Source organism: Rhizobium sp. YIM 134829, assembly GCF_046546455.1.
The window spans coordinates 1-56,622 of record NZ_JBKHKI010000002.1; the positions used below are offsets into that span (position 1 = coordinate 1).

At 65.6% G+C, this 56,622-nt stretch carries 48 protein-coding genes, 1 tRNA gene and 1 pseudogene (1 of these 50 only partly in view); 20 read left to right on the forward strand and 30 right to left on the reverse strand.

Translation table 11 applies throughout. The features are described 5' to 3' along the window. Positions 1-424 (forward strand): annotated as a pseudogene (locus tag ACLE20_RS04910) (methyl-accepting chemotaxis protein); the annotation flags it as partial. A gap of 104 nt (positions 425-528) precedes the next feature. On the opposite strand, the gene ACLE20_RS04915 reads toward ACLE20_RS04910, so the two are convergent. From ACLE20_RS04915 to ACLE20_RS04930, 4 genes are all read right to left on the reverse strand, one after another. Further along, entirely contained in the window at positions 529-2,145 is a 1,617-nt protein-coding gene (locus tag ACLE20_RS04915; protein WP_410939152.1) for a copper resistance protein CopC, read from the reverse strand. Positions 2,146-2,239: 94 nt separating this feature from the next. Beyond that, positions 2,240-2,761 (reverse strand): YcnI family protein, encoded by a 522-nt coding sequence (locus ACLE20_RS04920; RefSeq protein WP_410939153.1) that lies wholly within the window; start codon positions 2,759-2,761, stop codon positions 2,240-2,242. A gap of 149 nt (positions 2,762-2,910) precedes the next feature. Beyond that, complete coding sequence (locus ACLE20_RS04925; protein ID WP_410939154.1) at positions 2,911-3,306, reverse strand: DUF2946 family protein; 396 nt, start codon at positions 3,304-3,306, stop codon at positions 2,911-2,913. Positions 3,307-3,502: 196 nt separating this feature from the next. Further along, entirely contained in the window at positions 3,503-4,579 is a 1,077-nt protein-coding gene (locus ACLE20_RS04930; RefSeq protein ID WP_410939155.1) for a catalase family protein, read from the reverse strand. A 218-nt stretch (positions 4,580-4,797) separates the two neighbouring features. Between ACLE20_RS04930 and ACLE20_RS04935 the strand changes: the two genes are divergently transcribed. After that, positions 4,798-6,567 (forward strand): PAS domain-containing protein, encoded by a 1,770-nt coding sequence (locus tag ACLE20_RS04935; RefSeq protein ID WP_410939156.1) that lies wholly within the window; start codon positions 4,798-4,800, stop codon positions 6,565-6,567. Between the two features lie 14 nt (positions 6,568-6,581). Here the strand turns inward: ACLE20_RS04935 and ACLE20_RS04940 are convergent, their stop codons facing one another. Next, positions 6,582-6,794 (reverse strand): tautomerase family protein, encoded by a 213-nt coding sequence (locus ACLE20_RS04940; RefSeq protein ID WP_410939157.1) that lies wholly within the window; start codon positions 6,792-6,794, stop codon positions 6,582-6,584. 92 nt (positions 6,795-6,886) lie between these two features. Beyond that, positions 6,887-7,627: an SDR family oxidoreductase gene (locus tag ACLE20_RS04945; RefSeq protein ID WP_410939158.1), complete on the reverse strand. Its 741-nt coding sequence runs from the start codon at positions 7,625-7,627 to the stop codon at positions 6,887-6,889. A gap of 253 nt (positions 7,628-7,880) precedes the next feature. Here ACLE20_RS04945 and ACLE20_RS04950 point away from each other — a divergent pair, with 253 nt between their 5' ends. After that, on the forward strand, positions 7,881-8,798 hold the full coding sequence (locus ACLE20_RS04950) for a LysR family transcriptional regulator (RefSeq protein ID WP_410939159.1): 918 nt from the start codon (positions 7,881-7,883) through the stop codon (positions 8,796-8,798). 27 nt (positions 8,799-8,825) lie between these two features. Here the strand turns inward: ACLE20_RS04950 and rhaI are convergent, their stop codons facing one another. Both rhaI and ACLE20_RS04960 read right to left on the reverse strand, forming a co-directional pair. After that, complete coding sequence (gene rhaI, locus ACLE20_RS04955) at positions 8,826-10,118, reverse strand: L-rhamnose catabolism isomerase (protein WP_410939160.1); 1,293 nt, start codon at positions 10,116-10,118, stop codon at positions 8,826-8,828. Positions 10,119-10,215: 97 nt separating this feature from the next. Next, positions 10,216-12,312, reverse strand: coding sequence for a bifunctional rhamnulose-1-phosphate aldolase/short-chain dehydrogenase (locus ACLE20_RS04960; RefSeq protein WP_410939161.1), 2,097 nt, complete (start codon positions 12,310-12,312; stop codon positions 10,216-10,218). Positions 12,313-12,504: 192 nt separating this feature from the next. On the opposite strand from ACLE20_RS04960, the gene ACLE20_RS04965 reads away from it, so the two are divergent. From ACLE20_RS04965 to ACLE20_RS04995, 7 genes are all read left to right on the forward strand, one after another. Further along, on the forward strand, positions 12,505-13,329 hold the full coding sequence (locus ACLE20_RS04965) for a DeoR/GlpR family DNA-binding transcription regulator (RefSeq protein WP_410939162.1): 825 nt from the start codon (positions 12,505-12,507) through the stop codon (positions 13,327-13,329). 47 nt (positions 13,330-13,376) lie between these two features. Continuing rightward, positions 13,377-14,372 (forward strand): rhamnose ABC transporter substrate-binding protein, encoded by a 996-nt coding sequence (rhaS, locus tag ACLE20_RS04970; protein WP_410939163.1) that lies wholly within the window; start codon positions 13,377-13,379, stop codon positions 14,370-14,372. 127 nt (positions 14,373-14,499) lie between these two features. After that, positions 14,500-16,035: a sugar ABC transporter ATP-binding protein gene (locus ACLE20_RS04975; protein WP_410939164.1), complete on the forward strand. Its 1,536-nt coding sequence runs from the start codon at positions 14,500-14,502 to the stop codon at positions 16,033-16,035. A 7-nt stretch (positions 16,036-16,042) separates the two neighbouring features. After that, positions 16,043-17,044 carry an ABC transporter permease gene (locus tag ACLE20_RS04980; protein WP_410939165.1) on the forward strand — a complete coding sequence of 334 codons (1,002 nt, stop codon included), beginning with the start codon at positions 16,043-16,045 and terminating at the stop codon, positions 17,042-17,044. Next, positions 17,041-18,090, forward strand: a complete 1,050-nt coding sequence (locus tag ACLE20_RS04985) for an ABC transporter permease (RefSeq protein ID WP_410939166.1) — start codon at positions 17,041-17,043, stop codon at positions 18,088-18,090. The genes ACLE20_RS04980 and ACLE20_RS04985 overlap by 4 nt, the downstream gene beginning before the upstream one ends. Before the next feature lie 17 nt (positions 18,091-18,107). Next, entirely contained in the window at positions 18,108-18,422 is a 315-nt protein-coding gene (rhaM, locus tag ACLE20_RS04990) for an L-rhamnose mutarotase (RefSeq protein WP_410939167.1), read from the forward strand. A 5-nt stretch (positions 18,423-18,427) separates the two neighbouring features. After that, positions 18,428-19,837 carry an FGGY-family carbohydrate kinase gene (locus ACLE20_RS04995; protein WP_410939168.1) on the forward strand — a complete coding sequence of 470 codons (1,410 nt, stop codon included), beginning with the start codon at positions 18,428-18,430 and terminating at the stop codon, positions 19,835-19,837. Positions 19,838-19,892: 55 nt separating this feature from the next. Here the strand turns inward: ACLE20_RS04995 and arsK are convergent, their stop codons facing one another. Next, on the reverse strand, positions 19,893-21,161 hold the full coding sequence (gene arsK / locus ACLE20_RS05000) for an arsenite efflux MFS transporter ArsK (RefSeq protein WP_410939169.1): 1,269 nt from the start codon (positions 21,159-21,161) through the stop codon (positions 19,893-19,895). 136 nt (positions 21,162-21,297) lie between these two features. On the opposite strand from arsK, the gene ACLE20_RS05005 reads away from it, so the two are divergent. Then, positions 21,298-21,819 (forward strand): DUF6428 family protein, encoded by a 522-nt coding sequence (locus ACLE20_RS05005; RefSeq protein WP_410939170.1) that lies wholly within the window; start codon positions 21,298-21,300, stop codon positions 21,817-21,819. A 40-nt stretch (positions 21,820-21,859) separates the two neighbouring features. On the opposite strand, the gene ACLE20_RS05010 is transcribed toward ACLE20_RS05005, so the two are convergent. Next, positions 21,860-22,351 carry a cytochrome b gene (locus ACLE20_RS05010; protein ID WP_410939171.1) on the reverse strand — a complete coding sequence of 164 codons (492 nt, stop codon included), beginning with the start codon at positions 22,349-22,351 and terminating at the stop codon, positions 21,860-21,862. Between the two features lie 98 nt (positions 22,352-22,449). Next, a complete protein-coding gene (locus ACLE20_RS05015) occupies positions 22,450-23,517 on the reverse strand; it encodes a LacI family DNA-binding transcriptional regulator (protein ID WP_410939172.1) in 1,068 nt (355 codons plus the stop codon). 99 nt (positions 23,518-23,616) lie between these two features. Between ACLE20_RS05015 and ACLE20_RS05020 the strand changes: the two genes are divergently transcribed. Then, on the forward strand, positions 23,617-24,453 hold the full coding sequence (locus tag ACLE20_RS05020; protein WP_410939173.1) for a phytanoyl-CoA dioxygenase family protein: 837 nt from the start codon (positions 23,617-23,619) through the stop codon (positions 24,451-24,453). Positions 24,454-24,511: 58 nt separating this feature from the next. On the opposite strand, the gene ACLE20_RS05025 is transcribed toward ACLE20_RS05020, so the two are convergent. Then, complete coding sequence (locus ACLE20_RS05025) at positions 24,512-25,531, reverse strand: LacI family DNA-binding transcriptional regulator (RefSeq protein WP_410939174.1); 1,020 nt, start codon at positions 25,529-25,531, stop codon at positions 24,512-24,514. Between the two features lie 218 nt (positions 25,532-25,749). Between ACLE20_RS05025 and ACLE20_RS05030 the strand changes: the two genes are divergently transcribed. The 4 genes from ACLE20_RS05030 to ACLE20_RS05045 all read left to right on the forward strand — a co-directional run bounded on the left by ACLE20_RS05030 (position 25,750) and on the right by ACLE20_RS05045 (position 30,368). Next, positions 25,750-26,733, forward strand: a complete 984-nt coding sequence (locus tag ACLE20_RS05030) for an ABC transporter substrate-binding protein (protein WP_410939175.1) — start codon at positions 25,750-25,752, stop codon at positions 26,731-26,733. Between the two features lie 129 nt (positions 26,734-26,862). Beyond that, on the forward strand, positions 26,863-28,377 hold the full coding sequence (locus tag ACLE20_RS05035; protein WP_410939176.1) for a sugar ABC transporter ATP-binding protein: 1,515 nt from the start codon (positions 26,863-26,865) through the stop codon (positions 28,375-28,377). Further along, positions 28,374-29,378 (forward strand): ABC transporter permease, encoded by a 1,005-nt coding sequence (locus tag ACLE20_RS05040; RefSeq protein ID WP_410939177.1) that lies wholly within the window; start codon positions 28,374-28,376, stop codon positions 29,376-29,378. The genes ACLE20_RS05035 and ACLE20_RS05040 overlap by 4 nt, the downstream gene beginning before the upstream one ends. 9 nt (positions 29,379-29,387) lie before the next feature. Then, entirely contained in the window at positions 29,388-30,368 is a 981-nt protein-coding gene (locus ACLE20_RS05045; protein WP_410939178.1) for an ABC transporter permease, read from the forward strand. 16 nt (positions 30,369-30,384) lie between these two features. On the opposite strand, the gene ACLE20_RS05050 is transcribed toward ACLE20_RS05045, so the two are convergent. Further along, the gene (locus ACLE20_RS05050) at positions 30,385-31,425 is read right to left on the reverse strand and encodes a phosphatidylglycerol lysyltransferase domain-containing protein (RefSeq protein WP_410939179.1); all 1,041 of its coding nucleotides are present in this window, start codon (positions 31,423-31,425) and stop codon (positions 30,385-30,387) included. A 139-nt stretch (positions 31,426-31,564) separates the two neighbouring features. On the opposite strand from ACLE20_RS05050, the gene ACLE20_RS05055 reads away from it, so the two are divergent. Further along, the gene (locus tag ACLE20_RS05055) at positions 31,565-32,758 is read left to right on the forward strand and encodes a flavin-containing monooxygenase (RefSeq protein ID WP_410939180.1); all 1,194 of its coding nucleotides are present in this window, start codon (positions 31,565-31,567) and stop codon (positions 32,756-32,758) included. Between the two features lie 355 nt (positions 32,759-33,113). Further along, entirely contained in the window at positions 33,114-34,409 is a 1,296-nt protein-coding gene (locus ACLE20_RS05060; protein WP_410939181.1) for a TadE/TadG family type IV pilus assembly protein, read from the forward strand. Positions 34,410-34,583: 174 nt separating this feature from the next. Here the strand turns inward: ACLE20_RS05060 and ACLE20_RS05065 are convergent, their stop codons facing one another. Both ACLE20_RS05065 and ACLE20_RS05070 read right to left on the reverse strand, forming a co-directional pair. Continuing rightward, a complete protein-coding gene (locus tag ACLE20_RS05065; RefSeq protein WP_410939182.1) occupies positions 34,584-36,212 on the reverse strand; it encodes a phospholipase D-like domain-containing protein in 1,629 nt (542 codons plus the stop codon). A 609-nt stretch (positions 36,213-36,821) separates the two neighbouring features. Further along, positions 36,822-36,897, reverse strand: a tRNA-Ile gene (locus ACLE20_RS05070). Positions 36,898-37,209: 312 nt separating this feature from the next. On the opposite strand from ACLE20_RS05070, the gene ACLE20_RS05075 reads away from it, so the two are divergent. Continuing rightward, positions 37,210-37,950 (forward strand): SIMPL domain-containing protein, encoded by a 741-nt coding sequence (locus ACLE20_RS05075; protein WP_410939183.1) that lies wholly within the window; start codon positions 37,210-37,212, stop codon positions 37,948-37,950. Positions 37,951-38,289: 339 nt separating this feature from the next. Here ACLE20_RS05075 and ACLE20_RS05080 read toward each other — a convergent pair whose 3' ends face one another. From ACLE20_RS05080 to ACLE20_RS05135, 12 genes are all read right to left on the reverse strand, one after another. After that, entirely contained in the window at positions 38,290-38,652 is a 363-nt protein-coding gene (locus tag ACLE20_RS05080; protein ID WP_410939184.1) for a hypothetical protein, read from the reverse strand. Between the two features lie 159 nt (positions 38,653-38,811). After that, a complete protein-coding gene (locus ACLE20_RS05085) occupies positions 38,812-39,216 on the reverse strand; it encodes a nuclear transport factor 2 family protein (protein WP_410939185.1) in 405 nt (134 codons plus the stop codon). Positions 39,217-39,345: 129 nt separating this feature from the next. After that, complete coding sequence (locus ACLE20_RS05090) at positions 39,346-39,768, reverse strand: secondary thiamine-phosphate synthase enzyme YjbQ (protein WP_410939186.1); 423 nt, start codon at positions 39,766-39,768, stop codon at positions 39,346-39,348. A 28-nt stretch (positions 39,769-39,796) separates the two neighbouring features. Then, complete coding sequence (locus ACLE20_RS05095; RefSeq protein WP_410939187.1) at positions 39,797-40,150, reverse strand: DUF1428 domain-containing protein; 354 nt, start codon at positions 40,148-40,150, stop codon at positions 39,797-39,799. Between the two features lie 128 nt (positions 40,151-40,278). Continuing rightward, on the reverse strand, positions 40,279-41,601 hold the full coding sequence (locus ACLE20_RS05100) for a DUF930 domain-containing protein (protein ID WP_410939188.1): 1,323 nt from the start codon (positions 41,599-41,601) through the stop codon (positions 40,279-40,281). Continuing rightward, complete coding sequence (locus ACLE20_RS05105; RefSeq protein ID WP_410939189.1) at positions 41,585-42,247, reverse strand: GNAT family N-acetyltransferase; 663 nt, start codon at positions 42,245-42,247, stop codon at positions 41,585-41,587. Before ACLE20_RS05105 ends, ACLE20_RS05100 begins: the two co-directional genes overlap by 17 nt. Positions 42,248-42,494: 247 nt before the next feature. After that, complete coding sequence (locus tag ACLE20_RS05110) at positions 42,495-43,067, reverse strand: Uma2 family endonuclease (protein ID WP_410939190.1); 573 nt, start codon at positions 43,065-43,067, stop codon at positions 42,495-42,497. 133 nt (positions 43,068-43,200) lie between these two features. After that, positions 43,201-45,249, reverse strand: coding sequence for an RNA polymerase sigma factor RpoD (gene rpoD / locus ACLE20_RS05115; RefSeq protein WP_410939191.1), 2,049 nt, complete (start codon positions 45,247-45,249; stop codon positions 43,201-43,203). A 584-nt stretch (positions 45,250-45,833) separates the two neighbouring features. Further along, the gene (locus ACLE20_RS05120) at positions 45,834-46,469 is read right to left on the reverse strand and encodes a GNAT family N-acetyltransferase (RefSeq protein WP_410939192.1); all 636 of its coding nucleotides are present in this window, start codon (positions 46,467-46,469) and stop codon (positions 45,834-45,836) included. A 32-nt stretch (positions 46,470-46,501) separates the two neighbouring features. Further along, a complete protein-coding gene (gene recQ / locus ACLE20_RS05125) occupies positions 46,502-48,361 on the reverse strand; it encodes a DNA helicase RecQ (RefSeq protein WP_410939193.1) in 1,860 nt (619 codons plus the stop codon). Between the two features lie 384 nt (positions 48,362-48,745). Beyond that, positions 48,746-50,785, reverse strand: a complete 2,040-nt coding sequence (gene dnaG, locus ACLE20_RS05130) for a DNA primase (RefSeq protein ID WP_410939500.1) — start codon at positions 50,783-50,785, stop codon at positions 48,746-48,748. A 159-nt stretch (positions 50,786-50,944) separates the two neighbouring features. Next, positions 50,945-51,400, reverse strand: a complete 456-nt coding sequence (locus ACLE20_RS05135; protein ID WP_410939194.1) for a GatB/YqeY domain-containing protein — start codon at positions 51,398-51,400, stop codon at positions 50,945-50,947. Positions 51,401-51,781: 381 nt separating this feature from the next. Here ACLE20_RS05135 and carA point away from each other — a divergent pair, with 381 nt between their 5' ends. Next, a complete protein-coding gene (carA, locus tag ACLE20_RS05140; RefSeq protein ID WP_410939195.1) occupies positions 51,782-53,020 on the forward strand; it encodes a glutamine-hydrolyzing carbamoyl-phosphate synthase small subunit in 1,239 nt (412 codons plus the stop codon). Positions 53,021-53,217: 197 nt separating this feature from the next. Here carA and ACLE20_RS05145 read toward each other — a convergent pair whose 3' ends face one another. From ACLE20_RS05145 to ACLE20_RS05155, 3 genes are all read right to left on the reverse strand, one after another. Then, the gene (locus tag ACLE20_RS05145) at positions 53,218-54,657 is read right to left on the reverse strand and encodes an MATE family efflux transporter (protein ID WP_410939196.1); all 1,440 of its coding nucleotides are present in this window, start codon (positions 54,655-54,657) and stop codon (positions 53,218-53,220) included. A 324-nt stretch (positions 54,658-54,981) separates the two neighbouring features. Beyond that, a complete protein-coding gene (locus ACLE20_RS05150) occupies positions 54,982-56,220 on the reverse strand; it encodes a TCR/Tet family MFS transporter (protein WP_410939197.1) in 1,239 nt (412 codons plus the stop codon). 116 nt (positions 56,221-56,336) lie between these two features. Continuing rightward, a protein-coding gene (locus tag ACLE20_RS05155; RefSeq protein WP_410939198.1) for a PhoX family protein crosses the window boundary here: on the reverse strand, positions 56,337-56,622 show its end. Its footprint extends 1,625 nt past the window's final position; the window shows 286 of its 1,911 coding nt (coding positions 1,626-1,911); the start codon falls outside the window, past its right edge; it ends in the stop codon at positions 56,337-56,339.

Below are 56,622 nucleotides of genomic sequence, written 5' to 3' on the forward strand. Positions count from 1 at the left end.
GAGCTATATCGTCACGATCAACCAACATATGGACGCGATCGCCACCTCCGCGCGCGAACAGTCGGTCGGGCTCTCCGAGGTCAACACCGCCGTCAACCAGATGGACCAGGTGACGCAACAGAATGCGGCGATGGTGGAAGAAACCAACGCCGCCGGCGCGACGCTCGCCAGCGAAGCGACACGGCTTAAGGATCTGGTCGCGCGGTTCCAGTTCGGTGGCGCGGCAGCGCTGCGTTCGATCCCTGTGACCGAGAGCGTTGCGAGCCCCGTCTTGCCATCGCGGCGCGGCCCGGCGGCGGCGGCACCGAGCACGCGCTCCGTGCCTTCGCCAGCCCGCAGCATGGTCAGCCGCATCGCCAGCTCCTTCGGCGCGAAGCAGGCCGCAGCCGCCGCTCCCGCCGCCGACAATTGGGAAGAGTTCTAAGACTTAACCCCGGCCGCTGCCAGCGGCCGGGGTTTCCATTTTGGTATGAATTTAATGCGCTGAAGAACGAGGCTCGATCGAAGCGACAGCGTCGGAAAGCTCGGTCACCGGTCTGCTGACAGCGGCCTATCGAGCATCACCTGACCATCCAGCCGCACGATCTCGAAATCGCTGACCACGATATCGAGCCGCACGGACCAGCGGCCGCCAGTCGGCAGGTCCACCCCTTCCACCTGCCACTTCCCCGCCGCCCGCCGCGTCGCGGGCCTTTTGATCGGCTCGATACCCGCTTCAGGCTGTGAGAAGACCAGCGCGACCTCCAGCGGATCGAGAGGCGCCCCATCCGCGGCAGCAAGATGGAGGGCGATGCCCCCTGCCCCGCCAAAGGTAAGATCGGCGACGATCGTGCCATTCGTCAGCTGCAACCGTGAGGTCAAAGCGGCCGGCTCGACGATCAGCGAGCGCGGCGGCGGCGTAAAGCGCCAGAGGGCGGCGGTGGAAAAGATCAGCGCGATCATGACGCTCTCGATGACGATCACCTGGACCATCGACCGGCGGGCGCTCTGTGCGCCGTCGAGGACGCGGGCCGTCAGCCGCCAGCGGTTCCAGGCAGCAAGCAGGAAGAGCGGCACCAAGAGGGCGAGCTTGACGAGGAAGACGCGACCATAGGCGGTCGTCACCAGCGCCTCGGGCGCGCGCAGCTGGACGATGGCGAGCACCACCCCCGCCGCGGCGAGCAGCAGGATCAACAGCGGGATGAGCCGTGAGAAGCGCGCGAGCGCCGCTGGCGCCGCCGCATCTCCCTGACGGAGAAGAGCGGCAAGGAGAGGCAGCGCACCCGCCCAGATGGCGACAGTCGTCACATGCAGGAAGACCGACGGCCGCATCAGCCACTGCGGATCGGCCGCACTCGCATGGCCGCTGAGGCTCAGCGCAAGACCGGCGGTGAGCACGGCAGCAAGCGAGATCCAGCGCCCGCCGGCGCCCGGCCCCTGCACCATGGCGAGGCCCGCGCAGGCGAAGGCCGCGACGCAGACAATGACGCTCGCTCCGAAGCTCGTGGCGAGCCCCGCCTTCCAGGCATCGCCGGTCAAGAGATCGGACAAGGGCGCACCGAGCGCATCGAGCCCCTGGAACCCGGCGGAGACCGCTGCCCCGGCCAACCCCGCAAGCAAGGTGGACCGCAGGATCGAGGCGGCGATCGGCCGATTGCCGGCAAGCCAACAGCGGGCGAAGACGCCGCCAATGCCGAAGAACAGGCCGAGATAGAGGCCGAGCTTGCCGATCCAGAGGCCGGCCTGAACCCGCCGATCCGTCTCCGCGACGACGCCTTTCGCGGCTGGCCCCGCGCCGATGGTGAAGAGCAGCGATCCGCCGATCGGATGGCCGTCCTGCGAGACGACGCGCCAGGAGAGGACGTAGCCCCCCTCCCCCAGCCCGGCCGGGACCATGATCTCCAGCATCGTGTCATCGAGCCGCGTGTCGCGGAGCACCACGGCCGGTCCGCTTGGGCCCTTCAAGGTCAGACGGGTGGGCGCCACCGGCTCGCTGAAGGTCAGGCGGAAGACGGATGGCGGGCTTGCCAGCCGCGCGCCATCGGCCGGCTCGGTCCGACTGAGTGCGGCATGGGCGAAGGCCGAAACCGCCATCAGCAGCCAGAGCATGGCGATCGAGATCAGGCGGCGCGCGCATCGCATGATCGCGCCCATGGAGGCGGTCATCCTGCTCTCCCTTGTGAGAATCGAGTGGGGAAACGGGGCGGCGAACCGCCCCGTCCTAAAGCATGTCCCGTCATCACAGGACATGCTCGAGACCTCACGAGCCGGATTTGGGCAGCAGGCGCAGGCTCGGGGCCGGCAGTTCCAGCGTTTCGCTCGACTGTCCCTTGGCCGGGCGCTCGACCCAGCGCTCGACCGCGCCGTCCGGGCATTCCTGCAGCACGGGGAAGAACAGCGTTTCGCCCGGCTTCAAGGCGGCGGAAATCGTGCCGCGCAGCACGAACTCGTCATAGTCGTCATCGGCCAGGCTCCCGCCTTCCCAGATGACCTCCTTGACACCTTCGGTCATCGGCGTGCCGTAGTAATCATAGGCCTGGGCATAGGCGCCCTTGACCTTCTGCAGCGTCCAGCCGGGCTTCGGCTGAGGCTTGACGCCGATGAAGCCCTCGGGGATCTGGACGCGGAGCTTGATCGTCGGCTTGCCTTCGCAGCCATGCGGCACGCGCAGCACCGCCTTGAAGGTCGATCCGACCGGCGCCTCGCGCGCTTCGAGCGAGACATGCGCAAAGGCCGTTCCGGCGAGAAGCGCGAAAGCGGCGGAGAGGAGAAGTGGTTTCATGAGATGAGATCCATCGTCGGCCAGCAGGATGTGCTGGTCATAGGCTGAAGGTCCGGCCGCCTCGATCGAGCCAGCCGCGGTAGGCCCTGAACGGGAACCATGGCTCGCAACCGCGAGGTCGCACGCCGGTTCGCTCAGGGTCAGGCTTTTCAGCGGTTGGATGGCGGTGCGCGCGGATTTCCCGGGTCGGTCTCGGGGCGAGGGATCGGCCGCACCGAGGGCGCCAGGCCAGGGGGCGGCGGTGCAAATGCCACGAGCGGCGGATGGACAGTAGGAAGCAAGAGGCCGGGTGCGAGGCCCGAAAACACCATGCTGCAGGCAACGCCGCAGCAGCCGGCAAATTTGCCGGCGCCATGATCCCCAGCGTGCCCCTGGTCGGCCTCGCTTTGATGGGCAAGGCAAAGCGGGTTGCCGAAGGCATCGAGCGTCGGCGACGCAGCGGCGCTCGCGGCCATCGCCGTTCCGAGCAGGATCTGGAGCACGAAAACGGCTGCGCCCAGCATCAGCCAGGCCTGCCGCCATCTCTCCACTGACCGTCGCTTCATTCCGACCCGATCCTGCCCGCACTGTGCGGCGTTTCGAGCCGTGCCACGGACTGGCCCGCCTGTCCATGCGCCAAGGTGCCACAATCAACAGAAGCGGTGCATCGCCGCCTCAGCGTCGCCGTGGACTGACGCTCAGCGTCCGATCCGGGCTCGACCGGGCGGCACCGACAGAAGGCAGCACCAGGGAATGGTCGGGTCAGTCGCGCGGCTCGTGGATGGGACAGCCGTTGAAGCGGGCGCGGAACTGCGCCGAATGCTCATAGGTCTCCCGCCGTGCACGATTGATGTTGCCCAGCGGCTGATGGGCAGCAAGCCCTGTCCAGACGCTAAACCGCATCTGCTCGTTGACGGCCTGCACCTGCGCATCGTCCCAGCTGTCCTGCGGCGCGGCGGTCAGCGTGGCGACCGTGACGAAGGGCGCCTCCTCCTCCTTCCACTCGACCGTCGGATCCTCGATCGGCTGCGCCTCCAGATCGCGGCAGAGCTGCACCTGGAACTCCCAGACCGCGCGGGTATCGCGCATTTCCGCCTGCACCGTCTCGCGGATCGCATCTTCGCGGACGCTTGCATCGATGATGCTGCCGGTGCGACGGGTAAGATCGGACGAGGCCGGCTTCAGGCGGAATTTCGCGACATGGTCGCCATAGCGGAAGGGCGTAACGCTGTAATAGGTCTCTCCCAACGGATCGACATTCGGCGCGCCGCCGAGAGACTGGACGGCGGGGCTCGAAAGACCGACCGTCTCCAGCGCCGTATTGACGCCGCGCAGCACACTCGACATCACCGTCTTCGTCCCTTCCATCCGATCGGTGGTCTTTGCCAGCAGCTTCAGGTTCTTGAGAAACTTGTCGGCTGTCTTGGTCTGGAAGACCGGGCCGTTGACCATCACGAAGTCCTGCGAACGCCCCTGGGCGCCAGCCAGGCGCTCGCCGTCGACGCCGACGATCTTGATCGCAATGCCGCGCGGCAGCGAGATCGCGTCCGGCAGAATGTCGCCGGCGTTCGTCGAAAGGCGAAGGAAGGCAGTGTGGCGACCGGGCGTTGCAAACAGTCCCTGCGCGAGTTCGGCCGGCAGCCCGCTGCGGATCTCGAACTCGCCCTTCAGGATGCCATGCGCCTTGGCATGGACGGACCGCACGGCATGACCATAATCCTTCGCCGTCGTTTCGAGGATCGTGTCGAAGGTCTCGTTCAGACCGGCGACCACCTCCATCTCGTCGGGTTCGACGGCTTCGAGATCAAGCGAATAGCGGATCGGCGCAGAAACACTCATGGCAACTTCCTTTGTGAGACATGCCGAAACGCGCCGCCGCCAGCTCGGTTCCGTAAACGCTTGCGTAAATGCTTACAAGGAAGCCGACCTGACGGCAGGGCCGCGGCAGATGTGAGGGGTTGATTACACGTGCCATGCTCGGCGATGTTACCGGGACGCGAATCTTTTGGGCGAAGCAAGCCAAGCGCGATCAAGGTCGTGAAAGGCATGGGGCACCGATGGGTCATCACCGAAGCTCTGCGCTGCTCGACCGGCTGCTCGTCTGGTCGCTCGCCCATCCGATCAAGCCGCTCCACGGGGTGGCGGCGGTCGTTGCGGCGGTGCTGGTCGTTAGCCTGATCCGCGTTTTCCTGATCACCTCGGTCGCCCCCTGGATGCTGTTCATCCCGGCGATCGTGGCCGCCGGGCTCCTGATCGGGCGGGAAGCGGCGATCATTGCCAGCCTGCTCTCGGTCATCGCCGCCAGCCTCACGCTCGGCCGTCTCGAAAATCCCTCCTGGATGACCGTGCCGCAATGGCTGGGCACGCTGCTCTTCCTCTGCATCACGTTGGTGCTCGGGCTCGTTGCCGCCGAACTGCGCTTCGCCTTCGCGCGGCAGACGCAGCTGGCGGAGGAGAATGCGCGGACCAGCCAGGCGTTGCGCGAGCGCGAGAGCTTTCTGGCCAGCATTCTCGCGAGCTCGACCGACTGCATCGAGGTGGTGGATCTCGACGGCACGATCCGCTTCATGTCGGAAGGCGGGCTGCGCACGATGCAGATCGACGATCCCTCCGCGATCGTCGGCCGGCCCTGGCTCGATTTCTGGAGCCCGTCCGAGCGGGAGAAGGCCGGGGTGGCCCTTGCCCGCGCGCTTGAAGGCCAGAGCACGCAGATCATCGGACAGGCGCCGACCATGACCGGAACGCTGCGCTGGTGGGACGCGGCGATCACCCCGATTCTCGGCGCCGACCAGCGCACGGAGCGCATCCTCTCCGTCTCGCGCGACATCACCCCGTCGCGCGCCGACGAGGCGGAACGCCGACGCTTGAGCCGCATCGTCGAGACGACGACTGACTTCATCGCGCTCGCCGATGCCGCCGGCACGGTCTTCTTCCTGAACGACGCCGCCCTGGAGCTGGTCGGGCTGGAGCGCAGCGTGCTCGGCACGATCAGGCTCGAGGATTTCTTTGCGCCGGAGGAAGGCGGCCTGCTCCAGGCAGAGCTGCTGCGCAGCGTCGAGAGCGAGGGCAGCTGGTCGGGCGAGCGGCTCTTCCGCCATTTCGCGACAGGCGAGACGATCCCCGTCCTCTGCACGCTCTTTCCGGTCACCGCCAGCGATGGCACGCTGATCGGCTACGGCACGGTGACGCGGGACTATCGCGACCAGAAACGGATGGAAGCCCAGCAGAAATTGCTGAATGACGAGCTGAGCCACCGGCTGAAGAATGTGCTGTCGGTCGTCCAGTCGGTCGCCGCGCAGACGCTGCGGCAGGCGGATGACCTCGGCAGCGCCAGCCAGGCGCTCTCCGCCCGCCTCGTGGCGCTGGGCGAAGCGACCGCGGTACTGACCGCCAGTTCCTGGTCCTCGGCGGGGCTCGAGGCCATGATCCACTCGGTGCTCGGCCATCATGGCACGATCGGCGAGCGGTTCCGCCTGTCCGGACCGCCTCTGACGTTACGGGCCAATGGCGCGCTCGCCTTCGCGCTCGCCCTGCATGAACTGGCGACCAACGCCTCGAAATATGGCGCGCTCTCCTGCGAGAGCGGCCATGTCTCACTCAGCTGGTCGATCACGGAGAACGGTCCCGAAGCACGCCGCCTGCATCTGGTCTGGCAGGAGATCGGCGGGCCGAAGGTCAGCCCACCGAGCCGGCGCGGCTTCGGCTCCACCATGATCGAGCGCTCGCTCCAGGCCTATTTTGAGGGCGAGACGCGGCTCGACTATCATGCCGACGGCTTGATCTTCGAGATCGACTGCCCGCTCGATGCCGCCGCCATGCTTGCCTGAGCTCGGGGCGACCCTCAATCCCGGGCGCGATAGGCCTCGGGGATGATGAAGACCTCATCGGCGCGGGCATAGCCGCCGTCGGCGATCTCTTCGATCAGCACCATGGTATGCGGCCGCGCCGCTTCGGAGAAATAGCCGACCAGGAGATCGGTGGTGCGATGGACGAGGTCTTCCTTCTGTGCGCGGCTGAGCGCGCCTTCCGGCAGTTTGAAGTTGGCGAAGGGCATGGGAGATCCTTTCCGGGCTGGTCCGGTTTCGAGTGAGGACGATTTTAAGGGTTGTTGACGCGGAGCCGGCTCTGGCCGGCCCCGTAAGCCTGTCAGATGGCGCCGCCATTGACGCGGATGACCTGGCCGTTGATCCAGCCGCCGTCCGGGCCGACCAGCGCCGAGACGGCACCAGCGATGTCGTCGACCTCGCCGAAGCGGCCGAGCGGGATCATGCCGCGCAGGCGGGCGAGCGTCGCTTCGTCCTTGCCGTTCAGGAACAGCTCAGTCGAAACCGGGCCGGGCGCGATGGTGTTGACCGTGATCCGGCGCGGACCGAGCTCCTTGACGAGCACATGGGTCAGGGCCTCGACCGCCGCCTTGGTGGCGGCGTAGACGCTGTAGGTCGGCGGATACATGCCGACGACGCTGCTCGAAAAATTGACGATGCGGCCGCCGTCCCGCAGGCGTTTCGCCGCCTCGCGCAGGCCGTTGAACGTGCCCTTGAGGTTGATCGACACCATCCGGTCGAAGGCCTCGTCATCCGTTTCCGCGAGCGGCGCCAGCGACATGACGCCGGCATTGTTGATCAGCATGTCGACGCCGCCGAAGGCTTGTTCCGCCTCATCGAACAGGGCGCGCACCGCCGCCGCATCGCTGACATCGGCCTTGACGGCAATCGCCGCGCCGCCGGCTTGCGTGATCTCCTCGACCACAGCGGCGGCCGCGTCGGCGCTGCCGGAATAATTGACCACGACCCGCAGCCCATCAGCGGCCAGCCGCTTGGCGATCGCCGCGCCGATGCCGCGCGAGGCTCCGGTGACGATCGCAACCTTCCTGTCCATCTCGCTCATAGTCTTCACTCCTTCTGTTCAGCCCGACCGAGTGCCGTAGCGACGGCGCCGGATAGGCTGTGACGGCGGATCTGGGGCTCTTCCCCGCCCTGTCCAGCCGACCGCGCGCAAAGGGCGGCGATGGGAAGGGCAGCGGCAGAGAGCCTCGACCGCTCTGCAGGAAGAGATCTAATTGTTATCGGAAAAACCGGGTAGCCGTCGGATGGCAACTTCATCATTTCAAAATCTATAACAATCGCCTAAGTGCTTCAGGATGGATCGTCTGGATGTCATGCGGCTGTTCGTGCGGATCGTGGAGCGGGGCAGCTTCGCGGCAGCGGCGCGCGACCTGCAGATCCCACGGCCGACGGCAACCCACGCGATCCAGCGGCTGGAGCGCGATCTCGACGTGCGGCTTCTCGAGCGGACGACGCGCGCGGTGCGGCCGACGCTGGACGGGATGTTCTATCACGAGCGCTGCCTGCGCCTGCTCGCCGATCTTGAGGAGGTGGAGACCGCCTTCCGCAAGGCCGAGCCGCGCGGGCCGCTGCGCGTCGACCTGCAGGGAACGATCGCCCGCTTCTTCATCGTCCCGCAACTGCCCGCGTTTCTGGCTCGCTACCCCGGCATCGCCCTCTCCTTGAGCGAGGGCGACCGGCTGGTCGATCTGGTGGCGGAGGGGGTCGACTGCGTGGTGCGGGCCGGCGATCCCGCCGTGCCATCATTGGTCGGGCGGCGCATCGCCAGCCTGCCGCAGGCGACGCTCGCAAGCCCTGCCTATCTCGCGCGGCACGGCACGCCGCAGGCTCTCGGCGATCTCGAGGGCCACCGCATGGTCGGCTATTCCGCCGCCGCCAACGGGCGGGCCTATCCGCTGGACTTCACCGTGGAGGGACGGGTCAAAGAGGTGGCGCTGCCGCACGACATGCTGGTGCGCGGCGCCGAGCTCTACACCGCCGCTTGTCTCGCCGGCTTCGGCCTCATCCAAGTACCGCGCTACCGCGTACGCGAGGCGATCGCCGCCAGCAGCCTGGTGCCGGTCCTGGAAGACTTTCCGCCGCCGCCCGTGCCGGTCTGGGCGCTCTATCCCCAGAGCCGGCATATGGCACCGCGGCTCCGGGTCTTCATCGACTGGCTGGTGGATCTCTTTCAGCAACCGGCCGCGCAGGCACTGCTGGCCAATCACGCATGACTGGCCGCAGATAGCCCTCGCCTGCCCTCAGATGATCCCGCCGCCGCCGGCCCTGGAGGCAGGGCGCTCGGCCGCCACGCGGGCGCGATAGCCGCTGGCGCGGTAGGCGGCGATCGGATCGATCGCGCCGCCGGCGCGCCGGCGTGCCTCGGCCAGGATCGGCTCGACATCGGTGCGGTAGGCGCGCTTCAGCGTCTCGCTCGCCATCAGCGCGTCGTTTTCGTCCTGGAAGCCGGAGAGCGCCGCCCGGTCGACCAGCAGCGCCTGGGCATAGGCGCGGCGGATCTCGTTGGCGCTCGCCATCAGGCTCTCGATCGGGTCGGTGACATTGTGCGACTGGTCGATCATGTGGGCGGGATGGAAGCCCTCGACGCCGCGCGCCTCGGCATCGACCAGCTCGTTGAAGACCAGGAACAGCCGATAGGGTTCGATCGCCCCGGCATCGAGGTCGTCGTCGCCATATTTGCTGTCGTTGAAGTGGAAGCCGCCGAGCTTGCCGAACTGGATCAGCCGGGCGACGATCATCTCGATATTGGTGTTCGGCGCATGATGGCCGAGATCGACCAGGCATTTGGCCTTTGGCCCAAGTGTCTGGGCGATCAGATAATTGCTGCCCCAGTCCTGCACGACGGTCGAATAGAAGGCCGGCTCGTACATCTTGTGCTCGGAGAAGAGTGTCCAGTCGTCCGGCAAGCCCTTGTAGATCTCGGCCATGGCCGCGAGGTAGCGCTCGAAGGCGCGGGTAAAGTGGCTCTGGCCGGGAAAGTTGGAGCCGTCCCCGATCCAGACAGTCAAGGCCTTGGAGCCGATCTTCTTTCCGAGCTCGATGCAGGCGAGATTGTGCTCGACCGCCTGGGCGCGGGTCGCGGCATCCGTATGGCTGAGCGAGCCGAACTTGTAGGAGTGCGCCTGGTCCGGCGCGTCGGAGAAGGTGTTGGAGTTCATGGCGTCGAAGCCGAGGCCGAGGCTTTCGGCCTTGGCGTTCAAGTCCTCGGCCGGTGCCAGATCCCAGGGGATGTGCAGCGAGACGGTCGGCGTCGCCCGCGTCAGCTCATGGATCACGGCGCAGTCGTCGAGCTTGTCGAAAATGCCGCGCGGCTCGCCGGTGCCGGGGAAACGGGCAAAACGCGTGCCGCCGGTGCCGACGCCCCAGGAGGGGACGGCGACCGAGAAGCCGGCGACCTTTTCGGTGATCGTCTCGATATCGAGGCCGCGCCGGTCGAGGGCTGCCCCAAGGGCTGCATAATCCTGATCAAGAGCCGCAGCGCGCGCCTCGTTGTCGCGCGCCAGCAGATCGGCGCCAATCCGTGCTTGGCTCATCGTCATCCTCCGTTGGCGGCCACCCTCGTCCCGTGCCGCCCTGCAATTGTCCTAAGAGCCGACGCGGCTCACGCGTCGGCACGATTGCGCGCCGCGCTCAGCGCGGGAAGCTCACCGCATTGCCGGCGTCGACATTGAAGACATTGCCGGTCGACTTCGCCGAAAGATCGGAAGCCAGGAAGTAGATCGTCTCGGCCACGTCCTCCGGGAAGACGTTGAGCTTCAGCATCGAGCGCTTGCGGTAGTGCTCCTCCAGCTCGTCGATCTCGATCTTGGACGAGGCGGCCCGCTGTTCGCGCCACTCGCCGTTCCAGATCTTCGAGCCGCGCAGCACGGCATCGGGGTTGACCGTATTGACGCGAATGCCGGCCTCCGCTCCTTCCAGCGCCAGGCAGCGGGCGAGGTGGATCTCGGCGGCCTTGGCCGTGCAATAGGCGGCGGCGTTGGGCGACGAAGCCAGGCCGTTCTTCGAGGCGACGAAGACGACATTGCCGCCGATCGCCTGGCGGCGGAACAGCCGGAACGCCTCGCGCGACACGAGGAAATAGCCGGTCGCCAGAATATCCATGTTGCGGTTCCACATGGAGAGCTCGGTCGCCTCGATCGGTGCCGAGGAGGCGATGCCGGCATTGGAAACCAGAATGTCGATGCCGCCAAATCCCGCACAGGCTTCGGCGAAGGCGGCGATGACGGTCTCCTCCTTCGTGACGTCCAGGAACACGCCGGAGACGGAATCGGCGCCGAAGCGCTTGGAGAAGTCGGCGACCGCCTCGTCGAGTGCGCCGCGATCGATATCGGCGAGGACGACGCAGGCCCCCTCGCCGATCAGCCGCGTCGCCGTCGCCCGGCCGATGCCGCCGGCCCCGCCGGTGACGAAGGCCACACGCCCTGCAAGGCTCTTCGGCTTCGGCATGCGCTGCAGCTTCGCCTCTTCGAGCAGCCAATATTCGATATCGAAAGCCTCCTGTTCCGGCAGGCCCTGATAGTCGGAGACAGTCGAGGCGCCGCGCATCACATTGATGGCGTTGACATAGAATTCGCCGGCGATGCGGGCCGTCGCCCGGTCGCGGGCAAAGGAGACCATGCCGACGCCGGGGATGAGGAAGATCACCGGATTGGGATCGCGCATGGCGGGAGAGTTGTCGTGGCGGCAGGTCTCGTAATAGCGCTTGTAGTCGGCCCGATAGGCGTCCAGCGCTGCATCCAGGCCGGCCAGCACCCCATCCACATCCGGATTTGCAGGGTCGAAGTCGAGGATCAGGGGCCGGATCTTGGTGCGCAAAAAATGGTCCGGGCAGCTGGTGCCGAGCGCGCCAAGCGTCTCGAGGTCATGCGAATTGACGAATTCAAGCACGGCCGGCTGGTCATCGAAGGTGCCGAGCTTGCGCTCCTGCCGGCCGATGCGGCCGCGGATCTCCGGCATCAGTCGCGCGACAATCGCCCGGCGCTCGGCCGCCGGCAGGCTCTCGACCTTGGCGCCGCCGAAGATCGTCTTGCCCGCGGTCTTCTCCGCAAACCAGGCGATCGCCCGGTTGATGATGTCGAGGGTCAGCAGGTAGCAAGCCTTGGCATCATTCGCCCAGGTGAAGAGACCATGGCTTTCGAGCACCACGCCCTTGGCCGCAGGATTGGCCTTGACGAAGGCTTCGAGATCGAGCCCCAGCTGGAAACCGGGGCGGCGCCAAGGCAGCCAGCCGATCTCCTCGCCGAAAATCTCCCGCGTCAGTTCCCGCGAATTCTTGGACGCGGCGATAGCGATGATCGCGTCGGGATGCATGTGGTCGACATGGGCGAAGGGCACGAAGCCGTGCAGCGGCGTGTCGATCGAGGCGGCGCGGCTGTTCAGGTTGAAGGTGCAGTGCGGCAGGAAGCCGACCATGCGATCCTCGTCCTCGACGCCCTTGTAGATGGATTTGAGCGAGTCGAGCTTGTCCTGGTAGAGCGTTGCGAAACCATCGAGCTTGATCGTGCCGACATCCCCGCCCGACCCCTTCACCCAGAGCACCTTGACCGGCTGACCGGTCAGGGGATCGATCTCCTCGACCTTGGCGGAGGTGTTGCCGCCGCCGTAATTGGTGATGCGCTTGTCGGCACCGAGCAGATTGGAGCGGTAGAGGAGCTTGCCCGGTTCGTCGAGCCCCGCGGCGGTAGCGTCGTCCCAGCGATTTTCGAGAAGTCCTGCGGCCGGCGTCATGTCATCCTCCCATGGCGGTTCGCTGCCGGCTCGAAAGGCCGACATTTTGCAGTCGATATCGCGCAGCAAGGAACAGGTGTCAACAAGTTTCGATCAAAACCGATTATGTTGCAGCGCATCATGAAGTTTTATGATCGATTGTGATTGACACTCATTCATAATTCGGAAATAAACGCCGGCAGGAGGACCACCATGCACGAACGCGAGCGCCATCGCATCATCTTGAGCGCAGTCCAGGAGAAGTCCGTCGTGACCATCCAGGACATTGCCGAGCTGACGGACGCGTCGGAAGCGACGATCCGTCGGGATATCGCCGCGCTCCACGTGCAGGGAAAGATCCGTCGGGTGCGAGGTGGCGCTGAAGCGGTGCATCCGCCGCAGCTCGGCAATCTCGCGGGTCGGCCGTTTAAGGTGTCCGAATCGGTCAATATCGATAAGAAGCGCGCAATTGCGCGCAAGGCGGTCGATCTCTGCGAGCCCGGCGATGCGGTGATCATCAATGGCGGCACGACCACCTTCCAGATGGTGCATTTCCTGTCCGCCCACCGCATGCAGGTCATGACCAATTCCTTCGCCATCGCCGAACATCTGATCAAGCATTCCAAGAACTCGGTGACGCTGCCGGGCGGCGCGGTCTATCGCGAGCAGAGCCTGATCCTTTCCCCATTCGAGAACGACGCGATCCGCAATTTCTATGCGCGGCGCTTCTTCATCGGAGCGCAGGGGGTGGGGCCGCTCGGCATCATGGAGGCCGATGCGCTGATCATTCAGAGCGAACAGAAGATGATGCAGCAGGCCGACGAACTGGTGGTGCTGGTCGACAGCAGCAAGTTCCGTCGCCGCTCGAGCCTCATTCTCTGCCCGCTCGAACGTGTGACCACGATCATCACCGATGAGGGCGTGAGCGAGGAGGCCCGCCAGATGGTGGAGGCTGCCGGCATCACGCTGATCATCGCCCCCGCCGTCTCGGCCTCGGCCGCGGCGGGCGACAGAGGAGATTCCGCGTCGGTCGCATGAGGAGCGCCGACGCGGGGAGAACGAGGACTTAACCGGGAGGAACGACCATGAAACTTGCAAGGAAACTCGCCCTCGGCGTGGCGCTCGCCGTCGTCGCCATGGCCAGCGGCGCCAGCGCCGCCGACGTGAAGATCGCGCTCGTCGTCAAATCGCTGGGCAACGGCTTCTTCGAGGCCGCTGACAAGGGCGCCAAGGAAGCCGCCAAGGACCTGGGCGGCGTCGAGATCATCTACACCGGCCCGACGACCACGACCGCCGAAGGCCAGATCGAGGTGATCAACGCGCTGATCGCGCAAGGGGTGGACGCGATCGCCATTTCCGCCAACGACCCGGATGCGGTCGTCCCTGCGCTCAAGAAGGCCGCCCAGCGCGGCATCAAGGTGATCTCCTGGGATTCGGGCGTCGCGCCGGAAGGCCGGATCATGCACCTGAACCCCTCCTCCAACGAGCTGATCGGCAAGATGTGCCTGCAGCTCGCCAAGGATCACCTGGAAGGCGGCAAGGGCGATTTCGCGATCCTGTCGGCCACCACCACCTCGACCAACCAGAACATCTGGATCGAGGAGATGAAGAAGCAGCTGAAGGATTTCCCGGGTCTGAACCTGACGACCACGGTCTATGGCGATGACCTCGCCGACAAGTCCTACCGCGAAGCGCAGGGCCTCCTGAGCTCGAGCCCCAACGTCAAGGTCATCGTCGCGCCGACGACCGTCGGCGTGCTCGCTGCCTCGCAAGCCGTCAAGGATGCCGGCAAGATTGGCCAAGTCTATGTGACCGGTCTCGGCCTCCCCTCCGAAATGGCCGGCGCCATCAAGTCGGGCGCGACGAAGGAATTCGCGATCTGGAACCCGATCGACCTCGGCTATTCCGCCACCCAGATCGCCTATCGCCTCGTCAAGGGCGAGACGGACGGCAAGCCGGGCTCCGAGATCGAGGCCGGCCGCATGGGCAAGATCAAGGTGGGCGACAATGGCGAAGCCGCCATGGCCGATCCCTTCGTCTACGACGCCTCGAATATCGATCAGTTCTCGAAGATCTTCTGATCGCGTTCCATCGGGCCCGGCCAAGCGCCGGGCCCGCTCATGCCGCCCTGCGCCTCTTTCTCGCCGCTCGGCGCGCTCCTGCCCCGGCGGCTTATCGCGGGGATGAACAAACCGGAATGTCAGTCTGATGAACGCAGCCATTGAACGGCCGACGATCGACCGCACGCTCTCGTCCGGCACGCCGCTTCTAGAGATGCGCGACATCTCGCAGATCTTTCCCGGCGTGAAGGCGCTGGATGCGGTCTCGATCACGCTCTATCCCGGCGAGGTCACCGCGCTGATCGGCGAGAATGGCGCCGGCAAGTCGACGCTCGTCAAGGTGCTGACCGGCATCTACCGGCCGAATGAAGGCGAGATCCTGATCGACGGCCGGCCGGTCGTCTTTTCGAGCGCGCAGGACGCGATCGACGCCGGCATCACCGCCATCCATCAGGAGACCGTGCTCTTCGACGAGCTGACGGTCGCCGAAAACATCTTCCTCGGCCACACGCCGCGCACGCGCTGGAAAACGATCGACTGGGCGCGGATGAATGCGGAGGCGCGGCGCCTGCTCGTCTCGCTCGAAAGCGCCATCGACCCGACCATCCGGCTCAAAGACCTGTCGATCGCCCAGCGCCATCTCGTCGCCATTGCCCGGGCCCTGTCGATCGACGCGCGCATCGTTATCATGGACGAACCGACGGCGGCGCTGTCCCGCAAGGAGATCGATGATCTCTTCCGCATCGTCGAGACGCTGAAAGGTCAGGGCAAGGCGATCCTGTTCATCAGCCACAAGTTCGACGAGCTCTACGAGATCGCCGACCGCTTCGCCGTCTTCCGCGACGGCCGCGCCGTCGGCCACGGCCTTCTCAAGGCCACGCCCCAGGACGAGATCGTCCGGCTGATGGTCGGCCGCGACGTCAAGGAGACCTTTCCGAAGCTCACCGTTGCGATCGGCGAACCGATACTGGAGGTCGAGGACTACTGCCATCCGACCGAGTTCAACGGCATCTCGCTGACGCTGCGCCGCGGCGAAATTCTCGGCCTCTACGGCCTGATCGGCGCCGGGCGGTCGGAACTCTGCCAGTCTCTCTTCGGCATCACCCGCCCCTCCTCCGGCCGCCTGCGCCTCTCTGGCCAGCCGCTGACGATCGCCAGCCCGCAGGACGCGATCCGCGCAGGGATCGTCTACGTGCCGGAAGAGCGCGGCCGCCATGGGCTCGCCTTGCCGATGCCGATCTACCAGAACATGACACTCCCCTCGTTGACGCGCACCTCGCGCAGCGGCTTCCTGAAGGCCGCCAATGAGTTCGCGCTCGCCCGGCGCTATGCCGAGCGGCTCGACCTGCGCGCCGCCTCGCTCTCCGTGCCGGTCGGCACGCTGTCGGGCGGCAACCAGCAGAAGGTGGTGATCGGCAAATGGCTCGCCACGGCGCCCAGGGTCATCATCCTCGACGAGCCGACCAAGGGCATCGACATCGGCTCCAAGGCCGCCGTCCACGCCTTCATCTCGGAGCTCGCCTCGGAGGGCTTGAGCATCATCATGGTCTCCTCCGAACTGCCGGAGATCCTCGGCATGTCCGACCGGGTGCTGGTGATGCGCGAGGGGCTTCCGGCCGGCCTCTTCGAGCGCGAGGGCCTGCAGCCGGAAACGCTGGTGCGCGCCGCAACCGGCAATGCGTGAGATGACCATGCTGAAGATCCTCAAGAAACGCGAAACCGCCCTTGCCCTCATCATCCTGGTGATGGTCGGCGCCTTCTCGACGCGCGCCGCCGGCTTCGCTGCGCCCGCCAATCTCGCCAATATCTTCACCGACACCTCGATCCTGATCATCCTGGCGCTCGGCCAGATGACGGTGATCCTGACGAAGTCGATCGATCTCTCGGTCGCTGCCAATCTCGCCTTTACCGGCATGGCGGTGGCGATGCTGGATGCCGCATTTCCCGGTCTGCCGCTGATCCTCATCGTGCTCGTTGCCATCGCCATCGGCACCGCGCTCGGCACGATCAACGGCTTCCTTGTCTGGCGCCTGCAGATCCCGCCGATCGTCGTCACGCTCGGCACGCTCACCATCTATCGCGGCATGGCTTTCGTGCTCTCCGGCGGCGCCTGGGTGAATGCGCATCAGATGACGCCGACCTTCCTCAACGTGCCCCGCACCGTGTTCCTCGGCCTGCCGGTGCTCGGCTGGACGGCGCTCTTGATCGTGATCGCCATGGCGCTCGTGCTCCGCCACACGCCCTTCGGCCGTGCGACCTATGCCTCGGGCGGCAATCCGGTGGCGGCCGTCTATGCGGGCATCGATGTCGGCAAGACGCGGTTCCGCGCCTTCCAGCTTTCCGGCGCGCTGGCGGGCCTCTGCGGCTATCTCTGGGTCTCGCGCTATGCGGTCGCCTATGTCGACATTGCCAATGGCTTCGAGCTCGACAGCATTGCGGCCTGCGTGATCGGCGGCATCGCCATTGCCGGCGGCATCGGCTCGGTGCTCGGCACCGTGCTCGGCGCGCTGTTTCTGGGTGTCATCAAGAACGCCCTGCCGGTGATCGGCATCTCGCCCTTCACCCAGATGGCGATTTCGGGTGCCGTGATCATTCTCGCCGTCGTCGTCAACGCACGGCGCGAGCAGGCGCGCGGCCGGATCATCCTGCGCCCGACCAAAACCGATGTGACCATCAAGGGAGCCGCCGCATGAGCGCACCCAACCCCGTCTCGACCCCGGCCGAAGCGGCCCACCCGAGAGACACCGGCGAGACGCCGCGCCGGACCATTCCCGATCGGCTCGGCACGCCGCTGTCGCGTCTGCTTTCAAGCTGGGAGGTGCTGCTCTTCGGCGTGGCGGTGGCGATCTTCGTCTTCAACAGTCTCGCCTCGCCCTATTTCCTCGACGTCTGGAACCTCTCCGACGCGACCTTCAACTTCACCGAAAAGGCGATGATCGCCTTCGCCATGGCGCTCTTGGTGATCTCCGGCGAGATCGATCTCTCCGTCGCCGCGATCATCGCGCTTGCCTCCACCGCCATGGGCGCGGCCGCGCAGCTGGGCGTCGGGGCGCCGGGCCTGGCGCTGATCGGCATCGGCGTCGGGCTTGCCTGCGGCCTCGTCAACGGCACGCTGGTCTCGGTGCTCAAGCTCCCGTCGATCGTCGTCACCATCGGCACGATGAGCCTGTTCCGCGGCATTTCCTACATCGTGCTCGGCGACCAGGCCTATGGCAAATATCCGGCCGATTTCGCCTTCTTCGGCCAGGGCTATGTCGTCTGGGTCATCTCCTTCGAATTCGTGCTCTTTGCCGCCGTCGCCTGCGCCTTCGCCCTGCTGCTCCACACCAGCAATTTCGGCCGCCAAGTCTATGTGATCGGCAATAACGAGTTTGCCGCGCGCTTTTCCGGTATTCCGGTCGAGCGGGTGAAATTCATCCTCTTCCTGCTGACGGGGTTGATGAGCGGGGTTGCTGCCGTCTGCCTCACCTCGCGCCTCGGCTCCACGCGCCCGTCGATCGCGCAGGGCTGGGAGCTCGAGGTGGTGACCATGGTCGTCCTCGGCGGGGTCTCGATCCTCGGCGGCGCCGGCACGATCGGTGGCGTCGTCATCGCCGCCTTCGTCATGGGCCTTGTCTCCTTCGGCCTCGGCCTTCTCAATGTGCCGGGTATCGTCATGTCGATCTTCATCGGACTGCTGCTGATCATCACCATCGCCATTCCGATCATCGCCCGGCGCGTCCGGGCCATGAAGTCCTGAGCGCGAGGAGAGCCCCCATGCCGCGCCACGCCTTCACCATGACGCTCAATCCCGGAATGGAGGACGAGTATCGCCGCCGGCATGACGAGATCTGGCCGGAGCTGGTCAACCTGCTGCATGCGGCCGGCATCAGCGACTATTCGATCTTCCTCGACCCCGAGACCCGCACCCTGTTCGGCGTGCTCACCGTGCCGGAGGAGAACGGCCTCGACCGCCTGCCCGACCATCCGGTGATGAAGCGCTGGTGGGCGCATATGGCCGACATCATGGAGACACACCCCGATAACCGGCCGGTGCAGACCGCGCTCCGCCCCGTCTTCCACCTGCCATGATACCGATGACCGACAGCCCTTCCGCCCTGCCGCTCAAGCGTGTCGCCGTGCTCGATATCGGCAAGACCAATGCCAAGCTGGTCGTGCTCGATGCCGCGACCGGCGAGGAGTTGGCCGTCCGCCGCACGCGCAACGTCACCCGCCAGGACGGGCCCTATCCGCATTACGACACCGACGCGCTCTGGGCCTTTGCCTGCGGCGCGCTCGCAGAGTTTGCGCGAGACCCTGGCTTCGATGCGATCTCCATCACCGCCCACGGTGCCGCCGCGGCTCTACTTGCCAAAGACGGCACGCTGGCGCTTCCTGTGCTCGACTATGAGTATGAATACCCCGATCCTGTCCGCGCCGCTTACCGGAGCTTGCGGCCGGGCTTTGAGGAGAGTTTCTCGCCCGCGCAGTCCATGGGCCTCAATCTCGGTGCGCAGCTGCATTACCAGAGCCGCGGCTTTCCGGACGATTTTGCCCGTGTCGCCACCATCCTCACCTATCCGCAATATTGGGCCTATCGCCTGACCGGCGTCGCGGCCAATGAGGTGACGTCGCTCGGCTGCCACACCGATCTCTGGTGCCCGCGTGAGGCGCGATATTCGACGCTGGTGGACCGCCTCGGCATCCGCGATCGCCTGGCGCCGCTGCGCTCGGCCTTCGATGTGCTGGGGCCGGTGGAGCCGGTGCTCGCCGCCCGTCTCGGCCTGACCGAGGCGGTCCGCGTCCATTGCGGGATCCACGATTCCAACGCCTCGCTGCTTCCGCATCTCATGACCCGCAGCGGCGCCTTTTCGGTCGTTTCCACCGGCACATGGGTGGTGGGCTTTGCAATCGGCGGTGATCTCGACCATCTCGACCCCGACCGCGACACGCTGGCCAATGTCGATGCCTTTGCCCGCCCGGTGCCTTCCGCGCGTTTCATGGGCGGGCGCGAATATGAAACGCTTGCTGCCGAGATCGGGCCGGCAGAGCCGGAGGCGATTGCGGCGGCGCTGCCGGCGGTTCTGGCACGTTCGATCATGCTTCTGCCCAACTTTGTGGAAGGCTCCGGCCCCTTTCCCGGCCGCAGGGGCCGCTGGATCAACGAAAAGGGGGCCAGCCCGGCGGAGCGCCATGCCGCCGTCGCGCTCTATCTCGCGTTGATGACCGAGGCGAGCCTGTCCCTGCTCGGTCGCAGCGGACCGATCATCGTCGAGGGGCCCTTTGCGGCCAATGTGCTCTATCTCCGCGCTCTGGCCGCCCTGACGGGTGCCGAGATCATTGCCGCTGCCGGCTCGACCGGCACAAGCGCCGGCGCCGCGCTTCTGACCGGCATCGCGCCACCGCCTGCGACGGGCCAGAGGGTGGAGGCCGCCGGCCTTTCGCTCGCGGCCTACCGGCAGAACTGGTATGCGGCAATGGCGCCCGCACCGGCCGATGCATCGTAACTTGAAAGCTGACGCGTTTCGGGGCGTTAAAAGAACCGACTGATAAAGCTTTTCATCAGAGCGGCGTGACCTCGCGCTGGGTCACGCGCTCGTCCGCCCTCGCCACCTCCAAATCAGGGATCTTCAGCGATACGGGCTGCCGGGCGGTCGTAAAGACAGCCAGGAAAGCCAGGAAACCGAGAGCGCCGAGGCCGGCGGAGAGCAGCAGCGCCGGGCCGGAGCCGAGGGCCTGGAGCAGGAAGGCGAAGAGGAAGGGGGCCGCCGCGCCGAAGGCGAGACGCGCGGCCGCGAGCTTGCCCGTCACCAGCCCATAGGCCTGCGATCCGAAGAGATGCAGCGGCAGGCTGCCCTGCGCGATGCTGTTGATGCCGGACCCCAGCCCGAGGCAGAGCGTCGAGGCGACGGCGCCGATCGGATAAGCCCCACCGCCTGCAAGGATCAGCACGCCGAGCACGATCAGCAGGCCGGACAGCGCGGCGAGGCCGGGTGGGGAGAGGCGCGGGCCGATCACGATGGTCAGCACGCGGCTCAGCACCTGCGCCGGTCCGAACAGGGCGGCGATGCCGACCGCCGCCGCGCCGTGATCCATGGATTGAAGCAGCGGCACCAGATGGGCGAGGAAAGCGGTAAGCGTGAAGCCGACCACGGCAAAGCCGAGGCCGACGAGCACCATTCCGCGCCGCCGCGCGGCCGGGGCGAGCACGCCGATGACCGCGGCCCCATTCGGAGCTGAACCGGACGGCCGCTCGAGGGGGCCGCGGCCCCGCAGCCAGAGATGCAGAGGCAGGCAGAGCGCAAGGTGAAGTGCCGCAAAGACCAGATGGATGTCCCGCCAGGAGAGCCAGCCGGAAAGCCCCGCCGAGATCGGCCAGAACAGGCTGGAGGCGAAGCCGGCGATCAGCGTCAGGGCGGTGATGGTGCGCGGCGCGCGTTGAGCGTCGAGCTGCACCAGGGCGGCAAAGGCCGCCTGGTACTGCACCATGCCCGCCGCGATCTGCTGAAGCACGATGGCGAGCACGAAGATCGCCAGGCTCGGCGACCAGGCCGAGAGCACGAAAAGCAGGGCGGAGAGAAGCGAGCCGACCGCCATGACCGACGCCGCCCCATGCCTGTCCAGTCTGCGGCCGATCACCGGTGCGCAGAGGCCGCCGGCCAGGAGCGAGAGCGAATAGATGCCGAACACGAGATCGAGCCGCAGGCCGAGATCCGCGGCGATCGACGGTGCAAGGATCGGGAAGGAATAATAGAGCGTGCCATAGCCGACGATCTGGGTCAGCCCCAGGGCGCTGATCGGCGCGGCAGCGGAAACGGAGGACGCCCTCATGCGTGCGCCGCCGTCAAAAGTGGCATTCGCCCTGCGCAATCGCGGCTCAGGCTCGAGCGGTCGGGCGGATCGGAGCGCTTGACGGTCATTATCATTTCGATCATTCTTGAAATATTGAAACAAAGGACTAGCGCAGATGTTTGATCGAGACAAGACCGCCTCATCCGCCGAGATCCTCACCCTCGCGGAGCTGACATCCGCCCTCGCGGCCGCACCGCAGCGTCCCGTCCTCTTTCAAGCCGAAGGGCGGCGGATCCGACCAGGCTATCATGTGACCGAGGTGAAGGCAGGCGCCTTTTCCGCGCTCGACTGCGGCGGCAATCCGGCGCTCTGGTCGGAGATGATCGTGCAGCTGCTCGATGGCGAGGGCGATGGAGAAGGCGCGATGACGGCCGGCAAGCTCATCGCGATTCTCGACAGGGTCGCCGATCATGTGAGGCTGGACGGGAGCGCCCAGCTGACCTTCGAGGTCAGCGACGGGAGAGACCCGATCCGGCTCTTCTCCGGCGCGACCGTGACGCGGATTGGGGACGGTCTCGTCGTCGACCTGCAACCAAGGCCGGCGCAATGCAAGCCGGAGCATCGCCGGCGGAGGGAGGGGCTGGCCCCTGCTGCCTGCACCGGTCAGAAAGCAGGTGCGCCTGCCTGCTGCAGCTGAGCGGGGCGGTGCGGGGGCCAGCCAGGAATTCGATTGAGCCTCAGGACCGCGCGCTCAGCATTCTCTTCAGCGTGCCGTCCCTGGCGACGAACTGGTGGAACAGCGCACCGGCAGAATGGGCGAGAATGAGGACGATGAAGACCGGCTTGGCTGCTGCGTGGATTTCGCCGAACTCATCGGAGACATAGACGGCCAGCAGGCCGGCAATCGGGGTCGCTAAGAGCAGCGCGTAGAACAGCCAATGCACCGTGGTCGCCGCCCTGCGGGTCAGTGCAGAACCGGCAGGCGCCGGCGCGCCCTGGGTCAGCCGTACGACAAGGCGGACCAGCACCAGAGCGAGGATCGACAGGCCGACCCAGTAATGGGCCGAGGCCAGAGCCTGGTCGGAGCCGGCGGCCATCGTCCCCTCCTCCGCCGCATCGACGACGGCGGTCATGCTCTCGCCGAAGACAAGCTGGAACAGCACGGCAACGGCGATCAGCCAGTGCAGGGCGATCTGCAAAGTGGAATAGCGGGCGGGTGCAGCGTCCATGGGGTCCTCGCAGACGGGAGTTTCGACGCTGGATTGCTAGACCGGGTCATCCGTCCAAGGCCTGTCTGCCGGAAGCGGCAGTGCGCCCCGCCCGGGGACTAGCGGGCGAGCCGGCGCGGCGTGGCCACGGAGGCGCGCTCGATGAAGGCGCAGGCCACCTTGTGCGGGGCGTGGGGCTCGTTGCCCGCCACCGGGGGATGGTCGAGGCGCCGGACAGCCCAGGCGCCCATGGCGCGATGCGGCAGGTCGAGCGTGGTGAGCTGCGGCCGCAAGTGGCGGGCGAGCTCCTCGTCGTCATAGCCGATAACGGACACATCGCCGGGCACGCTGAGGCCCGCCTCACGCAGCGCCGTCATGCAGCCCCAGGCCATCTTGTCGTTCTGGCAGAAGATCGCCGTCGGCCGCTCGGGCAATGCCAGCAGCTGCTGCGTCGCCTCGTAGCCGGAGGTCGGCGTCCAGCTGCCCTGCGCCACCAGCTGGTCGTCATAGTCGATGCCGGCCTTGCGCAGCGCCTTGCGATAGCCGATCAGCCGGTCCTGCGCCGCCTCCATGAAGCTCTCCCCCGTGATCGTGCCGATCCGGTGATGGCCCTTTTCGATCAGCGCCAGCGTCGCCTGCCGCCCGCCATTGATCTCGTCCGGCACCACGGAGGGAAAGCGGTTGTCGCCGGTATAACAGTTGAGCAGCACGAGCGGCACCGGCAGCGTCTCGAAGACAGGATCGAGCGCGACGCGACGGGTGAAGATCGACATATAGATGATGCCCTGCACCCCGGCCCTCAGCAAACGGTCCAGTGCGCGGTGCTCGTATTCGGCGCGCCCTTGAGTCTGGGCGACGAGGATGGTCACGTCGGCCTCCCAGGACTCCTGCCGGGCGCCCTCGATCGCGTTGACCGCCTCGGAGGTGGTGGCGAGCTGATCGACCACGAAGCCGATGCAACCGCCGCGCAACTCGTCGAGCGCCGCCCGGCGAAGGAAGCTCTTCTGCCCATAGCCGAGCGACCGCGCCGCCTCCACCACACGGGCGCGAAGCTCGGCGGAAATCTTGATGTCGGTCACATTGTTCAGCACCACCGAAACGGTGGCCTGCGAGCAGCCGGCGGCCTTGGCCACATCCATCATCGTCACGCGCTTGGCTGTCTTCTGGCTGCTCACGGGTCCGTCCATTCGAAAGTCCTGATTGTTTCGTAACCGAGCGGGGATAGATTTTCCATTGACTAATAATTATTAGTCGGGGTAGGTTGCAAGGGTCGAGGAGGACACATCATGAATGCACATGCACAATTCGACTATGATCTCGCCGCCCATCTGAACACACTGTCGGAGGATGGCATCATCGGCTTGAAGGGCGCCTTCTCCCCGCAATGGGCGGACGAAATGCGCGAGGACATGATGACCGCGTTCTGGTCAGCGATCCAGCGTCCGGGTGGCGCCGTCGGCCGCGGGCCGCGCCGCTGGTATGTCGAGATCCACCCGCAGGACTTTCGCGGCTTCGTCGATCTCATCACCCATCCCTGGGTGGTCGACGTCTGCACCAATGTGCTCGGGCCAGACTACCAGATCGTCGAGATCGGCCTCGACGTGCCCTTCCAGGGCGCGAAGTACCAGCCCTGGCACCGCGACTTCCCCTCGCCGGTCGACACCTATCGTGACCGCCGCATCACCTCGCTCGCCTTCAATCTGACCGGCGTCGACGTGACGGAGGATATGGGCCCCTTCGAAGTGGCCCCCGGCACGCAATATGATGACGGCCGCGAGTGGAAGCACGAGATGTTTCCGGACAAGGCGCTCTGGGGCCGGTTCCAGGAGCGGGCGACGCGGAAGTTCCCGAAGCGCGGCGACATCTCCTGCCGCTCGGCGCTGACCGTCCATCGCGGCACCGAGCATCTCTCGCCGATCGCCCGGCCGGTCATGGTGCTGGGCGTCGATGCGCCGGGTGCCGGCCATGCCGAGCTGCACGACATGATGGTGACCAAGGAGTGGCACGATGCGCTTCCCGAGATCGCCCGCAAGCATCTCGTCTGCCGCGTCGTCGACGCGTTGATCCCGATCACCCAGAAGCACGACATCGAAGGCCTGGTCATGGGTGCCGATCCGGCCTGACCGGGTCTCTCCACTTACGAAAGATCGAAGGCTGGCAGCTCCCATTGCCAGCCTCTTCTTATGAGGGACGCGGGGCGGCGGTGGTGCTGCGCGGCACGACCGGCCCGTCCACCTTCAGTACCATCGGCCGCACCGGCTTGTTGTGCACGGCCATGTCGATGAGCAATTCCGCCGCCTTCTGGCCCATCTCGTAGTTGGGCAGCAGGATCGTCGTCAGCGGTGGGTGGGTGTAGCGGGCGAGCTCCTGGTCATCATAGCCCATGATCGACAGGTCCTCCGGCACCCGCAGGCCGCGCTCGGAGGCCGCCTCCAGCGCGCCGATCGCCATCAGATCATTGCCGCAGAGGATGGCGCTCGGCGGCTCGGGAAGCGACAGGAGCTCCAGCGCCGCCTCGTATCCCCGCAGCGGCAACCAGTCGCCATGGCGCAGCAACGTCGGGTCGAAGGCGATATCGGCGGTCGCGAGCGCCTGCTTATAGCCCTTCAGCCGGTCGATCGCCGCATCCATCCAGGGCTCGCCATTGATGAAGCCGATGCGCCTGTGGCCGAGCCCGGTCAGATGCGCCGTCGCCGCGAAACCGCCCGCCACCTCGCCCGGCACCACCGCGGGCAGGGCCCGTGCCTCGCCGACACAGTTCAGCAGCACGGTCGGGCGGTTCCGGAGGAGAGGCGGCAGCGCGACGCGGCGGGTGAAGATCGTGGCATAAATGACGCCGACCACCGCCGGATCCTCGGCGATCGAGGCGAGGATTGCGGCCTCCAGATCCGGGTTCGAGCGCGTCACATGAGTGGCAACCAGGAAGCCCTGTTCGAAGGCGTGGTCGCGCGCCCCGTCCAGGCTGATCACCGGATGCGGGCTGGTGGAGATCTCGTCCAGGAGAAAGGCGATGGTGGAGCCGCGCACCGGCCTCTCGCTGCGCGGCTGATGGCGCGTGCCCGGCAATCGATAGCCGATCTTCTGCGCCGCCTCGCGCACCTTCATCTGCGTCTCGGCCGAGATGCGGGCACCGGTCATTTCGTTCAGCACCAGCGAGACGCTCGATTGCGAGACGCCGGCGATGCGGGCGACATCGGTCATGGTCGGCCTCGATGCCCCGCCCCGCCGCGCCCGTCCGCGCCCCGTTCCCCCTACGTGATCCACCCTGCCCTCCCGCTGCAGCGCATCCAGATTTGTGCGGCAGCTAATAATTTTCAGCTTGACTGTTAATATCATTAGCAACAAGTTGGCCGCTGTGAAGCGCCAAATGCTTCAACCGATCTGAGGAGGTCGGAAAATTTTTGGGAGGAGAAACTGAGATGTCCGCATTCTCACGTCGCACATTCATGCTGGCCGCAAGCGCGCTCGGCGCCGCCACCATCCTGGCCGGCACGGCGCTGGCCGAAGTCCCTGCGCTCAAGCAGAAGGACAGCTACAAGGTCGGCTTCGCGCAGACCGAATCGAACAATCCCTGGCGCATCGCCCAGACCGAAAGCATGAAGGCCGAAGCCGCCAAGCTCGGCTATCAGCTGGTCTATACAGATGCCGCCGGCTCCGCCGCCAAGCAGGTCGCCGACGTCAATTCGATGATCGCCCAGGGCGTGGACGTGATCTTCCTCGCGCCTCGTGAAGAAAAGCCGCTGATCCCCGCCGTCATGGCCGCCAAGAAAGCCGGCATCCCGGTCATCCTGCTCGACCGCAGTGTTGATCCGAAGCTCGCCAAGGCCGGCGAGGACTATCTCACCTTCATCGGCTCCGACTTCATCAAGGAAGGCCAGCGCGTGGCCGAGTGGCTGGCCAAGAATGCCGGCGGCAAGACGAAGATCATCGAACTCGAGGGCACGACCGGCTCCTCGCCGGCCAATGACCGCAAGAAGGGCTTCGACGAGGCGATCAAGGCTGCCGGCGGCTTCGAGATCGTCGCCTCGCAGTCCGGCGATTTCGCCCGCGACAAGGGCCGCCAGGTGGCGGAAGCTTTGCTCCAGGCCCATCCGGATGCCGACATCATCTATGCCCACAATGACGAAATGGCGATCGGCGCCATCTCGGCCATCGAGGCGGCCGGCAAGGTGCCCGGCAAGGACATTCTCGTCCTTTCGATCGATGGCGGCAAGGAAGCCGTGGGCCTTGTGGCGGAAGGCAAGATCGCAGCCGTCGTCGAGTGCAATCCGCGCTTTGGGCCCAAGGCCTTTGAGACCATGGCCCGCTTCGCCAAGGCCGAGAAGATCGAGCCGTGGGTGATCAACGAGGACAAGTTCTACGACAGCTCGAACGCCAAGGCCGAGCTCGCCAACGCCTATTGATCCACGATCGTGACCCTGCCCGGCCCGCCCTGCGGCGGCCGGGCAGCGGCTTGATCCCGGCACCCCTGCCCTGCCGGGTCGCCTTCTTTTCTCAAGGCTCGCATGTCTCAAGGCTCGAACGAGGACCCCATGCTGCTGTCCATGCAGGAGATTTCCAAGTCCTTCGCCGGCGTGGCCGCGCTGCGCAGCGCCTCGCTCGAGGTCGCCGCCGGCGAGATCATGGCGCTGGTCGGCCAGAACGGGGCCGGCAAGTCGACGCTGATCAAGATCCTGACCGGCGCCTACCGGCTCGATACCGGCCGCATCCTCTTCGACGGGCAGGAGCGCGCTTTCGCCTCGCCGGCCGAAAGCCAGGCGGCGGGCATCGCCACCATCTATCAGGAGATCAACCTCGCCGCCCAGCGTTCGGTGGCCGAGAACATCTATCTGGCGCGCGAGCCGCGCCGCTTCGGCTTTCTCGATCATCGCGCCATGCGCGCCGGTGCCCGCGAGATCCTGAACACCTTCAACCTCGACATCGACGTCGATCGCCCGGTCGCCCAGTTCAGCGCGGCGACGCGGCAGATGGTGGCGATCGCGCGATCCGTCATGCAGAAGGCGAAGCTCCTTATCATGGACGAGCCCACCTCCTCGCTCGACGAGCGCGAGGTAGAGATCCTCTTCCGCACCATCCGCACGCTCAAGGAGAAGGGCGTCGGCGTCATCTTCATCGGCCACCGGCTGGACGAGCTCTATGCGCTCTGCGACCGCGTGACGATCATGCGCGACGGCCAGACGGTCGCCGCCGGCGCCATGCGCGACATGCCGAAGATGGATCTGGTGCACCACATGCTGGGCCGCGAGCTTGCCGCCTTCGAGGCGATCAGCAACGGCATCGAAGAGCAGGCGGAGCGCCCGGTTCGTCTCGCGCTGACCGGCGCCGGTTCAGGCGTCCGGGTCCGTGGCGTCGACCTGACGGTCCGCGAAGGAGAGATTTCGGGCCTTGCAGGTCTGCTCGGCTCCGGCCGCAGCGAAACCGCGCGCATCGTCTTCGGTGTCGACCGGCTGGAGAGCGGCCGCCTCGACGTGTCGGGTGCCTCGCGGCGCTATCAGGAGCCGGCGGAAGCCATCGCCGACGGAATCGGTCTCGTTTCGGAAGACCGCAAGGTGGACGGCATCGTGCCGGATATGAGCATCCGCGAGAACATGACGCTGGCGCTCCTGCCGCGGCTTCGCAAGGCCGGCATCGTCGACCGGGCGCGCGAGGATGCGATCGTCAAGCACTTCATCGCCGCGCTGCGCATCAAATGCGCCTCGCCCGAGCAGCCGATCAAGGAGCTGTCCGGCGGCAACCAGCAGAAGGTGCTGCTCGCCCGCTGGCTCTGCACCAATCCCAAGATTCTGATCGTCGACGAGCCGACCCGCGGCATCGACATCGGTGCCAAGTCCGAAATCCTCAAACTCTTGCGCAAGCTGGCGGATGAGGGGCTGAGCGTGTTGATGATCTCCTCCGAGCTTGAGGAACTGCTGGCCGCCGCCGACCGCATCACCGTGCTCAGCGACGGACGCTCGGTCGCCGTGCTGCCGCGCGCGGCCATGTCGGAAAGGGCGCTTCTCGCGGCCATGGCGCATCAGGAAAGCGACGCTTCAGGAGAGCCCCGATGACCGCGACCGACACCTCCCCCGCGCCGGTGGGCGAGCCTCGCCGCCTCTCGCCCCTTCAGCTCGCCAGCCGCTACGGCACCGTGACCGCGCTGGCCCTGCTGATCCTCTTCAACCTGGTGATGACGCCAAACTTCCTGTCCTGGCAGACGCTCAACGTCAATCTGACGCAGGTGGCCGCCATTGTCATCGTCGCAACGGGCATGACCCTGGTGATCGCCACCGGCGGCATCGACCTTTCCGTCGGCTCGCTGATGGCGATCGCCGGGGCCGTGGCGCCGATGATCTTCCTCGGCACGCTGCTGCCGATCGACAATCCGGTTTTAAGCCTGGCGCTCGCCTTCCTCCTGCCGATCTTCGTCACCATGGGCTTCGGCTGGTTCAACGGCCTGCTGGTGACGCGCTATGCGATCCAGCCGATCGTCGCCACGCTGGTGCTGTTCATTGCCGGGCGCGGCATCGCCCAGGTCGTCACCAACGGCAATCTGCAGGTCTTCAAGAATCCCGGCTTCCAGTGGATCGCCATGGGCCATGTGGCGGGCATCCCGGCGCAGGTGGCCCTGATGCTGGTCGTGGCGGGGTTCGCCTGGGCGCTGATCCGCTACACCATGTTCGGCCGGCAGATCCTTGCCGTCGGCGGCAATGAGCGCGCGGCGCGGCTTGCCGGCATTTCGGTCAAGCGCGTCAAGTCCCTGGTCTATATCATCTCCGGTGCGCTGGCGGGCTTGGCCGGCCTGGTGGTGGTGGCGCGCAATTCGGCGAGTGATGCCAATCTCGTCGGCCTCGGCATGGAGCTCGACGCCATCGCCGCGGTCGCTGTCGGCGGATCGCTGTTGACCGGCGGACGCGCCAATATCGTCGGCACGCTGCTTGGCGCGCTCGTCATCCAACTGGTGCGCTACACGCTGCTCGCCAATGGCGTGCCGGATGCGGCGGCCCTCGTCGTCAAGGCCGGGCTGATCATCCTCGCCGTCTATGTTCAACAGCGCGCCGACCGCAGCTAGGAGCCTCCGATGATCTCCGCCCTTCTCCGCCTGAAATCGTCCGGTGATCTGGCCCGCCTTGGCGTGCTGGTGGCGCTCGCCGCCCTCATCCTCTTCGCCACGCTGCGCTACGACAACTTCCTCTCGCCCTTCAACATCCTGAGCTTCCTGCGCTACAATTCCATGTTCGCGCTGATCGCGCTCGGCATGTGCTTCGTGATCATCACCGGCGGCATCGATCTCTCCGTCGGCGGCGTGGCGGCCTTCGCCTCCGTCGTCTCGGCCTTCGCCTCGCCCTATGGCTGGGCGGCAGGGCTGCTCGCCGGCATGGCGGCGGGGCTCGCCTTCGGCGTCGTGAACGGCCTCGTCATCACCCGCATGCGCATCCAGCCCTTCATCGCGACGCTTGCCGCCATGCTCGCCTCCTATGGCCTGGCGCTGCTTCTGGCCGACAATCAGTCGGTCTCGGTCTCCTATGACACCGCCTTCACCATGCTCGGCCAGGACGATCTCCTCGGTTTTCCGATTCCCGCCTGGATCGCGCTCGTCGCCTTCGTGCTCGGCTGGGTTTTCCTAGAACGTCTCCCGGCCGGGCGCCATGTGCTGGCGGTCGGCGACGGCGAGGCAACGGCGCTCCTGATGGGGCTCAAGGTGCGGCGCACCGTCTTTAGCGTCTATGCCGTCTCCGGCCTGCTGGCAGGCCTTGCCGGCACCATCCTCGCCGCCCAGTTCGGCGCCGGGCAGCCGACCGAGGGCGTCGGCTGGGAGCTCTTCGCCATCGCCTCGGTGGTGGTCGGCGGCACGCTGCTGACGGGCGGCGCCGGCTCGGTCGGCGCGACGCTCGCCGGCGTGCTGCTGCTCGGCATGGTCTTCAACGTGCTGAACTTCGAAAACGGACTCGGCGTCATCTCGCTCTCGGCCTATTGGCAATCCGTCATCCGCGGCCTCTTCCTGCTCGTCGTCGTCGTGCTCCAGGCCAAGATTGCCAACCGCACGGCCGAGGGTTCGTGAGTTGCGGACCCGCTGCTCACATGGTCTTTAGCACGCGCAGCAGCGCCAGCATTTCGAGCGGCGTGCCGCGTTTGAAGGCGATGTAAGTGGGGACTTCCTCGCCGTGGAAGCGACGCTTGAAGGCGGCCTGGCCTTGCAGGTTGAAGAAGCGGGCATTGATGCGGGGCGAGTGGAAGGCGCGGGCGAAGAGCCAGGCCCAGACCGCGCTTTCCGGATAACCGCTCGGCGCCAGGCCGGCCAGCGGCGAGAGGCCAAGCGTCAAGCGGGATCGGCCTTCGCTGCGGAAGCGATCGGCCGCGAATTTGGTGAGCCCGATCTCGGCATGGGAGGAGGCATCCGGCAGGCGACGCTTGAAGGCCGTCGTATAGCCAATAACCCGCCCGGCGCTGTAGATCGGGTCGAAATCGATGACGGCCACCGGCTCGCCGCCCGGATCGAGCACCAGGAAGCGGCGCATGTCCGGCATCAGTTCGGTCCGGAAGGGTCGGTTGAGAAAGGCCATTTCGCGCCGGTGGACGACGCGGCCCGCCCGCCACTTCTTCGAGAGCGCCTTGATCGCCGCCCTGGAGCCGACCGTCCCGTCGCATTCGATCAGCTGGTAGCCCTGCTTGACCAGCCAGCGTTCGGAGTAACGCACCGTTTCATTGCGCTTGCCGGAGAAGCTGTGCCGGTCGAAGGCGAGCAGCGTATCGACGCCGATCTGGTTGACGCGATAGCCGAGACCCGACAGGACTTCGGCCGTCTCCGGCCCGATCTGCACGAAGCAGGGTGCCTTGCCCTCCGCGACGAAGGCGCGCAGATAGTCCGCGCGCGCCGAGGGTGCTGCGACCGGATCGCCTAGCACGAAGCTGTGGCCCATCTTGGTGGCATAGGCGAGATAGCCGTGCTCATCACCGAAATAACGTAAGCCATCCTGCACGGCGCTCGAATAGGCGACCGAGAAATCGCCATGCTCGCGGCAGAGCGCCAAGCGCCCGGCGACCGACAATCCTGCCTCGGGCAGCGGCGGCAGGCCGGTATCCATCGCGGCATCAAAGATGCGTCTTGCACTCAGCACGGCCATTCCCACCTACCGCCCAATGTTTGACCAGCCGAACCGATCCTGCGTCCGCCAAAGACCGGAACGCGTCGCGCAAGGCTGTTCATGTCTTGGGAAAATGATTGCCAAGGCGCCCCGCCTTGCCCATGGTCCCCCCATGCGCCCCCTATACAGAGATCCGCCTGTCCTTGTCATCGGTGCCGGCCTCGCGGGTCTCACTGTTGCACATCACTTACTGTTAAAGCGCGTGGATTGCGTGGTGCTGGAGGCGGCCGCGGCGCCCGGTGCCAGCTGGGCAGCCCGCCATCCGCAATTGACGCTGAACACACATCGCGATCATTCCACCCTGCCGGGCCTACGCTATCCGAAGGGCACTCCGGCCTTCCCTTCTCGTGATGCGGTGATCGACCATCTGCAGGCCTTCGCCGGACGGGCTGATTTCCCAATCCGTTATGGGGCGGTCGTGACGCAGGTTGTCGCACAGGACGACGGCGGCTTCACGGTAACGCTCGCCACGGGCGAGAGGCTGGAGGGTGCCCACCTCGTCATCGCCACCGGCCGGGATCGCCTGCCGCTGATGCCGGCGATCGAGGGCGCGGAGGGTTTCGGCGGGATCCTGCGGCATGCCTCGGCGCTCGGACGGGCCAAAGACTATCAGGGCCAGCGGGTGCTGGTCATCGGCGGCGGCAATTCCGGCTTCGATGTCGTCAACCATCTCTCCAAGGTCAAGACCGACCGGCTGTGGCTGTCGGTCCGCGGTGGCGCCAGCGTGCTGCCCAAGCGCCTGAAGGGCCTTGCCGTCCACCGTCTTTCGCCGATGATGGAGCGCCTCCCCTCAGCCATCGTTGATCCGGCGATCCGGCTGACGGAGCGCCTCGCTTTCGGCCGGCTGCAGAACCTCGGCTTCCCGCAGCCCGAAGCCGGCGCGGCAACGCGGCTGCGTCGCAACCAGATCGCCATTCCCGTCGACGACGGCACGATCGCCTCTATCAAGGCCGGCCGCACGACGCTCGCCGGCCCGGTGGCGCGCATCGAGGGGACGAGCGTCGTCCTTCACAGTGGCGAGCGGATCGAGCCCGACATCATCATCGCCGCCACTGGCTATGAATCCGGCCTCAGTGCGCTGCTTGGCCACCTCCCGGTGCTCGACACGCGCGGCCACCCCCGTCTCTCGGCCTCCGGCCCCGCCAGTCCGCTGCCGAACCTCTGGTTCGCCGGCATGCGTCCGAATCTTGTCAGCTATTTCCACGGCGCAAGGCAGGATGGCATGGTGATTGCAGATGCCGCGGCGGCGTCCCGCGCGAGGACCGCAGGGCCGCTGCGAACGTCCTCGTCCGCGGCGCGCCGTTAACGATGTTCAGGCGGTCGATCAACTTGTCCTAAAAAATGACTCGACATTTTTGCGATGCAATATCATGCTGCGTTGCATATCTCGATGTATTTTAAGGACGTAAAACTTTGGCCGCCGTTTCTTAAAACGGCGGCCACAATATTTTTACGCGGGTGGCAGACGGCAGAATGCCGTCCAAGGGTCCATTCCTCCGGGACGGACGATAAAGCGGTTCCGCCCCCCTTTCTGACACAATGTCAGAAAGAAAATTAAAGCCCCGATTCAACCGAGGATCGGCACGTTTTTACCGAGTCTCCCCAGCCTTTCTTAAGAACCGAGCCTTAGCGTCGGCTATCGCTTACGCTTCGGAGGGGCCGTGTTTAAGAGATTTCTGTCGGACAGGCGTGGCAATTTCAGCATGATGACCGCGTTCCTCGTCGTTCCGCTGCTCGGCGCTGCGGGCATGGCGCTCGATATCACCCAGGCGCTGGAGGCCCGCACACAACTGATCAGCGCCGCCGATTCCGCCGCACTGGCGGCACTGGCAGAAAAATCGGCCGGCGTGCTCGCCGCCGCGGCGATGAAGACGGATGGTCGCCTTACCCTGTCGGAGAAGGAGGCGACCGCCTTCTTCAATGCCAATTCCCGCGGCACATCGGCGCTGGAGATCACCGCCAGCGACGTGCAGGTCTCCAAGAGCGGCAAGGATCTGGTCGCGTCCGTCACCTTCACGGCCGAGGTGCCGACGGTGATCATGGCGCTGCTCGGCAAGAAGTCCGTCTCGATCGAAGGACGCTCCAAGGCCGCCTATCAGCAATCGACCCAGATGGATTTCTTCATGCTGCTCGACAACACGCCCTCCATGGGCGTCGGCGCCACGCAGGCGGACATCAATAAGCTCGTCGCCAACACCCGCGACCAATGCGCTTTTGCCTGCCACATCGTCTCCGAAGCCGGCGTACCGGACCAGAACAGCTATTATTTCCTGGCGAAACGGCTGGGCGTGACGACGCGCATCAATGTGGTGGCGAAGGCGACGGAGGCCCTTATCCGGGAGGCACAGGAGACCCAGCGCTTCAGCGGCCAGTTTCGCTTCGCGACTTACAGCTTCGGGAAGACGGCGCAGGACAAGAAGATGCAGATCGTGCAGACGCTGACCGACAATCTGACGACCGCCGCGACGGCGTCGGCGACGGTCGATCTGATGAGCATTCCGAATCAGGGCTATAACAACGACCAGCAGACGCCCTTCGACGATGTCCTCAAGGATGTCCAGAAAGAGATGAAGGGCCAAGACGCCTTCAGCAAAGCCAATGATCGGGAGCCGGTCCTCTTCTTCGTGACCGACGGCGTTGCGGACCATGCCAAATCGACCGCCTGCAAGAAGAGGCAGAACGGCAGCCGCTGCATGGAGCCGATCGACATCGACTTCTGCCAGAAGATCAAGGATCAGGGCGGAATGATCGCCGTGCTCTACACGACCTACCTGCCCCTGCCCACCAACTCGTTTTACCGCGACTGGATCAAGCCCTTCCAGGGCGAGATCGGCCCCCGCCTCGCCCAATGCGCAACGCCAGGCTATTTCTTCGAGGTCAGCCCCACGCAGGGGATCGAGGAGGCGATGAAGGCGCTGTTCAAGAAGGTGATCCGGAGTCCGCGATTGGTGGGGTGAGGCAAGCGAGCCTCTGAAACGAAGCCGCCTCCAGCTTCTTCAAACCTTCCGCTGACCGGGTCGCTTGAAGCTTAGGGCAGGTCCGGTCATCGCGCGATCGCCGGACCTGCCCTTTGCTTTTGCCTTTTCCGCATTATGCGACGCCGAAGCGATCCCGCTTCGGCATGAAATGCTCTAGCTCCCCGAGAAGTAGACCCTTCGCACGAAGCGCGCCGATCGATCGCCTGGGGTAAAGTAGTCATCCGTCCAGTCCCGGTCTTCGATCAAGAAGTTCTGCTTGAAGTGTTCTGCCGATTTGCCGGGGTTTTCCTTCAGGTAGATCGCGACCGCCTGTCGGAACGCATAGTGCGAATGCAGCCTGAAGAACTCGCCTAGATAGATGTCGGCAACTCTCTGGTTGCCGCGGATGACAACCATGTTCTCGTCGTTGCTGTCCGTGCTGGCCTTGCTGAAGTTTGCCGAACCCGTGACTACGATGGGATCGTCGGAAAGAGGATCGACCAACATAAATTTCGTGTGCACCCAGTGCACGTTGACGCGCGCGGTGCTCCTGTCCATCTCCCCCAGCCAATGATCGAAGCCAGAGAGCGGAATGCGGTTCCCGACGGCAATGACGACGTTGGGGAGCGCCTGAAGACGTCTGATCTTTTCGATCTGCGCATCCTTGTTGCGGCCGTTCCATTCCTTCTCCATCAGAGCCATTCGAAGCAGGCCGTCAGTCTTTGCGTAGATGTGCGCGAAGAGATCGTGCATTCCGAAGGCGAAGGTCATGAACAGTCCCTTCTCCGCCTTTCCTGCCAGCTCGGCATACCATTCAAGGGCGTTCAGGTCTGGGCGAGGCGAGAACACGGGGGTGGCGGACCCGGGTGCAAGTGGAACGGGGGCTGGTGTGAGGTCGGCGTTTTCGACCTTGTAATTGGACCCTCCCGTGATCTCTGGATCGCCCGACAACGCGTCGAGGTAGGAAAGGTAGGTCTTGCCCGGCTCCTCGCCCTCGATGATATGAACGCAGTTGGCATGGCCGAAGATACCGTTTTCCGTCAGGTTCGTAGACCCGAACAGAAGCGCCTGCGGTTTTCCGGCATGGCTGAGCACGAGAAACTTGTTGTGCATGAGACGCCCGCGCTCGCGCGGTCTGCAAACGGCCGTCAAGCCTGCGTCATCGATCGCCTTTTCGTTCTTCTCCCAAGGTCCAGTGTCGCTCTCGATATCATCATAAATGATCGAAAGGTGAACGCCTCGCCGTTCCGCCGCTTTCAGCGCTTCCAGAACCTCCGGCCATTGAAACTCGTAGAAAGCGCCTTTCAAGCTCCAGCTGCCGTCCTTGGCTCGCTTGATGAAGTCAACGAGGGATTCCAGGAGCCCTCGCGAGAGCCACTTATAAGCACCGGGGCCAGCCTCGGAGGGTAGCCGGTTCTGAAACCTGCGCGCATATTCCTGAGTAGCCGGAGAACCGCGATTGAAGAATACGCTGTGCTCCTCGCCGACCACCGGCTCCGTGTGAACCCGAACTTTCACGCGCCCGTCCTGCCGCAAGTTCGTCGGTTCGCCATACATCGCGACGAGCTCGTAGTCGTAGTCCCGATCAGGCTTCGCGGAGTAGTCAGCCCATTGAAAGGTCTGGAAAGGATGGTAAAGACTGGAGAACTGCTCGCCAGGGGCCGGATGTTCCTCAACCGACCTGAACGTCTTTGCCCCCTTCATCCAGTAGGTCTCACCTTCAGTGACATCCGTGCGCCGGATTGCAAAACCGCGGAGACCACCTCGCAAGGCGTCTTCGATAGTCCATCCAAGAAGCACCACATAGCTTCCGGCTATAGCATTGAGGGTTATTCCTTCGTCACTCCACCGAGTCCTCATCCCGCATCCTCCACGACAGATCGAAGTATATAATATCCTCGAATGCGTGACGTAACGAAGACTATTGCCCAATACTTGCGATGGACTGGAGAGAGGCGCCCCTACCTGCAAATCTGCTGATTTGGGCTCTGTCCACGTTGACGCGGCCGCGAACGGCGAACGCTTCCGCCGGAGCGTCTGACCAAGCCTATCGATGCATTTCGCATCCCGAGGAAGGGAGCAGGATTTCGCTGACGAAGGGCTAAACATGTGAGCGGCTGCGGACTTCGCCGGCTGGCGCTCGGCCTCGCGCTGGAACAGATCAAGCCAAGACATCCGAGCAGAATGTCCGCCACACGCGCATGCACCCAACGCTCGAGAAGGAAGACACTCAGAACTTGAGGACCTCGACGACGGCATTTGGCTCGTCAACGTCTTGCGCTACGATCTGGAATACAAAGACCTGGAACACAGAACACTGCAAACCATCGATAACCCGTTCGGCACGAGGTTGTTACACATGTTTTAGGTACGAAGTGTTACCTATGTCCCCGGTATGGACAAGTCAGGCATTGGTGGGCCCGGAGGGACTCGAACCCCCAACCAAGCGGTTATGAGCCGCCGGCTCTAACCATTGAGCTACAGGCCCGGGCCGGGCGGCGAGCGTCCGGGGCGGCAGTCAATGGCGGCTGCGGCCGACAAGCGGTCTAGACGAAATCGCGCGGCCTCACAAGGCGCCGCCCCATTCCCTCCGCAATCGCTGGCGACAAGGGTGGCCGGGACGGCCGGGCCGGTCGGGTCCGTCTGGCGCAGCGCTTCGATCGGCGAGGCACTGGCCTTGCGGGTCCGTCTTCGCGCTGGTCGCGATGCGCTTTCCGGTGCATTGGTTCGGGCTTGGGAGGATGCGGTCTCGCTCACTCTCTCCGTCCATTCTCCTTCTCTTGCAGCAAAAGGACCCGCCATGCCCGCCTCTTCCGCCCTTCCGCTTCGCACCGCGCTCGCCGCCGCCTTTCTCGCCTGCGCCGCGCTTCCGGTCGCTGCTGAGCCCGTGCCGCCGCGCGAGCCGCAGATCTCCGTCACCGGCGAGGGCAATGCATCGGTTGCGCCGGATCTCGCCATCTTGAGCTTCAGCGTCGTCAGCGACGACAAGACCGCGCGTGCCGCGCTCGACAAGAACAATGCCGCCATGACCGCCGTCTTGAACGGGCTCAAGGGCCAGGGCATTGCCGAGCGCGACCTGCAGACCTCCGGATTCGCGGTCAATCCGCAATATGTCTATCCGGAGAACAATGGCAGCGAGCCGCGCCTGCCGCAGCTGACCGGCTATCAGGTCGCCAACACCCTATCCGTTCGTCTGCGCGACGTCACCAAGGTCGGCGCCGTGATCGACCAGGTGGTGACGCTCGGCGTCAACCAGGGCGGGTCGATCACCTTCACCAACGACAAGCCGGAGGCGACGCTGACCGAAGCGCGCAAGAAGGCGGTGGCCGACGCCATGGCCAAGGCGCGCACGCTCGCCGAAGCTGCCGGCGTCACGCTCGGCCGCGTCGTCGAGCTGACGGAAAGCAGCCCGCGCCCCGAGCCCGTGCCGCTCGCCATGCGCGCCATGGCGAAAAGCGATGCCGCCGAGGCCGTGCCGGTTACCAATGGCGAGAACAGCTACACCGTCTCCGTCACGATGACCTTCGCCATCGCGCCTTGAGTGCGCGAGACTTGCGCATGCGACAAGGCCGCAGTCCGGAAGCCCGGGCTGCGGCCTTTTTCGACGGTGTCGCCGCGTTCGGCGCGGCGTCGCCCCCTCCCCGCGACAAGCGGCTCTCCGCGCGCGGTACTGGCGTCCGAATGGCGGCTGAGATGCAGGCAATCGATGGGGACGCGGTGTGAGGGCCAATCGCTAAGGTTTAAGCGCTTCGGCGGCGAGACGGGTTCTGACCGCCGCCGAAGGCTCTTGGGCCGGCCCGCAATTGACCGGCTCCAAGCTGGATGGGGTGCGCGCAGCGGCTCTCGGCCCCTCGTTCAGGGCCGAGACCGCAGCCGAGCCTTAACGCAGGCGGGGGCAGCCGCGGACATTGGCGAAGGCGACGCTGCGCCAGTCGCCATGGCGGCGGCCTTCGACCACCACACGCCGCGGGGTGACGGCGACGACGCGCGCCGCGCGCAGGCCGCTCATGCGGGCCTTGTCGGCTGCGAGCCAGGGCGAGCAGCGGCCGCGGCTTTGCCGGTCGTCCCAGCGCGGGCGGTCATGATGGCGCCAGTCGCGGCCTTCGTGATACTGTACGGTGACCGGGCCGGAGGAATGGAAGCCGAAGGTCATGCTTTCCGCAGCAGCGGTCGCGGGGGTGCTTCCGAGGCCGGCAAGGCCGATCAAGGCGGCGGCGGCCAGGTTGCGGAGGGTCGTTCTCATGGCAGATCTCCCAATCGTCGATCCCGGCGGGTCCGGGATTTCGCGTCGCGGTCCGGTTGTCACCGGCCCCGTCGATTGAGTGTCAACCTAGACTAACCAAGCTGAACGCCATCCCAACCTGCCGTTCAGCCTTCGTTCAGGTGGCGGACGCGTTGCGGATCAGCGGTTCAGCTGCTGTTCGAACAGCTTCTGATTGCGGTAATGGGTGAGCCGGGTCACCACGCCACCCTCGATCTCGAAGACGAAAACGCTGGGGATCGAGTAGGATTGGCCACTCGCCTCGACCATGCCCGGGAAGGTCTCGCGATAATGACCGCGCGCCGTCACGTCCACCGCGGCGCGCTGGCCGAGCGCATCATGCATGATCACCATATCGGCGAACTGCTCGTCGAAGTGGCGGAAATAGCTCATGATCGCCATGCGCAGCGGCAGCGCGCCGATCGTGCGCTGGCCGGTCAGCGGATCCAGCGCCACGTCCTCGTCGATCAGCTCCGCGATGGTTTCGAAGTCGCGCTCGTTCAGCGCCTGCATGAATCGGCCGGCGATCGCCTGGGCGTCCGTCATGGCTGGTCTCCCTGTCCTCCGCCGGCGCCCCTCTCTCGGGGGCGTCCGGTCTATTGTCTCAGCAGCCGCTTATACAGGCCATTGCGGCCGATGTCAGGCCATCCAGCGCCAGCGCATTGAATGCACTCCTCAGGCGCCGACATGCAGCACGATCTCGCGGGCATGCGGCCGGGCACGATGCTCGAAGAGATAGAGCCCCTGCCACTGGCCGAGCACCAGCCGGCCGCGCGCAATGGGGATGCCGAGCGAAACGGCGGTCAGCGCGGCCTTGATATGGGCCGGCATATCGTCGGGACCCTCATCCGTGTGGACGATATAGGCCATGGAAGGATCGTCGGAAGGGGGCACCAGGCGCGCGAAGAAGGCATCGAGATCGCGCCGCACATCCGGATCGGCATTTTCCTGGATCAGCAGCGAACAGGAGGTGTGGCGTACGAAGACGGTGAGCAGCCCCTCCTCCACGCCCGTTTCCGCGACGAAGCCGGCGGCAGCGCGGGTGAACTCATAGAGGCCGGCGCCGCGGGTGGAGATGGAGAGCAGGGTCTGGGGCATGGATCCTCGTCGGCAAAAAGTTCTGGGTTCAGCCGCTGACCACGCATTCGAACCCGCCATAGATCATGCGCTTGCCATCGAAGGGCAGCGCCTCCGGATCCACCTGCATGCGCGGATCGGCCATGACCTGCTTGAGGATCTCGTCGCGAGCGGTGCGGGATTCATAGGTGATCCAGGCAAAAACCACCACCTCGTCCGAAGTCGCGAGCACGGCGCGCGGGAACGAGGTGAGGTCGCCATAGGGCACGTCGTCGCCGACACATTCGACATAGCTCAGCGCGCCATATTCCTTCCAGACCATGCTGGCGGTGCGCGCCAGTACCTTGTAATCCTCCAGCCGCTCACGCGGGACCGCCAGAACGAATCCATCGACATAGGGCATGATGCGCTCTCCCTCGAAAACCACAGCCCGGGAGGGACCCGACGCTGCCGCTGCCTTTCACGTCAAAGATCGGGCAGATCGGCGGATTGTCCAGCGTCCAGGCGCAGCGTGGCGAGAAATCCGGGCTTTCAATCGACATTGAGCTTGCGCGCGGCCCATTGCGACCGTGGCACGACGGCGCCAAGCGAAAAGCGCAGGTCGGTAATCGTCGTCGCCTCGGTATCCACCCGGCAGTCATAGGCGATCTCGCGCCAGACGCCGCGCGAGCGCACGGCCCCGCCGCGGGTGGCAAGCCGCGTCGGCCCCTGCTCGACGCCGCCATCCGCGGGCGAAGCCAGCATGTCGGGCGTGAAGCCCGCGCGCCTGACCTGCTCCAGCACCTCGATCGAGCAGATCTGTACCATCCGCCGGCCGGGCGGCAACTTGGACAGCGCGCCGCGCACGCGTGGATCGGTCAGCATGTCCTTGGCATAGAGCGTCTCGACCTTGCGCATTGGAGGAACGCCGATCGCTTCGTCCGGCGCGGGAGGCTTGACCTGCGGCGCCACCGGCCGCGCCGGCACGTAGGCAGCAACTTCGTCGGCGCTCATCTGCCGATCGCCGGCGGGATCTTCGGCCATCGAAGCGGGATCCGTTGAAGGCGGCGCCGGCGCGGGGCTGCCTGGAGCGGGATTGGCGACGCCGGATGCGTCGCCCCTCGCCGAAAGCACCTCGATCGGAGCGGCCGGCGAACCGACAGTCTCGTCCGCCGGCGCCGAAACGGTCGGTGGCGACGACGCTTGCAAGGGTGAAGGTTCCCCCTGAGGCGCCCGAGCCGCGTCAATCGGCGGCGCTTCGGCCTGCGAAGGCCGATCCGGCGGAGTGCTCGAGGGTGGCTGGTCAGGGACAGGATCGACGGGCGGGGTCTTGGCTGCGGCGTCCTGACTGTTGAGCGGTTTCCCTTCCGGCTGGGGCGCCGGCTCTTGCTCCGCAGTCTCCACCTCTGGAGCGGGCGCGCCGTCTCCCGGCGGCTTCGCAGCCTCATCCGGTGGAGGCTGATCGGGCGCCTCGGGCGCGGAGGCTTCGAAGGGAAGAGGCGCGCCGGTGGCCGTCGGCGACGCCGCGGTGTCCACCGGTGGCTTCCCCTCGCTTTCGGACGGTTTCTCTGGCGGCGGGGAAGCCGGCTTCTCCGCAACCGGCTCGGTTGCGTGGGGCTTTTCCGGCGCTGGCGGCGCCTCTGGCGGCGGCACCAGTTCCACCGGCACGCTGTCTTCCACCGGTGCCGCCGGAGCCTCCGGCAGGCTGAAGAAGAAGGGCGCCACCACCAGGACATGGATCGCCAGCGAGGCGGCAAGCGCCAGGACGAAACGTTTGAAGGGTGGCGCCGCGTCGGACATGGTCAGTGCCAGATAGACGGCGGATGCGGCAAGGCCAAGACCAGATCGCTCTCTTCCCTCACCGATCTGCCTCACCTGCCGTCGTCGCCGGCCCCAACGGCACGATTGCCACCGGATCTGGACGAAGAAGGGCCATGGCCAGAACATCCGCATCAGCGCCATTGCGGAAGGCATAGCCGCGGTGCAGGCCCTCGACGCTGAAGCCATGGGCCTGATAGAGCGCGATCGCGGCGTCATTGTCGGTGAAGACGGTCAGCTCGATCCGCCGCAGTTGCAGCCAGTTGAAGCCCGCGTCGAGCAGGGCGCCCAGCATCGCCCGGCCGATCCCGCGCCGCTGATAGGCATCATGGACGCCGAGGCCGAGCTGCGCCGCATGGAGACGCCGTCCCGAATGTCTCAGCAGGCCCGCCGACCCGACGATGACGCCATCGATCTCCGCAACGATCTGGATGTGACCCGATCTGCCCTCGGTGAGGGAACGGCTCGTTTCTGCCTCGCTGTGGAAGGGTTGGCGCAGCGTGCCGGCCCGATAAAGCGGCAGATTGGCGAGCACGGTCAGCCCCGCCGCATCGCCCGGCTCGGCCGCACGCAGCCGGATGCCGTCGTCGCCCCTCCGGCGCAGATGGGCCGCTTCTGCACCCCAAGGCCACGGGCCAACCAATGCTGCGCCTGATGGCTGCCCGCCACCAGATTCCAGACCAAGTTCGTGTTGCTGGTTCATAGGTTCTTTCCTCGGTGTCGCCGGGAAAACCACCAGGGAGAGCCGCGACACCGGACCCGCCGAGGCGGGGGTCGCGGAACTGGCTCAGGTCATCATACCCGCCACAGCCCTCCGCGCCCCAAAGGAGCGAGGGTCGTGCTGCGGGTGAGGAGGGACATCTGAAGCATGAGGCAAGACTAAAGAAGACTGCATGAATTGCAAGAGGCACGACGCCCAGCACGTCTTGCCGCGGCTCGATAGGATGTCCTCAGGCTGGCATATCTGCCAGCGTGACGTGCAGATCAGGGATCAGGAGCGGACGAAGCGTCTCGCCTTCCATAGCGATCCGGATCTCGCCATAACCCTCCGGCCGCGGATCGCGGTGCACATGCGTCCGGCGACGATCGGCATCAATCACCCAATAGTCCCGCACGCCCAGCTTGGCGTAGAGCGACGCCTTTCGCCCAAGATCATAGGAGAGCGAACTCGATGCCAGCTCGATGATCAGCAGGGAGGCGGATGGCGGCACGGCATCGATGCGCAGCGTCGCCGGATAGAAGAGGAAATCCGGCTCGAGATAGGTGTAGCGGTCGGCCCGCCAGCCTGCCTCCTGCGTGTACTGGACACCATCGGGTGTAAGGCGCCCGAAGTGGCGATTGAGCTGCGTCTTCAGCCATTCATGCGGAACACCCTTGGCAGACATCTGCAGGATCATCCCTTCCACCAGTTCGAGACGTTCCTCCTCTGCGAAGATGCCGAGCTCTGACATCTGGTCGAACTCCTCGACCGTGATCAGCCGGGGGCCGACCTCTTGCGGCGGTTCCACGAAGGCAAGGTTCATGCGGTCACTCCTCACTCCAGCGAGCGATGTGTTTCAGCATAGTCTGTTTTGACTGGGTTTGAAAGCAGAGCGTCTTCAACGCAAAAAGGGCGACCATGCGGCCGCCCTCTTTCAAAGTCTCTGTTCCAATGGCTCAGCTATCGAGGAAGCTGCGCAGCTTGCGCGAGCGGCTGGGGTGCTTCAGCTTGCGCAGCGCCTTGGCCTCGATCTGGCGGATACGCTCGCGCGTGACCGAGAACTGCTGACCGACCTCTTCGAGCGTATGGTCCGTGTTCATGCCGATGCCGAAGCGCATGCGCAGGACACGCTCCTCACGCGGGGTGAGCGAGGCCAGGACCCGCGTCGTCGTTTCGCGCAGGTTCGCCTGGATTGCTGCATCGATCGGCAGCAGCGCGTTCTTGTCCTCGATGAAGTCGCCGAGATGGCTGTCTTCCTCGTCACCCACGGGGGTTTCGAGGGAGATCGGCTCCTTGGCGATCTTCAGGACCTTGCGGACCTTTTCGAGTGGCATGGCGAGCTTCTCGGCCAGTTCTTCCGGCGTCGGCTCGCGGCCGATCTCATGCAGCATCTGGCGCGAGGTGCGGACGATCTTGTTGATCGTCTCGATCATATGAACCGGGATACGGATCGTGCGGGCCTGGTCGGCGATCGACCGGGTGATCGCCTGCCGGATCCACCAGGTAGCATAGGTCGAGAACTTGTAGCCGCGCCGATATTCGAACTTATCGACCGCCTTCATCAGGCCGATATTGCCTTCCTGAATTAGATCCAGGAACTGCAGGCCGCGATTGGTGTATTTCTTCGCGATCGAAATCACCAGGCGCAGGTTCGCCTCGACCATTTCCTTCTTGGCGATGCGCGCCTCGCGCTCGCCCTTCTGGACCATATGGACGATGCGGCGGAACTCGGCGATCGAGATGCCGGTCTCGGTGGCGAGACTGTGAATCTCGCCGCGGATCTGGCGGATCGTGCGATCCTCGTTCTTGGCAAAGTCCTTCCAGCCCCGGGCCGTCAGGCTCGCAACAGCGCTCATCCAGTTCGGGTCGAGCTCCGAGCCGGAATAGTTCTCCAGGAAGGAATCGCGCTTGACGCCATAGCTTTCGGCCAGCCGCAGCAGCTTGCCCTCGTTCTGCACGAGCCGCTTGTTGATGTCGTAGAGCTGCTCGACGAGGTTATCGACGCGGTTCTGGTTGAGCGACAGCGACTTGACCGCCGTGATCAGCTCGTCCTTCAGCTCCTTGTACTTGCGCTCCTGCGCCGGCGAGAGGGTTGCGGACGCATTCATCCGCGCCTCGACCTCATGATCCTGCAGCTTGCGCAGCTTCTTGTAGGTCTCGGCGATGGTGTCGAGCGTTTCCATGACCTGCGGACGGAGTTCCGCTTCCATGGCCGCGAGCGAAAGATTGGACTCGTCGTCGTCCTCTTCCTCTTCCTCCGGCGGCAGGCCCTCGCCGCCGACATTGGTGATGTCGTCGTCGGAGGAGCGGGCCTTGCGGCTGCGCTCCTTCTCCTCGGCCGCCTTGCGGTCGGCCTCGATCTTTTCCGGACTCTGGAACTGCGGCGCAGCCTTGGCTTCCGGGCCGGAATAGGTGGTTTCGAGATCAATGATCTCGCGCAGCAGAGTCTGGCCTTCGTTCAGCTCGTCGCGCCAGATGATGATCGCCTGGAAGGTGAGCGGGCTTTCGCACAGGCCGGCGATCATGGTCTCGCGGCCGGCCTCGATGCGCTTGGCGATGGCGATTTCGCCTTCGCGCGACAGGAGCTCGACCGAACCCATTTCGCGCAGATACATGCGCACCGGATCGTCGGTACGATCGGTCGGCTCTTTCTTCTTGGCGGTGGCAAGCGCGGTGGAGCCGGAGGTGGCGATCTCGCCGCCCTCGCTCTCCTCATCCGCATCGACGCTGTCCGGCTCTTCGCTGGCAGCCTCGTCGACCTCCTCGTCCTCGACCACGTTGATGCCCATGTCGGAGAGCATCGCCATGGTGTCTTCGATCTGCTCGGAGGTCACCTCTTCCGAAGGGAGCACCGAATTCAGCTCGTCCATGGTCACGTAGCCGCGCTTCTTGGCGGCCTTGATCATCTTCTTGACCGCGTCGTCCGAGAGGTCGAGAAGCGGGCCGTCGGCAGCGCCGTCGCGTTCAACGTCAGCTTCTTCGTTCTCTTTGACTTTGGTTGCCATTCTTCGTCGCTTTCCCTGGACCTGCATTCCACTCATTCGGCAACAGGCTCATGAGACCCTGCAACCGACGAACGCGCCCTACGCCTATCGCGTTCCGACCAGCTTCACGCCGGGCGAAACGCGCTTGTCCCAAATTCGTCCCACCGGAACCCCGCGATCCCGGCTTCGTCTCGCCAATCCACCCGTCCGCACTGCCAAAACCCGCTCGGCCCCTCTTTGTAGAGCGAGACGGACTGCAGTAACGGGCGGATGATTAAAGCCTGATGAACCACGTCGCACACTCACGGCAGTATCGGCTGGCCGCATCCGCGGCGCGTCGTGAACACCTCTTGCACGAGGATCCTTTCCGCCGTATCGAAGAGACGTGAAACGAGCCGGAACGGTGATTCCCAGATTCTGCGGATCAGTCAAGCCTTTCTGCGCCATTTGGCTGCAGAAAGCCGGTTTTCGACCCGATCTGGCGGCTAGCAAACGTCTCGCATTCGTCTCTGCAAGCACAGATAGTCATCTGACAGAAAAAGACAAGAGCCGCGAGTCGCGTGTTCCGATCGGACGCTCGGGCTGGCCGGTCGCGCCGCCTGCGTTCAAGGAGAGCCGGGCCCGTCAGACGGGGGCATCGGCGGCACATGCGGCGCCACATGATCCGGCAGAAGGCCGGTCAGGCGCGGGTCGCGGATCACGTCGATAAGCGTCGCGTAAGGCACGAAGCCAGCCCGCTGGTAGAAGCCGAGCGCCCTCGGATGATCGAAATGGCAGGTGTGAACCCAAAGGCGGCGAATCGGCCGAGACCAGGCAATGGCCAGCGCCTGGTCCATCATCAACCGCCCGGCCCCAGCACCCACCGCGTCCCCAACCAGCCCGAAAAAGGCGATCTCGCCCTCGCCATCCACGCGGAAATCGAGCTCCAGCATGCCGATCGGCCCGCGGTCGTTCGAAAGCACAAAGAGCTCGACCTTCGGGTCCGTCAGGATCGCGCCGAGCGCCGCATCGCTCATTTCGAGCCGCGACGTCCAGAGCCAGTCTTCGCCGATCCTGCGGAACAGCGCGCGATATTCCGAAAGCGCCGGATCGAACGCCCGCGTCAGCCTTAGACCTGCTGGCAACGGGCTGCCTGAGAGAACCGGCCGCGCGCGCATCTCCAGGCAGGTCACGACGGTGGCAATCATGCCCGGCGGAACGGCGGAATAGCCGGGCGGCAGCATCGGGTTGGTCGTGCGCATAATGGGTCAGTCTCCGGCAATCGGCGCGCGTGTTACTCCGCCTCAGCAATCGCTTGCAGGAACAGCGCACCGAAGCGCTCCTTCTTGGACTGGCCGATGCCCGGCACCTGCAGCAGCGCCGCCTCGCTGGCGGGGCGCTCGCGGGCGAGCGCGATCAGCGTCGTGTCGGGGAAAATCAAATAGGGCGGCACGCTCATCTCCTTGGCGAGCTTCGAACGCAGCGCCCGCAACGTCTCGAACAGGGACAGGTCGCGACCCGACAGCGTCGAGCGGGCAGCCGGCGAGCCACCCTTGCTATGCCGCGCCGCGCCAGCCTTGACCGGCCGGTCCTTGCGCAGCCTGACCGCCGTCTCCTTGCGAAACACGCCGCGCGCGGCGGGCTCGAGTTTCAGCGCGCCGAAGGCCCCATGATTGACCGACAGATAGCCGGCCGCGAGCAGCTGGCGCAGGATCGATTGCCAGCTGCGGGCAGGAAGATCCCGTCCGGCGCCGAAGACCGGCATTTCGGCGTGGCCGAAGCGGGTCGTCTTCTCGTTCACCGTGCCCATCAGCACATCGACCACATGGCCGGCACCGAAACGCTCGCCTGTCCGATAGACCGCGGCCAGTGCCTTGATCGCCGCTTCGGTGCCGTCCCAGGTCTCGACGGGGTTCAGGCAGGTGTCGCAGGCACCGCAGCCGCCCGGATGCGCCTCGCCGAAATGGCTAAGGATCGCCTGGCGCCGGCAGCCGGCAGTCTCGCAGATGGCAAGCAGCGCAGTGAGCTTGCCGCGCTCGATCCGCTTGATCTCCTCCGCCGCCTGCCCCTCGTCGATCATCCGCCGGCGCTGGATGACATCGCTCATCCCATAGGCCATCCAGGCCTCGGAGGGCAGGCCATCGCGCCCGGCGCGGCCCGTCTCCTGGTAATAGGCCTCGACGGAGCCCGGCAGATCGAGATGGGCGACATAGCGCACATCCGGCTTGTCGATTCCCATGCCGAAGGCGACGGTCGCCACCAGGCAGAGACCCTCTTCCTTCAGGAACGCATCCTGATTGGCATCGCGCACCGCGCGGTCGAGCCCGGCATGATAGGGCAGCGCCCTTATGCCCTGGTCCTCGAGGAAGGTCGCCGTCTCCTCCACCTTGGCGCGCGACAGGCAGTAGACAATGCCACTCTCCCCCGTATGCCGAGCCAGGAAGGCGAGCAGCTGGCGGCGCGGCTGATCGCGCTCGACGATCTCATAGGAAATGTTCGGCCGGTCGAAACTGGTGGTGAAGACCCTTGCGGCACCAAGCTGCAGCCGCTCGATCATGTCCGCCCGCGTCATCGGGTCGGCGGTTGCCGTCAGCGCCATGCGCGGCACGCCGGGATAGAGTGTGGCGAGCGCGCCGAGTTCGCGATAATCCGGCCGGAAATCATGCCCCCATTGCGAAACGCAATGCGCCTCGTCGATCGCGATCAGGGCGAGCGGTGCCTCGGCGATCAGGCTTCGAAACCCGTCCGTCATTACCCGCTCGGGCGTCACATAAAGAAAGTCGAGCGTTCCCGCTTCGATCGCGCGGCGCGTCTCCAGCCAGTCCTCGCGCGACTGGGTGGAGTTCAGGGCAGCGGCCCGCACGCCGAGCTGGCGCAGCGCCTCCACCTGGTCGCGCATGAGCGCGATCAGCGGCGAGACGACGATGCCGAGTCCGGGGCGGCTCAAGGCCGGCACCTGGAAGCAGAGCGACTTGCCGGCGCCGGTGGGGAACAGGACCACCGCATCCCCACCCGCCGTCACATGCTGCACGACCGCGGCCTGCTCGCCGCGAAAGGACGAGTAGCCGTAAACCTTTTTCAGGATTGCGAGCGGATTGCTCTGCCCGCTTTCGGCAAACAGAGGATCCGTGCGTGCCTCGGTCGATCGGGCCATGTCTCTCGCTTTCCGGCGCCGTCCGCCTGTCAGTCGTGTCGCAGGATTGCGCCGGTCCGGCCGCTGCCGCTCCCGTCTCATCAGCGTGCCGAGCGGCACATGGCCCCATTTTCGCTGCATCGAAACCTGCCCGCAACCCATCATCGTCGTTCCCGCCGCTTATGCACATGGCATGAGAATTTGTTCTTGATTTGTTCGAGAGTCAATATTAGAAGATCCGCAGACAGAAATTTCTGATCGAGGACGATGGGCATGCGCGCTGTCGCAGTCGTGTTGGCATGGATCGTGGCCTGGCTTTGGCCGTGCCGCCGCATCTGCGTCACGGCGTATGGCCTTGCCGGCTGGCCCGGCGGCTTCTGTTCGGCGCGATGGCCCGCGAGCCCCCTAGCGCGCGGGCCCCTTGGTTCGGCCGGACAGAACGCCGAATCCGTCGACGATCGCCTCCTGGTTTTCAAGCCGCGTCGCCTCGTCCTGCACCGCCTGGAGACTGACGAGAATCCGTGCCTCCTCCGCCTCGTCGCCATCGGCCATGGCCTGGACGAGATCGCGCTCCAGCTCGCGCAATTGCGCGATCAGCGCCTTCCAGCGCTTGTGAAAGGCGAGCGACTGGCGAAAGCCTTCCAGCGCATCGGCGGGATCGGCCGCCGTCGTTGCCGTCCAGATCCGCGCGAAGCGGATCTGCTGATCGAGCTGGGCGATCAGCGGCGCGAGCCCGGCTGCCTCGAGGCTCTCGGCCAGCGTCTCGCGCGTCAGTCGCGCGCCCTTGGCCGATGCCGCATTCATCACCGCGCCCCAGAGCTTCTGCAGGTCGCGGCTGTCATAATCGATCGTCGACACATCGTCATATTCGGCAAAGAGCAGGCTCGGATGATTGACGACGGTGAGCGCCAGGACACTTTCGCGCAAGGCCGGCAGGGTGCGCGCACCGGCAACGATCGCCGAGCGCGCCAGGCGATCGGAAATTCCGGCGGGCGCCTGCGCGGCGGCCGAGGGGAAGCGCTCGCCACCCCGCCCGCCATCACGTCCACCCTCACGGGCGCCGGGGCCGGCACGTCGGCGCTCGCCCGGACCCGTCCGCGGAGCCCGCCCGGCAAAGGAGCCGCGCGCGCCGCCGAAGAAGGCGTTCATCCGCTCGCGCATCGCCTGGCCATAATGACGACGCACGCTCTCATCACCAATGACCGCCACGACCTGCTTCAACCGTTCTTCCAGCGCCGCCCGCTGTTCCGGGGTCTCGAAACGCGCGCCTTGCGTCTCGCGCAGGAACACCATGTCGGACAGCGAACGGGCGGCCGAAAGCACGCGATCGAACGGCGCGCGCCCGTCGTCCTTGACGAGATCGTCGGGGTCCTTGCCGTCCGGCAGCAGCGCGAAGCGCACGGAATGACCGGGCTTCAGCGCCGGCAGCGCCACGTCGACGGCACGGGCTGCGGCGCGCAGTCCGGCGGCGTCGCCGTCGAAACAGAGGATCGGCTCGGGCGTCACCTTCCAGAGAAGGGCGAGCTGATTCTCAGTCAGCGCCGTGCCGAGCGGCGCCACCGCCGTTTCGAAGCCGGCCTGGCTGAGCGCGATCACGTCCATATAGCCTTCGACCGCGACCAGGGTTGGGCCGGCCCCCTCGGCACCCGGGCCCGTGCGCTGGGCGATGCTCAGCGCTGTCCGGGCGCGCGCGAAATTGTAGAGCACATTGCCCTTGTGAAAGAGCGCGGTCTCGTTGGAATTGAGATATTTGGCCTGCGCGTCGCGCGCCATGGCCCGACCGCCGAAGGCGATCACCCGCTCGCGGCTGGACAGGATCGGGAACATGATGCGGTCGCGGAACCGGTCGTAGGAGACGGGGATGTCCGGCCCGTGCACCACCAGACCGCAGGCCTCGATCTCCTCGCGTCCGACCTGGCGCCCGGCCAGATGTTCCTTCAGCGCATTGCGGCTGTCCGGGGCAAAGCCGAGCCGAAATTTCTGGATCGTCTGGCCGGAGAGGCCGCGTTCGCGCAGATAGGCGCGTGCCCGGGCGCCGCTCGCCGATTGCAGCTGCTGCTCGAAAAATTGCGCCGCCATCTCCATGACGTCTTCGAGCGTGGCGCGGGCGCGATCCTGCTTTTCCGCCTGTGGATCGGGCTTCGGCATGGCGATGCCCGCCATGTCGGCAACGCGCTCGACGGCTTCCGGGAAGCTCAAGCCGTCGAGCTCGGTCATAAACCGGAAATGATCGCCCGAAACGCCGCAGCCGAAGCAGTGATAACGGCCCTTGCGATCCTCGCAGTGGAAACTCGGCGATTTTTCGCCATGGAACGGGCAGCAGGCCCAGTAATCGCCGCGCGACACATTGGTCTTGCGCCGATCCCAGCTGACGCGCTTGCCGATCACGTCGGAAATCGGAACGCGGTCTTTGATCTCGTCGAGGAAGCCGGTGGAAAAGCGCATCGCCGTTCTATAGTCGACCCTCCCGCCCCTGACCACCTCTGGCGCCAGGCGACCGGTCGCCATGCCCGATCTTCACAGGCGGCGGCTCGGGGCGGCTATTCCGCGCCGAGCCTTGCCCCGATCCGCACGCGACGCGGCGCAACCGAAGATGGCCGACCGTCAGCCGTTGGCGAGAAGCGACTTGAGGAGCGCCGAGGCCTTCGAGAAATCCATCGCGCCGGTGTGGCGGTCCTTGAGCAGGGCCATCACCTTGCCCATGTCGCGAGGGCTGGTTGCGCCGGCATCGGCGACGGCCGTCTTGACCGCATCCTCGAGTGCCGCGTCGGAGAGCTGGGCCGGCTGGAATTCGGCAATAATCGCGATCTCCTCGCGTTCCTGCGCGGCGAGTTCCGGGCGGCCGGCATCATCATAGAGCTTCGCCGATTCCTCGCGCTGCTTCACCATCTTGGCGAGGATCTGCAGGATCTCCTCGTCGCTCGCCTCGCTCTTGCCGACGCCGCGATTGGCGATGTCGCGATCTTTGAGCGCCGCCTGGACAAGGCGCAGCGTCGAGACGCGGCGCGCGTCCTTGGCCTTCATCGCCGTCTTCAAGGCATCGTTGATCGTCGTGCGCATCGCCGGTCTCCCTGTCTGATCCGGCGCCGTCATAAACCATCCGCGGCCCGTGACGCAAATCTCCTCCCTCACGCGCCCTTTTGCCGGAACCGCGGCTGCATCGGCATGATCGGCGTGGATCAAGCCATCGCCGACAAACCGGCGCGAATCTCTGAAATTTTCACACGATGGGCCGGATCGTTCCGCTTTCGCGTGGATTTCACACCTCGCAGCCGCCTCGCGCTGTTGACGCCCGAAGGGCGGGCGACTATGTCGGGGACCTGCACCAAAGAGAGCGACCTCGATCCACCGCCGCGGCCTGGCCACGGGGGTCCGAGCCCGCGAGAAGCCTAGCGCGCGGCCGTCTTCGCCCGCTTGCGCGCACGAACCGGGATGACCAGAATGACCGATCCGTTGAGCGAACAGACGCGCGCTTCCACCACCGCCCCCTGGAGCGAGGAGCGCCCGACCGCAGTGCTGGTGCTCGCCGATGGCACGGTGATCGAGGGCAAGGGCATCGGCGCCACCGGCTCGGTCCAGGCCGAGGTGGTCTTCAACACCGCGCTGACGGGCTATCAGGAGATCCTGACCGACCCGTCCTATCTCGGACAGATTGTCACCTTCACCTTCCCGCATATCGGCAATGTCGGTGCCAATGACGAGGATATCGAGGACCTGACGCCCGCCGCCCGCCACGGCGCCGTCGGCGTCATCTTCAAGGCCGACATGACCGATCCGTCCAACTACCGGGCCGTGCGTCACCTCGATGTCTGGCTGAAGGCCCGCGGCATCATCGGGCTCTGCGGCATCGATACGCGGGCGCTGACGGCCTGGATCCGCGAGAACGGCGCGCCGAACGCGGTCATCGCCCATGACCCCTCCGGCCAATTCGACCTTGATCAGCTGAAGAGCGAGGCGCAAGCCTGGAGCGGGCTTGAGGGCCTCGATCTCGCCAAGGTCGCCTCCTCCGGCCAGACCACGCATTGGGTGGAGAAGCCCTGGGTGTGGAACGAAGGCGCGGGTGAGCAGAGCGCCGATCAGGCCCGCTATCACGTCGTGTGCATCGATTACGGCGTGAAGCGCAACATTCTTCGGCTCTTCACCGGGCTCGACTGCAAGGTGACGGTCGTGCCGGCGGCGAGCACGGCCGAGGATGTCCTGGCGCTGGCTCCGGACGGCATCTTCCTTTCCAACGGTCCCGGCGACCCGGCGGCGACCGGTGCCTATGCGGTTCCGGTCATCCAGGAACTGATGCAGACCGAGCTGCCGCTCTTCGGCATCTGCCTCGGCCATCAGATTCTGGGTCTCGCGCTCGGTGGGACGACCGCGAAGATGCATCAGGGCCATCACGGCGCCAATCATCCGGTCAAGGACCATACGACCGGCAAGGTCGAGATCGTTTCCATGAACCATGGTTTCGCGGTCGAAAGCGCCTCCCTGCCCGAGGGCGTCGAGGAAACGCATGTCTCGCTGTTCGACGGCACCAATTGCGGGCTGCGCGTCACCGGCAAGCCGGTCTTCTCGGTCCAGCATCACCCGGAAGCCTCGCCCGGACCGCAGGACAGCCACTATCTCTTCCGCCGCTTCGTCAATCTGCTGCGCGAGAAGAAGGGCGAAGAGCTCCTGCCCGAGCGCGCCTGACCCCGTCCGAGCATTTGCGCCGGCGCGTCACCGGCACGAACGAGGAGTTGGCATGGCCGGCTGAAATGGATGAGGCCTGACAGGTCCATCGCTACCAACGAGGAAGGGCCCCGGCGTCGATCGCCGGGGCCCTCCTCGTTCGAGCTGTCACCGAAGAGGTTTTGGCGCTCGATGATTGGCCGCCTTACCCAAAATCGTCAGTGGACGGCGACCGGCGCCATGGGGGTAGCGGGGGTCGGCTGAGAAAGGTCGAGTCGCTTCAAGAGCCGGAAGAAGCGCCAGTTGAGCATCAGGGCAGCGGCGCAGAGGCCGATCAGGAAACCGTACCAAACCCCCGGGCCTCCGATGCCGAGCGGAAAGGCGAGCAGGAAGGCGCAGGCAAAGCCGATCGGCCAATAGGAGACGAGTGCCAGGACCATGGGCACCGTCGTGTCCTTCAGCCCGCGCAGCATGCCCGCCGCCACGGCCTGCAGCCCGTCGGCCAGCTGGAACAGGCCGGCAATGACGATCAGAGGTCCGGCATAAGCGAGCACGGCGGCGGCGTCGGCGCGGCTCGGATCGAGATAGAGCGTCGCCAGCGCATAGGGCATGATCGAGAAAATCGCCGAGCCGAGCACGGCGAAGGCGCAGCCGAGCGCGAGCACGGTCAGCGCCGCCCGGCGGATGCCCTCGCGGTCGCCGCGCCCATGGGCGATACCGATCCGCACCGTGGCGGCCTGCGCCAGGCCGAGCGGAATCATGAAGGCGATCGAGGCGAACTGCATGGCAATGCCATGCGCCGCCAGCGCCACCGTGCCGAAGGTGCCCATCAGCAGCGACGCGACGGTGAACAGGCTGACCTCGGCCAGGATGGTGAGCGCGATCGGCAGGCCGAGCAGGAAGACCTCCTTCAGCGCGCCGAAATCCGGCCGCCAGAAGCGCACGAAGATCTCATAGGCGCGCAGCTCCGCCCGGCTCTCGATATAGAGGACGATCAGTGCCAGGCCGCAGATCGAAACGCCGAGCGCCGCCCAGGCAGCGCCGCGAATGCCCATCTCGGGAAAGCCGAAATGGCCGTAGATCAGCAGGTAGCAGAGCAGCGCATTGACCGCGACGGTGGCGAGCGTCACGTAGAGAATGATACCGGCGCGCTCGAGCCCGGAGAGGAAGGCGCGCAGCACCATGAAGACGAGGCTGGGGAAGACGCCCCACTGCGCGATCCGCAGATAGGCGCCTGCCAGATGCGCCACCTCGGGATCCTGGCCGGCGAGCAGCAAGATGCGCTCGGCGAAGAACAGGAACGGCGCGGTGACAATCCCATAGAGGATGACCGCCCAGATACCCATGCGCACGGCACGGCGGACGGAGACCGGGTCGCCGCGGCCGATCGCCTGCGCCGCCATCGGCACAACGGCATTGGCAAAGCCCGAGCCGAAGACGAAGACGGTGAAGAACATCTGGGTGGCGAGCACGACGGCGGCAAGCTGCGTCGGTCCAAGCCGACCGACCATCACCACATCGGTGGCATTGATGGCGAGTTGCGCCAGCTGAGCGCCGATGAAGGGCACGCCGAGAAAAAGGGTGGCGCGCAGATGCGCGGGCCAGGAATTGTCTTCCTGATCGATGCGGGCGGCCGATTCGCCGGAGAGGATGGTCATGTTGCATGCCTTTCACGCCTGTGCGTCTTGCGGGCAATGCGGATCTCCGGGCGGCGGGCGGAGAAGCGGCCGCATGGCAAGGGAGGGTGTGACCGGGTGCGCAGACGCGGGCCGGGTGCACGCTGGCGCCCGGCGAATGGCGGCTCCATAGCCGATCGGGGCTCGAAAAACCACCCCGCCGCGCCCGCTCAGGGCAGAATTCATCGGTCGATCACAAAAGCTGATCGTAGGTGTGAAGCGTAAACTTTGTCGACGCTGGCGGCCTGACGTTGAGCTTCACCGACGATCAACGATGTTGAGCACGCCCGATTGTTCGACCCGTCCCTAGGCCTGCGCGGCCACCCCTGCCCCCTTCAAACGGCTTCGATAGACGACCAGCGCCAGCAGGATCAGCGCGGCGGAGAGCAGGAAGGGCGCGCCGGCGAAGGTCACTGGCGCCTGCGGCCGGGTGAAGACGCCGAAGACCCAGGCGAAGATCAGGGGCCCGAGGATGGTGGTGAAGGAGGAGATGCTGGAGAGCGCCCCCTGCAGCTCGCCCTGCGCCGATGGCGGCACTCTTGCCGCGGCGATCGAGCGCAGCGGCGGATCGGCCAGCGCCTCCAGGCAGGTGGCGATGATCACCGCATAGATCATCCAGCCTTGGAACGAGAGCGCATAGCCCAAGAGGCCGAGCGCACAGAAGACGAGGCCGACGGCGCCCGCCCGATATTCGCCGAGCCGTGGCACCGCCTTGGGCAGCACGACCGCCATGACGAAAGCGCTGAAAATGCCGAATACGCCGAGCGAGAGGCCGATCTGCCCTTCGCTCCAACCGAAGCGCAGGGCGGAGACGAAGGACCAGACGGCCGGATAGACGGCATGGGCCTGCCAGTAGAGGAAGAAGACGAGGAGTACCGGGCCAATGCCCTTATAGTGGCGCATCTGCCGGAGCGCGCCGAGCGGATTGGCCCGGCGCCATTCGAACGGGCGACGCAGGCTCTTCGGCAGGGTTTCCGGCAACAGAAACAGAGCGATGACGAAGTTGACGAAGGAGAGCAGCGCTGCGCCAAAGAAGGGAACGCGCGGCCCAAATTCGCCGAGCAGCCCGCCGATCACCGGCCCCAGCGCAAAGCCCGTGCCGAAGGCAATGCCGATCAGCCCGAAATTACGGGCTCGGTTGCTGTCGTCGGAAACGTCGGCGATGAAGGCGGAGGCGGTGGAAAAGCTCGCACCGGAAATACCGGCGAGGATGCGGCCGATGAACAGCATCGCATAGCTGGTCGCCAGCGCGCAGATCAGGTTGTCGATCGCAAAGGTCAGGATCGAGGCAAGCAGGATCGGCCTGCGGCCGAACCGATCCGAGAGATTGCCGATCAACGGCGCGAAGAGAAATTGCATGGCCGAATAGACGAAAAGCAACCAGCCGCCGTCGATCGCCGCATCGCTCAGCGAATCCCCGGTCAGCTCTGCCAGGAAGCTCGGCAGAACCGGCATGATGATGGCAATCCCCATGATGTCGAGAAAGAGGATCATGAAGACAAGGAACAGCCCCCGCCGCGCCGCCGCCGGTTCGATCGTCGTCATTCCGTCCTCCCTCTTCGCCACACCCGCCGTTCTTACAAGAGGAGCCGCGATGCGACAAATGGGAGCCGGCGCCGCTTCTCTCCGGCACCGGCCGATCGTCAAGGCGCGGGCGATCGTCAGGCGCCGACGGCGCCCTCGGTCAGCTTCTGGATGGCGACCACCGAGGGGCGGGGCAGCGTTCCGGAAAAGTCCGGCCACAGCGTCTCCACCTTGTCGAGCGTCTCGGCATCTTCGGCGGGATGCTGAACGGAGACGAAGAGCGTCCGGCCATCGGGCGTGAAGCAGGGGCCCGTCGCCTCCGCCCCGGCCGGGCAGGTGAAGAGCAGCTTCGGCAGGCCGCGCGCCGGACCTTCCGTGTCGATGCCGTAGATCCCGTCCGGAAGGCCGAAATCATTGGCTCCA

What these genes read in the sequence shown, in the direction of transcription:
- ACLE20_RS04915 (WP_410939152.1), bottom strand. Translation starts at nt 2,145, where the DNA reads ATGACCGCCTCCATGGGCGCGATCATGCGATGCGCGCGCCGCCTGATC.
- ACLE20_RS04920 (WP_410939153.1), bottom strand. Translation starts at nt 2,761, where the DNA reads ATGAAACCACTTCTCCTCTCCGCCGCTTTCGCGCTTCTCGCCGGAACG.
- ACLE20_RS04925 (WP_410939154.1), bottom strand. Translation starts at nt 3,306, where the DNA reads ATGAAGCGACGGTCAGTGGAGAGATGGCGGCAGGCCTGGCTGATGCTG.
- ACLE20_RS04930 (WP_410939155.1), bottom strand. Translation starts at nt 4,579, where the DNA reads ATGAGTGTTTCTGCGCCGATCCGCTATTCGCTTGATCTCGAAGCCGTC.
- ACLE20_RS04935 (WP_410939156.1), top strand. Translation starts at nt 4,798, where the DNA reads ATGGGTCATCACCGAAGCTCTGCGCTGCTCGACCGGCTGCTCGTCTGG.
- ACLE20_RS04940 (WP_410939157.1), bottom strand. Translation starts at nt 6,794, where the DNA reads ATGCCCTTCGCCAACTTCAAACTGCCGGAAGGCGCGCTCAGCCGCGCA.
- ACLE20_RS04945 (WP_410939158.1), bottom strand. Translation starts at nt 7,627, where the DNA reads ATGAGCGAGATGGACAGGAAGGTTGCGATCGTCACCGGAGCCTCGCGC.
- ACLE20_RS04950 (WP_410939159.1), top strand. Translation starts at nt 7,881, where the DNA reads ATGGATCGTCTGGATGTCATGCGGCTGTTCGTGCGGATCGTGGAGCGG.
- rhaI (WP_410939160.1), bottom strand. Translation starts at nt 10,118, where the DNA reads ATGAGCCAAGCACGGATTGGCGCCGATCTGCTGGCGCGCGACAACGAG.
- ACLE20_RS04960 (WP_410939161.1), bottom strand. Translation starts at nt 12,312, where the DNA reads ATGACGCCGGCCGCAGGACTTCTCGAAAATCGCTGGGACGACGCTACC.
- ACLE20_RS04965 (WP_410939162.1), top strand. Translation starts at nt 12,505, where the DNA reads ATGCACGAACGCGAGCGCCATCGCATCATCTTGAGCGCAGTCCAGGAG.
- rhaS (WP_410939163.1), top strand. Translation starts at nt 13,377, where the DNA reads ATGAAACTTGCAAGGAAACTCGCCCTCGGCGTGGCGCTCGCCGTCGTC.
- ACLE20_RS04975 (WP_410939164.1), top strand. Translation starts at nt 14,500, where the DNA reads ATGAACGCAGCCATTGAACGGCCGACGATCGACCGCACGCTCTCGTCC.
- ACLE20_RS04980 (WP_410939165.1), top strand. Translation starts at nt 16,043, where the DNA reads ATGCTGAAGATCCTCAAGAAACGCGAAACCGCCCTTGCCCTCATCATC.
- ACLE20_RS04985 (WP_410939166.1), top strand. Translation starts at nt 17,041, where the DNA reads ATGAGCGCACCCAACCCCGTCTCGACCCCGGCCGAAGCGGCCCACCCG.
- rhaM (WP_410939167.1), top strand. Translation starts at nt 18,108, where the DNA reads ATGCCGCGCCACGCCTTCACCATGACGCTCAATCCCGGAATGGAGGAC.
- ACLE20_RS04995 (WP_410939168.1), top strand. Translation starts at nt 18,428, where the DNA reads ATGACCGACAGCCCTTCCGCCCTGCCGCTCAAGCGTGTCGCCGTGCTC.
- arsK (WP_410939169.1), bottom strand. Translation starts at nt 21,161, where the DNA reads ATGAGGGCGTCCTCCGTTTCCGCTGCCGCGCCGATCAGCGCCCTGGGG.
- ACLE20_RS05005 (WP_410939170.1), top strand. Translation starts at nt 21,298, where the DNA reads ATGTTTGATCGAGACAAGACCGCCTCATCCGCCGAGATCCTCACCCTC.
- ACLE20_RS05010 (WP_410939171.1), bottom strand. Translation starts at nt 22,351, where the DNA reads ATGGACGCTGCACCCGCCCGCTATTCCACTTTGCAGATCGCCCTGCAC.
- ACLE20_RS05015 (WP_410939172.1), bottom strand. Translation starts at nt 23,517, where the DNA reads ATGGACGGACCCGTGAGCAGCCAGAAGACAGCCAAGCGCGTGACGATG.
- ACLE20_RS05020 (WP_410939173.1), top strand. Translation starts at nt 23,617, where the DNA reads ATGAATGCACATGCACAATTCGACTATGATCTCGCCGCCCATCTGAAC.
- ACLE20_RS05025 (WP_410939174.1), bottom strand. Translation starts at nt 25,531, where the DNA reads ATGACCGATGTCGCCCGCATCGCCGGCGTCTCGCAATCGAGCGTCTCG.
- ACLE20_RS05030 (WP_410939175.1), top strand. Translation starts at nt 25,750, where the DNA reads ATGTCCGCATTCTCACGTCGCACATTCATGCTGGCCGCAAGCGCGCTC.
- ACLE20_RS05035 (WP_410939176.1), top strand. Translation starts at nt 26,863, where the DNA reads ATGCTGCTGTCCATGCAGGAGATTTCCAAGTCCTTCGCCGGCGTGGCC.
- ACLE20_RS05040 (WP_410939177.1), top strand. Translation starts at nt 28,374, where the DNA reads ATGACCGCGACCGACACCTCCCCCGCGCCGGTGGGCGAGCCTCGCCGC.
- ACLE20_RS05045 (WP_410939178.1), top strand. Translation starts at nt 29,388, where the DNA reads ATGATCTCCGCCCTTCTCCGCCTGAAATCGTCCGGTGATCTGGCCCGC.
- ACLE20_RS05055 (WP_410939180.1), top strand. Translation starts at nt 31,565, where the DNA reads ATGCGCCCCCTATACAGAGATCCGCCTGTCCTTGTCATCGGTGCCGGC.
- ACLE20_RS05075 (WP_410939183.1), top strand. Translation starts at nt 37,210, where the DNA reads ATGCCCGCCTCTTCCGCCCTTCCGCTTCGCACCGCGCTCGCCGCCGCC.
- ACLE20_RS05080 (WP_410939184.1), bottom strand. Translation starts at nt 38,652, where the DNA reads ATGAGAACGACCCTCCGCAACCTGGCCGCCGCCGCCTTGATCGGCCTT.
- ACLE20_RS05085 (WP_410939185.1), bottom strand. Translation starts at nt 39,216, where the DNA reads ATGACGGACGCCCAGGCGATCGCCGGCCGATTCATGCAGGCGCTGAAC.
- ACLE20_RS05090 (WP_410939186.1), bottom strand. Translation starts at nt 39,768, where the DNA reads ATGCCCCAGACCCTGCTCTCCATCTCCACCCGCGGCGCCGGCCTCTAT.
- ACLE20_RS05095 (WP_410939187.1), bottom strand. Translation starts at nt 40,150, where the DNA reads ATGCCCTATGTCGATGGATTCGTTCTGGCGGTCCCGCGTGAGCGGCTG.
- ACLE20_RS05105 (WP_410939189.1), bottom strand. Translation starts at nt 42,247, where the DNA reads ATGAACCAGCAACACGAACTTGGTCTGGAATCTGGTGGCGGGCAGCCA.
- ACLE20_RS05110 (WP_410939190.1), bottom strand. Translation starts at nt 43,067, where the DNA reads ATGAACCTTGCCTTCGTGGAACCGCCGCAAGAGGTCGGCCCCCGGCTG.
- rpoD (WP_410939191.1), bottom strand. Translation starts at nt 45,249, where the DNA reads ATGGCAACCAAAGTCAAAGAGAACGAAGAAGCTGACGTTGAACGCGAC.
- ACLE20_RS05120 (WP_410939192.1), bottom strand. Translation starts at nt 46,469, where the DNA reads ATGCGCACGACCAACCCGATGCTGCCGCCCGGCTATTCCGCCGTTCCG.
- recQ (WP_410939193.1), bottom strand. Translation starts at nt 48,361, where the DNA reads ATGGCCCGATCGACCGAGGCACGCACGGATCCTCTGTTTGCCGAAAGC.
- dnaG (WP_410939500.1), bottom strand. Translation starts at nt 50,785, where the DNA reads ATGCGCTTTTCCACCGGCTTCCTCGACGAGATCAAAGACCGCGTTCCG.
- ACLE20_RS05135 (WP_410939194.1), bottom strand. Translation starts at nt 51,400, where the DNA reads ATGCGCACGACGATCAACGATGCCTTGAAGACGGCGATGAAGGCCAAG.
- carA (WP_410939195.1), top strand. Translation starts at nt 51,782, where the DNA reads ATGACCGATCCGTTGAGCGAACAGACGCGCGCTTCCACCACCGCCCCC.
- ACLE20_RS05145 (WP_410939196.1), bottom strand. Translation starts at nt 54,657, where the DNA reads ATGACCATCCTCTCCGGCGAATCGGCCGCCCGCATCGATCAGGAAGAC.
- ACLE20_RS05150 (WP_410939197.1), bottom strand. Translation starts at nt 56,220, where the DNA reads ATGACGACGATCGAACCGGCGGCGGCGCGGCGGGGGCTGTTCCTTGTC.